Source organism: Gordonia sihwensis NBRC 108236, from assembly GCF_000333035.1.
GTDB lineage: Bacteria > Actinomycetota > Actinomycetes > Mycobacteriales > Mycobacteriaceae > Gordonia > Gordonia sihwensis.
In genome coordinates, this window is sequence record NZ_BANU01000014.1 from 1 (window position 1) to 57,671 (window position 57,671).

The 57,671-nt window shown below is 68.3% G+C and carries 46 protein-coding genes, 1 tRNA gene and 1 pseudogene (1 of these 48 running past the window's edge); 9 read left to right on the top strand and 39 right to left on the bottom strand.

Annotated elements, in window-relative coordinates; all coding sequences use genetic code 11:
* Positions 1-359: 359 nt before the first annotated feature.
* Positions 360-1,202, top strand: a complete 843-nt coding sequence (gene mftM / locus GSI01S_RS09780; protein ID WP_039867425.1) for a mycofactocin oligosaccharide methyltransferase MftM — start codon at positions 360-362, stop codon at positions 1,200-1,202.
* A gap of 36 nt (positions 1,203-1,238) precedes the next feature.
* Here the strand turns inward: mftM and GSI01S_RS09785 are convergent, their stop codons facing one another.
* The 7 genes from GSI01S_RS09785 to murA form a co-directional block, all read right to left on the bottom strand.
* The gene (locus GSI01S_RS09785; protein ID WP_006896388.1) at positions 1,239-1,880 is read right to left on the bottom strand and encodes a MadR family response regulator transcription factor; all 642 of its coding nucleotides are present in this window, start codon (positions 1,878-1,880) and stop codon (positions 1,239-1,241) included.
* Positions 1,880-3,214 (bottom strand): MadS family sensor histidine kinase, encoded by a 1,335-nt coding sequence (locus GSI01S_RS09790; RefSeq protein WP_006896389.1) that lies wholly within the window; start codon positions 3,212-3,214, stop codon positions 1,880-1,882. The genes GSI01S_RS09785 and GSI01S_RS09790 overlap by 1 nt, the downstream gene beginning before the upstream one ends.
* Before the next feature lie 2 nt (positions 3,215-3,216).
* Positions 3,217-4,395, bottom strand: coding sequence for an iron-containing alcohol dehydrogenase (locus GSI01S_RS09795; RefSeq protein WP_006896390.1), 1,179 nt, complete (start codon positions 4,393-4,395; stop codon positions 3,217-3,219).
* A 35-nt stretch (positions 4,396-4,430) separates the two neighbouring features.
* A complete protein-coding gene (madC, locus tag GSI01S_RS09800) occupies positions 4,431-5,933 on the bottom strand; it encodes a MadC family VWA domain-containing protein (RefSeq protein ID WP_006896391.1) in 1,503 nt (500 codons plus the stop codon).
* Positions 5,930-6,976, bottom strand: coding sequence for a MadB family AAA-type ATPase (locus GSI01S_RS09805; protein ID WP_006896392.1), 1,047 nt, complete (start codon positions 6,974-6,976; stop codon positions 5,930-5,932). The genes madC and GSI01S_RS09805 overlap by 4 nt, the downstream gene beginning before the upstream one ends.
* A gap of 65 nt (positions 6,977-7,041) precedes the next feature.
* Complete coding sequence (gene mdo, locus GSI01S_RS09810) at positions 7,042-8,313, bottom strand: NDMA-dependent methanol dehydrogenase (RefSeq protein ID WP_006896393.1); 1,272 nt, start codon at positions 8,311-8,313, stop codon at positions 7,042-7,044.
* A 195-nt stretch (positions 8,314-8,508) separates the two neighbouring features.
* On the bottom strand, positions 8,509-9,765 hold the full coding sequence (gene murA, locus GSI01S_RS09815) for a UDP-N-acetylglucosamine 1-carboxyvinyltransferase (RefSeq protein ID WP_006896394.1): 1,257 nt from the start codon (positions 9,763-9,765) through the stop codon (positions 8,509-8,511).
* Positions 9,766-9,802: 37 nt separating this feature from the next.
* Here murA and GSI01S_RS09820 point away from each other — a divergent pair, with 37 nt between their 5' ends.
* On the top strand, positions 9,803-10,393 hold the full coding sequence (locus tag GSI01S_RS09820; protein WP_006896395.1) for a cob(I)yrinic acid a,c-diamide adenosyltransferase: 591 nt from the start codon (positions 9,803-9,805) through the stop codon (positions 10,391-10,393).
* 20 nt (positions 10,394-10,413) lie between these two features.
* On the opposite strand, the gene GSI01S_RS09825 is transcribed toward GSI01S_RS09820, so the two are convergent.
* From GSI01S_RS09825 to rpmE, 16 genes are all read right to left on the bottom strand, one after another.
* A complete protein-coding gene (locus tag GSI01S_RS09825; protein WP_006896396.1) occupies positions 10,414-10,863 on the bottom strand; it encodes a DUF2550 domain-containing protein in 450 nt (149 codons plus the stop codon).
* 136 nt (positions 10,864-10,999) lie between these two features.
* Entirely contained in the window at positions 11,000-11,377 is a 378-nt protein-coding gene (locus GSI01S_RS09830) for a F0F1 ATP synthase subunit epsilon (RefSeq protein ID WP_006896397.1), read from the bottom strand.
* 9 nt (positions 11,378-11,386) lie between these two features.
* Positions 11,387-12,832, bottom strand: coding sequence for a F0F1 ATP synthase subunit beta (gene atpD / locus GSI01S_RS09835; protein ID WP_006896398.1), 1,446 nt, complete (start codon positions 12,830-12,832; stop codon positions 11,387-11,389).
* Between the two features lie 38 nt (positions 12,833-12,870).
* Positions 12,871-13,824, bottom strand: coding sequence for a F0F1 ATP synthase subunit gamma (locus GSI01S_RS09840; RefSeq protein ID WP_006896399.1), 954 nt, complete (start codon positions 13,822-13,824; stop codon positions 12,871-12,873).
* A 1-nt stretch (position 13,825) separates the two neighbouring features.
* Positions 13,826-15,460, bottom strand: coding sequence for a F0F1 ATP synthase subunit alpha (gene atpA / locus GSI01S_RS09845; protein WP_006896400.1), 1,635 nt, complete (start codon positions 15,458-15,460; stop codon positions 13,826-13,828).
* A gap of 66 nt (positions 15,461-15,526) precedes the next feature.
* Positions 15,527-16,351, bottom strand: coding sequence for a F0F1 ATP synthase subunit delta (locus GSI01S_RS09850; protein WP_006896401.1), 825 nt, complete (start codon positions 16,349-16,351; stop codon positions 15,527-15,529).
* 124 nt (positions 16,352-16,475) lie between these two features.
* Entirely contained in the window at positions 16,476-17,030 is a 555-nt protein-coding gene (locus GSI01S_RS09855; RefSeq protein WP_006896402.1) for a F0F1 ATP synthase subunit B, read from the bottom strand.
* 14 nt (positions 17,031-17,044) lie between these two features.
* Complete coding sequence (locus GSI01S_RS09860) at positions 17,045-17,287, bottom strand: ATP synthase F0 subunit C (protein ID WP_006896403.1); 243 nt, start codon at positions 17,285-17,287, stop codon at positions 17,045-17,047.
* A gap of 113 nt (positions 17,288-17,400) precedes the next feature.
* Positions 17,401-18,129 carry a F0F1 ATP synthase subunit A gene (gene atpB, locus GSI01S_RS09865; RefSeq protein ID WP_231875735.1) on the bottom strand — a complete coding sequence of 243 codons (729 nt, stop codon included), beginning with the start codon at positions 18,127-18,129 and terminating at the stop codon, positions 17,401-17,403.
* A 301-nt stretch (positions 18,130-18,430) separates the two neighbouring features.
* Complete coding sequence (locus tag GSI01S_RS09870) at positions 18,431-18,922, bottom strand: Cg1360 family ATP-synthase-associated protein (protein ID WP_006896405.1); 492 nt, start codon at positions 18,920-18,922, stop codon at positions 18,431-18,433.
* 27 nt (positions 18,923-18,949) lie between these two features.
* A complete protein-coding gene (locus tag GSI01S_RS09875; RefSeq protein WP_006896406.1) occupies positions 18,950-20,107 on the bottom strand; it encodes a glycosyltransferase family 4 protein in 1,158 nt (385 codons plus the stop codon).
* A 2-nt stretch (positions 20,108-20,109) separates the two neighbouring features.
* Positions 20,110-21,333: a serine hydroxymethyltransferase gene (gene glyA / locus GSI01S_RS09880; RefSeq protein ID WP_006896407.1), complete on the bottom strand. Its 1,224-nt coding sequence runs from the start codon at positions 21,331-21,333 to the stop codon at positions 20,110-20,112.
* Positions 21,330-21,989: an L-threonylcarbamoyladenylate synthase gene (locus tag GSI01S_RS09885; RefSeq protein ID WP_039867458.1), complete on the bottom strand. Its 660-nt coding sequence runs from the start codon at positions 21,987-21,989 to the stop codon at positions 21,330-21,332. The genes glyA and GSI01S_RS09885 overlap by 4 nt, the downstream gene beginning before the upstream one ends.
* Positions 21,986-22,918: a peptide chain release factor N(5)-glutamine methyltransferase gene (gene prmC, locus GSI01S_RS09890; RefSeq protein ID WP_006896409.1), complete on the bottom strand. Its 933-nt coding sequence runs from the start codon at positions 22,916-22,918 to the stop codon at positions 21,986-21,988. The genes GSI01S_RS09885 and prmC overlap by 4 nt, the downstream gene beginning before the upstream one ends.
* A complete protein-coding gene (gene prfA / locus GSI01S_RS09895) occupies positions 22,915-23,988 on the bottom strand; it encodes a peptide chain release factor 1 (protein WP_006896410.1) in 1,074 nt (357 codons plus the stop codon). Before prfA ends, prmC begins: the two co-directional genes overlap by 4 nt.
* 184 nt (positions 23,989-24,172) lie before the next feature.
* Complete coding sequence (gene rpmE, locus GSI01S_RS09900) at positions 24,173-24,385, bottom strand: 50S ribosomal protein L31 (RefSeq protein ID WP_006896411.1); 213 nt, start codon at positions 24,383-24,385, stop codon at positions 24,173-24,175.
* 300 nt (positions 24,386-24,685) lie between these two features.
* Between rpmE and GSI01S_RS09905 the strand changes: the two genes are divergently transcribed.
* Positions 24,686-25,870: a diflavin oxidoreductase gene (locus GSI01S_RS09905; RefSeq protein WP_006896412.1), complete on the top strand. Its 1,185-nt coding sequence runs from the start codon at positions 24,686-24,688 to the stop codon at positions 25,868-25,870.
* 93 nt (positions 25,871-25,963) lie between these two features.
* Here GSI01S_RS09905 and rho read toward each other — a convergent pair whose 3' ends face one another.
* The 9 genes from rho to GSI01S_RS09950 form a co-directional block, all read right to left on the bottom strand.
* Positions 25,964-27,892, bottom strand: a complete 1,929-nt coding sequence (rho, locus tag GSI01S_RS09910) for a transcription termination factor Rho (protein ID WP_217997340.1) — start codon at positions 27,890-27,892, stop codon at positions 25,964-25,966.
* A gap of 212 nt (positions 27,893-28,104) precedes the next feature.
* Positions 28,105-29,055, bottom strand: a complete 951-nt coding sequence (thrB, locus tag GSI01S_RS09915) for a homoserine kinase (RefSeq protein WP_039867429.1) — start codon at positions 29,053-29,055, stop codon at positions 28,105-28,107.
* A gap of 16 nt (positions 29,056-29,071) precedes the next feature.
* The gene (gene thrC / locus GSI01S_RS09920; protein WP_006896415.1) at positions 29,072-30,157 is read right to left on the bottom strand and encodes a threonine synthase; all 1,086 of its coding nucleotides are present in this window, start codon (positions 30,155-30,157) and stop codon (positions 29,072-29,074) included.
* Positions 30,150-31,457: a homoserine dehydrogenase gene (locus GSI01S_RS09925; RefSeq protein ID WP_006896416.1), complete on the bottom strand. Its 1,308-nt coding sequence runs from the start codon at positions 31,455-31,457 to the stop codon at positions 30,150-30,152. The genes thrC and GSI01S_RS09925 overlap by 8 nt, the downstream gene beginning before the upstream one ends.
* Positions 31,454-32,878 carry a diaminopimelate decarboxylase gene (gene lysA / locus GSI01S_RS09930; RefSeq protein ID WP_174302286.1) on the bottom strand — a complete coding sequence of 475 codons (1,425 nt, stop codon included), beginning with the start codon at positions 32,876-32,878 and terminating at the stop codon, positions 31,454-31,456. Before lysA ends, GSI01S_RS09925 begins: the two co-directional genes overlap by 4 nt.
* Complete coding sequence (gene argS / locus GSI01S_RS09935) at positions 32,875-34,527, bottom strand: arginine--tRNA ligase (protein WP_006896418.1); 1,653 nt, start codon at positions 34,525-34,527, stop codon at positions 32,875-32,877. Before argS ends, lysA begins: the two co-directional genes overlap by 4 nt.
* A gap of 97 nt (positions 34,528-34,624) precedes the next feature.
* Complete coding sequence (locus GSI01S_RS09940; protein WP_006896419.1) at positions 34,625-35,008, bottom strand: VOC family protein; 384 nt, start codon at positions 35,006-35,008, stop codon at positions 34,625-34,627.
* 28 nt (positions 35,009-35,036) lie between these two features.
* On the bottom strand, positions 35,037-35,747 hold the full coding sequence (locus GSI01S_RS09945; protein WP_233500088.1) for a haloacid dehalogenase type II: 711 nt from the start codon (positions 35,745-35,747) through the stop codon (positions 35,037-35,039).
* On the bottom strand, positions 35,744-36,595 hold the full coding sequence (locus GSI01S_RS09950; RefSeq protein ID WP_006896421.1) for a shikimate 5-dehydrogenase: 852 nt from the start codon (positions 36,593-36,595) through the stop codon (positions 35,744-35,746). Before GSI01S_RS09950 ends, GSI01S_RS09945 begins: the two co-directional genes overlap by 4 nt.
* A 251-nt stretch (positions 36,596-36,846) precedes the next feature.
* Here GSI01S_RS09950 and GSI01S_RS09955 point away from each other — a divergent pair.
* Positions 36,847-38,222 (top strand): annotated as a pseudogene (locus GSI01S_RS09955) (trimethylamine monooxygenase).
* A 78-nt stretch (positions 38,223-38,300) separates the two neighbouring features.
* Complete coding sequence (locus GSI01S_RS09960; protein WP_006896425.1) at positions 38,301-39,602, top strand: replication-associated recombination protein A; 1,302 nt, start codon at positions 38,301-38,303, stop codon at positions 39,600-39,602.
* A 7-nt stretch (positions 39,603-39,609) separates the two neighbouring features.
* On the opposite strand, the gene acmB is transcribed toward GSI01S_RS09960, so the two are convergent.
* The 6 genes from acmB to GSI01S_RS09990 form a co-directional block, all read right to left on the bottom strand.
* Complete coding sequence (gene acmB, locus GSI01S_RS09965; protein WP_006896426.1) at positions 39,610-40,788, bottom strand: methyl acetate hydrolase AcmB; 1,179 nt, start codon at positions 40,786-40,788, stop codon at positions 39,610-39,612.
* A 136-nt stretch (positions 40,789-40,924) separates the two neighbouring features.
* Positions 40,925-41,914 carry an AraC family transcriptional regulator gene (locus GSI01S_RS09970; protein ID WP_006896427.1) on the bottom strand — a complete coding sequence of 330 codons (990 nt, stop codon included), beginning with the start codon at positions 41,912-41,914 and terminating at the stop codon, positions 40,925-40,927.
* 98 nt (positions 41,915-42,012) lie between these two features.
* Positions 42,013-42,088 (bottom strand) — tRNA-Arg (locus tag GSI01S_RS09975).
* Between the two features lie 67 nt (positions 42,089-42,155).
* Positions 42,156-44,780 carry an AAA family ATPase gene (locus GSI01S_RS09980; RefSeq protein ID WP_039867433.1) on the bottom strand — a complete coding sequence of 875 codons (2,625 nt, stop codon included), beginning with the start codon at positions 44,778-44,780 and terminating at the stop codon, positions 42,156-42,158.
* Entirely contained in the window at positions 44,777-46,066 is a 1,290-nt protein-coding gene (locus GSI01S_RS09985) for a metallophosphoesterase family protein (RefSeq protein ID WP_006896429.1), read from the bottom strand. Before GSI01S_RS09985 ends, GSI01S_RS09980 begins: the two co-directional genes overlap by 4 nt.
* 116 nt (positions 46,067-46,182) lie before the next feature.
* Positions 46,183-47,568 carry a DHA2 family efflux MFS transporter permease subunit gene (locus GSI01S_RS09990; RefSeq protein ID WP_051999642.1) on the bottom strand — a complete coding sequence of 462 codons (1,386 nt, stop codon included), beginning with the start codon at positions 47,566-47,568 and terminating at the stop codon, positions 46,183-46,185.
* A 314-nt stretch (positions 47,569-47,882) separates the two neighbouring features.
* Here GSI01S_RS09990 and GSI01S_RS09995 point away from each other — a divergent pair, with 314 nt between their 5' ends.
* The 3 genes from GSI01S_RS09995 (at position 47,883) to GSI01S_RS10005 (ending at position 56,423) form a co-directional block, all read left to right on the top strand.
* Positions 47,883-48,680, top strand: coding sequence for a hypothetical protein (locus tag GSI01S_RS09995; protein WP_006896431.1), 798 nt, complete (start codon positions 47,883-47,885; stop codon positions 48,678-48,680).
* Entirely contained in the window at positions 48,677-52,495 is a 3,819-nt protein-coding gene (locus GSI01S_RS10000) for an ABC transporter ATP-binding protein (protein ID WP_006896432.1), read from the top strand. Before GSI01S_RS09995 ends, GSI01S_RS10000 begins: the two co-directional genes overlap by 4 nt.
* A gap of 229 nt (positions 52,496-52,724) precedes the next feature.
* The gene (locus tag GSI01S_RS10005) at positions 52,725-56,423 is read left to right on the top strand and encodes a multifunctional oxoglutarate decarboxylase/oxoglutarate dehydrogenase thiamine pyrophosphate-binding subunit/dihydrolipoyllysine-residue succinyltransferase subunit (protein WP_006896433.1); all 3,699 of its coding nucleotides are present in this window, start codon (positions 52,725-52,727) and stop codon (positions 56,421-56,423) included.
* A gap of 96 nt (positions 56,424-56,519) precedes the next feature.
* Here GSI01S_RS10005 and GSI01S_RS10010 read toward each other — a convergent pair whose 3' ends face one another.
* The gene (locus GSI01S_RS10010; RefSeq protein WP_006896434.1) at positions 56,520-57,122 is read right to left on the bottom strand and encodes a TetR/AcrR family transcriptional regulator; all 603 of its coding nucleotides are present in this window, start codon (positions 57,120-57,122) and stop codon (positions 56,520-56,522) included.
* Positions 57,123-57,200: 78 nt separating this feature from the next.
* On the opposite strand from GSI01S_RS10010, the gene GSI01S_RS10015 reads away from it, so the two are divergent.
* Positions 57,201-57,671, top strand: the start of a protein-coding gene (locus GSI01S_RS10015; RefSeq protein WP_006896435.1) for a flavin-containing monooxygenase. It continues 1,083 nt past the right edge of the window; the window shows 471 of its 1,554 coding nt (coding positions 1-471); its start codon is at positions 57,201-57,203; the stop codon falls past the right edge of the window.

The following is a 57,671-nucleotide window of genomic DNA, read 5'->3' on the forward strand; positions in this document are numbered from 1 at the left end:
TCCGCCACCCCGTCTCCGAGGCGACCTTTCCAGCCTACCAGACTGGAATCTTCCCTGCAACCGCGACATTCTCGAACTCCGAAGAAGAACGGGAAGTCCGCCAGACGCAGGACCGCTACTCTACCCCCACCACCCCGGCAAGATCAACTCACCGACCGGAAGGACATTTCGCTCGCCAGCACCGACGCGCTGACCTGCAATAAGTTACGCAGCGCGGCCCGGAAGGTCAAATCGCCAGGTCGCGAGAGTGAACATTCGGCGGTTTCCGCAGGTCGACGGTCGCAGACCTGTACTTTCGGTCAGCTCCCACGACCGTTGGGTCAGTTACCCCGAGGGCGCCACCGTCTTAGCGTCGGAGAATGAGCACCGCCACCGCACTCCCAGCCGCTCTATCTGCGCCGACACGTGGCTTGGTCGTCGAGACCGTGTCCGGCCGCTCGGCACTCGCCGGTTTCCGAGGATCCGGTCGGCTGAGGTGGCGACGATCCGGCGATCTGCTCGAGCTGGCGCACCCCTACGGTCCACGCGACATCAGCGATTCGGTGGTTGTCGGCGAACTCACTGCGCTGGTGTCGGCCGGCGCGATCGCCGGCCAGGAGGAGTTCGAGGCCGCGGCGGTCGAACTCATCACCGGGTGCGCGGCCGATTCGGACGAGGCCTGGGTCGCCTTCTATCGCAACTCAGTCCGGGAACTCCGTGATGGCTCAGTGCCGTTCAGTCCGATCCATCGCCGCGCGCGCGGCCTTCTCGTCGGCGAATCCGTCCTCGAGGTGGGCTCGTGCTTCGGCTTCTTCGCCCTGCAGTGCGCCGGCGACGGATTCGCGGTGACGGCCACCGACATCTGCCAGGGCGCCCTGGACCTCCTCGGGAGCGCCTCGTCGAGCCTGAATCTCCCGGTGACGACCGTCCCGGGCGATGTTCGCCGCCTGCCTTTCACTGATGACAGTTTCGACACAGTGACGATACTGCATCTTCTGGAGCACCTCCCCGCAGACGATGTCTGCACCGCGATCGCCGAATGTTGCCGGGTCGCGCGGAGTCGCGTGGTGGTCGCGGTGCCGTACGAGGATGAAGTGTGTCCCCACTTCGGCCACCTCGAACTGCTCCGCGAGGCCGACCTCCGGCAGTGGGCGCAGGCGGTCGGTGAGCACCGCACGACGATCTTCGCCGACCACGGTGGCTGGCTCGTCATCGACCTGTAGACGAAGACCGCCGTCACTCACCGCCCGGGTCGGCGATCAGATCAGTCCGCGCTTGCTCGCGACGTACACCGCGTCCGTGCGCTTCGAGACCCCGAGCTTCCGGATCACATTGCGGATGTGGAACTTCACCGTCGATTCCGAGATGAACAGCGTTCTGCCGATGTCGGCGTTCGACTTTCCGTCCGCCAGCAGCTTGAGCACCTCGCGTTCGCGGTCGGTGAGATCCGCCGGCGCCTCGTGCTCGCCGGACACGGTGCGGAGCACGATCGCGGCACTGCGCGGGTCGAAGGCGCTTCCGCCCGTCGAGACGGTGCGGATGGCGCGGATCAGTTCGGTGGTGTCGACGTCCTTGACCACGTACCCCTTGGCGCCGGCGCGGACGGCCCGCACCACCAGATCGTCGTCGAGGAACGTGGTGAGCACCAGAGTCGCGACCCCGGGATTCCGCTTGGCTATCTCCCGGATCAGGCGCAGACCCTCGTATTCGGTACCCGCCGTGAGCTTGAGGTCCACCACGACCACATCGGGCGCACAGTGCGCGATCTCGGCCAGCGCGGCGTCGAAGGTTCCGGCTTCGCCGACCACCACCACGTCGTCGTCCCGCTCCAGCAACGACCGCAGGCCTTCGCGCAGCAACGCGTGATCATCGATCAGGACCGTCCGTATCGGTGCGCCCATCAGATCTCCTCCTCCGCCGAGTCGCCGTAACCCGGCGGAACGAGCGGCAACACGGCGGCGATCCGCACGCCACCGAGCCGCGACCTGCGGATACGCAGAGTCCCGCCGAGTTCTTCGGCCCGAGACGCCATGTTCGCCAATCCCCGATGACGGCCGGCCGCCCGGTCTCCGGCCAGTGCTGCCCGCAGAACCGAACGCAGGTCGTCGGGATCTCCGACCCCGTCGTCGTCCACCCACAGCGTCACCCGCTCATCGGTGTAGCCGAAGGTGACGTTCACCCGTTCGGCCTCGGAGTGCACGGCGGCATTGAACAAGGACTCCCCCGCGATCCGCAGCACGGCGTGCTGGAGGTTGCCGGAGAGCTCGCGCGGCCGCCCACGGACGGTCACTGACGTCTGTGTGTCGGCAGGCATGTGCAGGGCGCACAGTTCATCGAGGGTCTCGGCGATGCTGGGCGCCGGTGTCCGCGCATCGGCGAGCGTGTAGATCGCGTTCCGCAACTGCTCCATCGCGTCGCGAGTGAGCCGGACCGCCTTGTCGACGTGGTCGGCGGCCGGACCCGACACCGACGGGCGGCACAGTTCCATCTGCAGCCCGGCCGAGAGAACCGACTGACCGACCGAGTCGTGCAGCTCCCGCGCGATGCGCGCCCGCTCGCCGCCCAAGAGCGCTGTGCGCTGGGCCGCGGACAGCTCGCGCTGGGTCCGGAGCAGTTCCGAGTTCCGCTCCGCGAGTTCCTCAGCCCGACGGTCGGTCTCCGCGAACAGCGCGGCATTGACCATCGCCACGGTTGCCTGACCGGCGAGGATGCGTAGAACCATGAGATCGGCCGGGTCGACGTCGCGGTCGGAGGGCGTCCACGCCGACAGTCCGCCCACCACTCGCCCGTCCAATTCGACCGGCACATGGATGTGGTGCTCGGAGACGATCGGGCCGTGAAGGACATCGCGTTCGCCGCGCAGGACGTCGTTGAGCCGGTTGAGCACCTGATCGGGCAGATCCGTCGGCTCGGTCGCGATCCGGACGCCCTCGAAGGCCATGATCCGCCCGTCCCCCGACGCGATCAGGTGCCGCGGGGTGGTCTTGCCCAACTGACCGTCGGCCAGCGCGAACAGCACCCAGTCGGCGCCGAGATGGTCTCGTACCGTCTCCACCACCGCGACCACCAGTGCCTCGGGCCCCTCGGCGGTCTGCACCAGCGCCTTCGAGATCCCCTCCAACGCGGTCATCACCCGGCTCAGGCGCGCCGCCGTGCCCCGGAACTGCGCGTAGTGCCCGGCTTTGACGGTGCGCAGGCCGACGAGGCTGGCGAGATCCGGTTCCTTCTCGGGCACGGTCACATCGCCTGCCGGTACAGGTCGAGGATCGCGGCCTCCTCCGGCCGCCGCGGGTTGGTGATCATGCACGAATCCGCCAGAGCGTGTGAGGTGAGCAGATCCAGGTCACCGGACCGCACACCGAGGGGCGACAGCGTGTCGGGCATGCCGACCCGCGCCGCGAGCCGTGCGACGGCGTCGGCCAGCCGGTCGGCCACGGCCCGCGGGTCTCCCGACGTCGCCAGCCCGACGGCGTCGGCGAGTTGCACGAAGTCGTCCGCGCACACCACGGCGTTGTAGCGGATGACGTGCGGCAGCAGGACGGAATTGATGGTGCCGTGCGGGGCGTCGCAGTATCCGCCGACCGGGTGGCTCATGGCGTGGGCGGCGCCGAGGATCGCGTTGGTGAACGCCATACCGGCCCGCAGCGACGCCAGCGCCATCTCCTCGCCGGCTCCGGCGTCGCGCGGGTCGTCGACCAGCCGTTCCAGGTTATTCCACACTCCGCTGAGCGACTCGAGCGCGAGCGAGTCCGTGAGCCTGCCGTGAGCCAGGGACACGTACGCCTCGACGCAATGGGTGAGCGTGTCCATCCCCGCCTGCGCGGTCACTTCCGGCGGTGCCGTGGTGAGCAGCGTCGGATCGATCACCGTCACATTCGGCACCAACGTGCGCCCGATGATGGTGACCTTGGTCCGCCGCTCGGGATCGTTGATGATGCAGAACTGAGAGACGTCGGCCCCGCTGCCGGCCGTGGTCGGTACCGCGACCAGCGGCGGCAGCGGCCGCACCGCACGGTCGATGCCCTCGTACTCGAGGATCACCCCGCCGTTGGACGCGAGCACGGCGACGCCCTTGGCCGTGTCGATCACCGATCCCCCTCCGAGGGCGATGAGGCCGTCGGCACCGTGTGTGCGATACGCGGCGAAGCCGTCGGCCACCTCGCCCGCCCGAGGGTTCGGCGTCACGTCCAGATACGACGCCGGACTCAGACCCTGGGCGCGGAGGTCGTCGAGCAGTGCGCCGTACCAGGGCGCGGCCTCAAGGCGGCGGTCGGAGACCACCAGCGGCCGGCGGACCCCGAGCCCGGCGACGGCCACGGCGGCCTCCGGGAACGATCCGGGGCCGAGCACGATCTCCGGCGTGTGAAACTTCGCGACGCTGGTGGTGGCGCGCCGCGGCGTCCGGTCACCGGTCACCGATCACCTCCTGTTCGCCGGTGACGCTACCCCGCTCAGCGCAGCGCCGCGCCGAGTTCATCGCACCGGGTGAGGATCTCTTCACCGTCGCGCGCGCTCACGACACCGGCACAGTGTTCGGCGTAATCGCCTAGCGCACAACCGGTTTGGTTCCAGTATCGGGAGGGTTCCGGCGTCAGCCAGGCCACTCGGTAAGCGCGGCGCGCGATCTCGGCGAAGAGGTCCACCCGGGGATCGAAGGCGTTGCTCCGTCCGTCCCCGACCACCAGCACGCTGGTCCGCCGGGAGAGCAGGTCGCCGAAGCGGTCGAGCACGGCGGCCCAGGTGCGTCCGTAGTCGCTCGTCGCGGCGAGGTCGAGACCGTCGGCGGCCAGGACTGCCGCCAGAGCGTCGTCGGTGTCGGCGGCCCGCAGAGCCGGCGTCACGAGCACCGGATCGTCGACGAAGGCCATCACCTCGCATCGATCGCCGAAGCGGTGCAGGGTCTGAGCGAGCCGCAGGATGAAGCCGGCGACCGGGCGCACCGATAGGGAGACGTCCACGATCACCAACAGTCGCACCGGCCCGGGCACGGTCCGGCGTCGCCACAGGTCGACGGGAATCCCGTCGGTCGCGATCGCCGCGCGCATGGTGGCCCGCATGTCCAGACGGCCGGTGTCGGCGAGTCGGGGAACCCGTCTCGGAGCTCCTCGCATCCGCTGGACCAGCCGATGACAGGCCCGATCGAGATCGGCCTGGTCGCGGTGTTCGACGGCAGTCCCGGCCGGATCGGCCGCCACCGTCTCGATCCGCTCCGACAGTGCGTCGACGAACCGCGCGAGGGCTTCCTCCAGCGCCTCGCGCCGTTCGGCGCCGAGCCCGGCGACCTGGTCGCACGGGCCGTCCTGCTCGTACGCCGTCCGGCCGTCACCCGCGCCGAGGGCGCGCAGCAGACTGGCCGCGTCGGCCAGCGACAGCGCTCCGCCCTGGACGCGCGCGGTGCTCGCGACCAGTTCTCCGACGTCCGCGGCAGCGGCGTGGTCCACGTCTATCGTGTACGTGGCGCCGCTGCTCACGTTGTCCGATTCGGTTGCGACCTGGAGTTCCTCGGTGCCGGACGAGACCGAGAAATCGTCGTCCTCGCGGTGTGAGCTCTCGCCCGTCCGTTCGGCGGCATCGGGATCGTCGATCATCAGATCGCCGATCTCCTCGGTGTGCTCGTCGGCACCGATCATCCGTCCGGCGCCGGTGAAGTCCTCGTCCCAGGCGACGTCGTCGGGCAGATCGTTGACGACGGTCCGCACCTTCGGCCGATCGGCGGCCGTCTCCTCGGGCCGGCCGAGACCGAAGTAGGTCGCGAACGCACGCTCGAACATCGGCTGCTCGTGCGAGTACTTCACGCTGGCGCACCGGAGCCCCGTCCGGAGGCGATCGAGGTCGGCCGCTCCGACGATGTCCATCACACGCCGGATCTCGATCACCTCCGCGGGCGACGCCGGGAGGCCGTGGGCTCGCAGCGTGTGGCCGAAGGCCACGGCGAGACCGTCGAGCACGGTCATCGCCGCGCTCCGGCACCGGACCGGGCCCGGCCGGCACCGAAGGCGGTGGCGGTCCCCGAACCTGTCACGCCCGAACCCGCCGTCCCCGATCCGGCCTTCGCACCCGATCCGAGATCGGACGCGAGGAGCCGTCGCACCTGGTCGAGGTCGGTGCCGAACTTCACCAGCAACGACATCAACGCCGGGTCGCCGTCACCGGCTCGCCGATCACCCAGGAGTGCCGCGGCCCGCGCCGCGTCGATCACCTCGGCGATCGACGGGCTCTTGCGGAGCGGGAGTTCGCGGAGCCGGCGCGCCAGATCGACGACGTCGGCGACCACCGCCTCGGGCACCCCGGGCGCCCGCACCGCCACGATGCGCTGCTCCCGCTCGGCCGTCGGGTACGACACCTGGAAGTGCAGACACCGCCGCTTGAGCGCGGGCGAGAGCTCCCGGGTGTCGTTGGAGGTGAGGATCACCCACGGCGCCGACCGCGCGACGAAGGTGCCGAGTTCGGGAACGGTCACCTGGCGTTCGGCGAGCACCTCCAGCATCACCGCCTCCATCGCCTCGTCCGTGCGGTCGATCTCGTCGACCAAGAGCACCGTCGGCGCCGTGGACATGATGGCCGCGAGGAGGGGACGCGGCACCAGGAAGTCCTCGGTGTACACGCCGACGTCGGTTCGCGCGAGCGCCGACGACGCGGCCGAGAGCGTCTCGTGGGCCGCCAGTTCGTCGCTGATGCGGTCACGGAGCATCTGGACGTGCAGCAGCTGGCGTGCGTAGTCCCACTCGTACAGCGCCCGCGCGTCGTCGAGGCCCTCGTAGCACTGGAGCCTGATGAGTTCCCGGCCCGACGCCGCGGCGAGGGCCTTCGCCAGCTCCGTCTTCCCGACGCCGGCCGGGCCCTCCAGCAGCAACGGACGGTCGAGCAGGGTCGCGAGGTGCAGCACCACCGCGAGGTCCGGCTCGATCAGATAACCCTGCGCCTCCAGCGACGCGGTCAGGTCGTCGACCGTCTCGAACTGCGCGATCGGTTCGCCGTCCCGCGGTTCGGCAGGCACAGGCTTCCTCGTCTTCGTCGTCTCCATCACGGCACGTATCTCCTCGTCCTGCTCGACCGTCGCGATCAGTAGCTTCCGGTCATCGCGTGGCGGATCATCGGAATCTGCGACTCGACCGTGCATTCGCGCGGATTGGCCGGCGTGCACCAGTCCTCCATCATGTGCTCGGAGATGGTGCGGATCATCTCGTCGGAGGTGTCGATCGACGAGCCGCGGCCTTCGTACTTGCCCGTGTTCATCCGGTTCTTCTGGTAGGTGTCGGGGTGCACCGAGCCGAAGTTGTCGGGAATGCCGAGGTCCTTCGACAGCCGGATCGCGGCCTCGACCGCGGCGTCGGCCGCCTGCACCGTCGTCATGTTGCGGGTGTCGACGCCCATCAGCGGAGCGATCTCGGCGAATCGCTCGTACCGCGCCGGCAGGTTGTACTCCCACACGCGCGGCAACGCGATCGCGTTGTTCAGTCCGTGATGCAGGTCGAAGTACGCGCTAACCGCATGCGACATCGAGTGGATCTGGCCGAGACCGCCCGAGTTGAACGCCTGGGCCGCGATGTACTGGGCGTGCATCATGCCGGTCCGTGCCTCCAGGTTGTGGGGGTCGTAGACGGCGGTGGGCAGGTGTTTCGCGATCAGCTCGATCGAGTACTTGGCGTTCCCCAGCGAGGGCGCGAAGTCCAGTCGCGAGACGTACGGCTCACTGGCGTGTGCGAGGACGTCGAAACCGCAGTACGCGGTGAACTCCTGCGGGCACGAGTAGTAGAGCAACGGATCGTCCATCGCCAGATCCACCAGGCAGGTGTCGTCGAAGGCCACCCACTTGTGCGGCTTGTCCATGTCGGAGGTGTCGGTGATGACGTACGCCCACGACGTCTCCGAACCCGTGCCCGCGGTGGTCGAGACCGCGATGTGCTTCGGGTTCTCCTTATTGGTGGCCTTGGAGAAGCCTTCGAACTCGTTGATGTTGCGGCCGTCGTGCGCGATCACCATTCGCGCGCCCTTCGCCGCATCGTGGCTCGAGCCGCCGCCGACCGAGATGATCCCGTCGCACTTCTCCGACTGGTAGCGAGCCGCGGCGTCCATCGCGTTGGTGTCCTTCGGGTTCGACTGCACCTCGTCGAACAGGACCACGTCGACGCCCTGGTACTCGATCTTCCCGGTCAGCTCCTCGATGATCCCGGAACCGCGCAGGCCGGTCGTCATCAACAGCACGCGGGTCATGCCGAGTTCCTTGGCTTCGACACCGAGCATGTCGTGCGCGCCGACGCCGAGCTTCGCCTTCGGGAACGGGTGGAACTCCTTGATCGGGAAGTCCCAGATCTGATTCAGCTCGATTGCCATGGGCTGGTCAACTCCTTCTGTCGGGGATGCGGTGCACCCCGTTGCCGAAACGGTCCCCACCAGCGTGTTCCCCGTCACATCATGGCGACAAGGGGCCCTGACCCGGCGCCGAGAGGATCAGCCCGAGCGGATGGGAGACGCACCTGGCCGTTCGGACAGGTTCTGCGTTGAAGGAGGGCGAACGACGAAGGGCGTTCAGCCGGAGACGCGCTCGATCTTGCCGCCGAGCGCGCTCAGCTGCTCTTCGAAGTTCGGGTACCCGCGGTCGATGTGCTCCACGTCGTGCACCTCGGTGACGCCGTCGGCGACCAGACCCGCCAGCACCAGACCGACGCCGGCACGGATGTCGGACGACCACACCGGCGCGCTCGAAAGCGTCTCGACACCGCGGATCACCGCGTGGTGCCCGTCGGTGCGGGCGTCGGCGCCGAGCCGCACCATCTCCTCGACGAACCGGAAGCGCGCCTCGAAGACGTTCTCGGTGATCATCGACATGCCCTCGGAGACGGCCGCCAGCCCGATCGCCATCGGCTGCATGTCGGTCGGGTAGCCCGGATACGGCAGCGTCGCGGTGTTCACCGCCACCGGCCGGCCTGCCTGCACCACGCGGAAACCGTCGTCGAACCGCTCCACCGTGGACCCCGCGTCTTCGAGCTTCTTCAACACGAGTCGGAGATGATCAGGGTCCACGCCGCGCACCCGGATGTCGCCGCGGGTCATCGCCGCAGCCACTCCCCAGGTTCCGGCGACGATCCGGTCGCCGACCACGTGGTGGCGGGTCGGGCTCAGCGACCGCACGCCGGTGACAGTGAGCGTGGGCGAGCCGACGCCGTCGATTCGGGCGCCCATCTGGATCAACATCTCACAGAGGTCGACGATCTCCGGTTCGCGAGCGGCGTTGTCGATGGTCGTGACGCCCTCGGCGAGCACGGCCGCCATCAGGATGTTCTCGGTGGCTCCCACCGAGGGGAACTCCAGCGCGACCGCCGCACCGGTGAGTTCCTCGGCCTCGGCGACCACGCAGCCGTGCTCGATCGCACTCTGTGCCCCCAGCGCGCGCAGTCCGGCCTGGTGCATGTCGAGCGGCCGGGAACCGATGGCGTCACCGCCCGGCAGGGCCACCACCGCCCGGCGTCGCCGGGCCATCAGCGGGCCCAGCACACAGACCGAGGCGCGGAACTGCTTCACCGCGTCGAAGTCCGCGTGGTACTCGGGCTCGGCGGGCACGTCGATCACCACCACGTCGCCGTCGATCATCACCTCGGCGCCGAGTCCGCGCAGCACGTCCGCCATCAGCGGGACGTCGGCGATCTCGGGCGCATTGGTCAGAACTGTGCGGCCCTCCGCGAGCAGTGCCGCCGCCATGAGCTTCAGAACGCTGTTCTTGGCTCCCCCAACCGTCACCTCTCCCGCCAGCCGTGCCCCACCAGTAACCAAGTAGCGATCACTCACGCACACAGCTTATCGCCGGACGCGTAGGTTGACAGACATGGCAGTCCATCTCACGCGCATCTACACCCGCACCGGCGACGACGGGACCACCGGTCTCTCCGACTTCTCACGAGTCCCGAAGACCGACTCCCGAGTGGTCGCGTACGCCGACTGCGATGAGGCCAACGCGGCCATCGGAGCCGCTCTCACGCTCGCCGCGGACGTCCCGCCCGATATCGCGGAGGTCCTGACCACGGTCCAGAACGACCTCTTCGACGCCGGGGCCGATCTCTCCACCCCGGTCGTCGACGATCCGAAGTATCCGCCGCTGCGGATCGAACCGGAGTACATCGACGCGCTCGAAGCCTGGTGCGACTCCTTCGGCGCCGAGCTCGCTCCCCTGGACTCGTTCATCCTCCCCGGCGGTACCGGGCTGTCGGCGCTTCTGCACCAGGCGCGGGTGGTGACCAGGCGAGCCGAGCGCTCCGCCTGGGCGGCGATCGCCGAACATCCCGACGATTCGTCCGTGCTTCCGGCCAAGTACCTCAACCGGCTCTCCGACCTGCTCTTCATCCTGGCACGGGTCAGCAACGTGCGCGCCGGGGTCGGCGACGTCAAGTGGGTTCCGGGAGGCGACCGGAAGCGGTGAGGAGCGGGGCGCGCCCGGTATCAGGCGGCCGGACGACGCCGCTTGGACCGCTTCGGGGCACGCGCCTCGATCCACGACTGGAAGGCCGTGGAGACCGCCGGGCTCATGCCGATTTCGTAGCGGCCACCGGCACCGGAGCGCCCTATCGACAGCTCGACGATGGCGAAGTCGGCGTCCATGATCTCCAGTTCGGTGCCGACCGGGGCTCGGCGTCCCACGATCTCGATCCGGCGGCGCGAGAGGCTGACGGTGGGGCCCGGACGCAGGGAACTGAGGCGGTAGTACGCGAGGGCGTCGTCGCCGTACTGCACCGACCCGTGCCGCCAGCCCTGATCGGCGTCGGCGGGCAGCGACCGCAGCAGCACCGGAGTCCCGGCGCGCCGGACCTCGATCAGCCGGTAGACGACGCCTGCGGCCACGAACAGGCCGGCCACGACGACGCCGACGATCACCCATACCCACATCGGCACCGCATCAACCTCCTCACATGCAGGTATACACGACCGCGGATGAGCCCTTCCTGAGACGACGACAGCCGCCCTGCAGAGCAGGACGGCTGTCGTCGTCTAAATCACATCTGCTGCGCGCAATGTCGCAGTCTCCCGGTCAGCCCACGGCTTCCGCGGCGCGGACCCGGGACTTGGCCCGGAGGAACTCCGCGCTGCCCTCGTCGGCCGACTCCAGCACCGAGCGCTCGGCGGCGACATCGATGTCGGAGGCGAACTGCGCGTGCTCGGCGAGCACGGTGACCGACTCGCCGGTCACCGACAGGAATCCGCCCTGCACCGCGAACGCGGTCCGGTTTCCACCGGACTCGGTCACGACGACGCAGCCGCCGGGAGCGAGCTCAGCCAGCATCGGAGCGTGGCTCGCGAGAATGCCGAGTTCGCCGACGGTGGTCTGAGCCACGAGGAACGTCGCGTCGCCGGAGTACAGTTCCGAGTCCGGCGAGACGACCTCGAGTCGGAAAGTCTTGTCAGCCATGAGCAGCGACTACTTTCCGGCGATCTTCTTGGCTGCAGCCTCGACGTCGTCGAGCCCGCCGCAGCTGTTGAAGGCCTGCTCGGGCAGGTGATCGAACTCGCCCTTGCACACGCGGTCGAAGGCCTCGATGGTGTCCGACAGCGGGACGACCGAACCCTTCTGGCCGGTGAACTTCTCGGCGACCAGGAAGTTCTGGCCGAGGAACTTCTGCAGGCGACGGGCGCGCGCGACCGTGACCTTGTCCTCTTCCGAGAGCTCGTCCATACCGAGGATCGCGATGATGTCCTGCAGCTCCTTGTACTTCTGCAGGATGCGCTTGACCTCGTTGGCGACGCGGAAGTGCTCGTCGCCCACGATCGAGGCCTCGAGGATTCGCGAGGTCGAGGTCAGCGGATCCACGGCCGGGTAGATACCCAGCTGCGAGATCGGGCGCGAGAGCTCGGTGGTGGCGTCGAGGTGCGCGAACGTGGTCGCCGGCGCGGGGTCGGTGTAGTCGTCCGCGGGGACGTAGATCGCCTGCAGCGAGGTGATCGAACGGCCCTTGGTCGAGGTGATGCGCTCCTGCAGCTCGCCCATCTCGTCGGCCAGCGTGGGCTGGTAACCCACAGCCGAAGGCATACGGCCGAGCAGGGTCGAGACCTCGGAACCGGCCTGGGTGAAACGGAAGATGTTGTCGATGAACAGCAGCACGTCCTGGTGCTGCACGTCGCGGAAGTACTCGGCCATGGTCAGGGCCGAGAGAGCGACGCGCATACGCGTGCCCGGCGGCTCGTCCATCTGGCCGAACACCAGCGCGGTGTCCTGAAGAACGCCCATCTCCTCCATCTCGAGGTGGAGGTCGGTGCCCTCACGCGTACGCTCGCCGACGCCCGCGAACACCGAGGTGCCCGAGAACTCGCGAGCGATACGGGTGATCATCTCCTGGATCAGAACGGTCTTGCCGACACCGGCGCCACCGAACAGACCGATCTTGCCGCCCTTGACGTACGGGGTCAGCAGGTCGATGACCTTGATGCCGGTCTCGAGGATCTCGGTCTTGCCCTCGAGCTGATCGAAGGCCGGCGGCTTGCGGTGGATACCCCACTGCTCGCCGTCGCGACCGGTGCCCGGCGCATCCAGGCAGTCGCCCAGCGCGTTGAAGACGTGGCCCTTGACGACGTCACCGACGGGAACCGAGATCGGCTTGCCGGTGTCGACGACGGCCGCACCGCGGACGAGGCCGTCGGTGGGCTGCATCGAGACGGTGCGGACGACGTTGTCGCCGAGGTGCTGAGCGACCTCGAGCGTCAGGGTCTTCGCGACCGCCGGAAGGGTGACCTCCGCGTGCAGGGCGTTGAACAGGGCGGGAATGGCGCCGCGCGGGAACTCGACATCGACGACGGGGCCGATCACCCGGGCGACACGACCGGCTGTCGCGGACGCGGCCCCCGGCGTATCAGTGACTGCTGCAGTCATTGTTCTTCACTTTCCTTCAGGTGTGTCTTGTGTCGCGATCAGTTCGCCAGCGCTTCGACGCCGCCGACGATCTCGCTGATTTCCTGGGTGATCTGCGCCTGACGGGCCGCGTTGGCCTGACGGGACAGGTTCCTCTCGAGCTCGGTCGCGTTGTCGGTCGCCGCCTTCATGGCGGTGCGACGTGCCGCATTCTCCGATGCCGCCGACTCGAGCAGCGCAGCGAAGATCCGCGATGCCACGTACTTCGGCAACAGCGCGTCGAGCAGTTCCTTGGCCTCGGGCTCGAACTCCACCTCGGCGCTCACCTCGGCGTTGGCGGAGTCCTCGAGGATGTCCTCCCCCATGTTCAACTGCTCGATCTCGAACTCGACGTCGATCGGCGCCATCCGGCGCACCACCGGCTTCTGCGTCAGCATCGACACGAAACGCGTGTAGACGATGTGCAGTTCGTCGACGCCCTCGATCTCGCCGCCCTCGGGCAGCGCCACCGACTCACCGGATCCGGCCAGGAAGGAGTCCACGAGATGGTGAACCGCGTCGGCGCTGTCGGAGAACTTCGGCTGCTGGGAGAACCCGGACCAGCCGGCGGCCACCGGACGGTCACGGAAGGTGTAGTACCCGATGCCCTTGCGGCCCATCACGTACACGACCGGTTCCTTGCCCTCGCTGCGGAGCAACGAGAGGAGTTCCTCGGTCTCCTTCAGCACGTTCGAGTTGTACCCGCCGCACTGACCGCTGTCGCTGGTGACGACCAGGACCGCGGCGCGGCGCGGGTTCTCCCGATCGACCAGCAGCGGGCTGTCGAGGGACGTGGAGGCGTTCGCCAGCGTCGTGACGACCCGGGTGATCTCCTGGGCGTAGGGACGGGCGGCAGCCACCCGTGCCTGAGCCTTGGTGATCCGTGAGGTCGCGATCAGCTCCTGCGCCTTCGTGATCTTCTTCGTCGATTGAATCGACTTGATCCGTGAGCGCAGCTCCCGAATGGTTGCCATGTTACTTCAGCTTCTTCGTCACTCGGATCGTCTCGGACTCGACGTCCTCGGGCGCCAGCGGGTCGGCCTCGACCTCGACGACACGGCTGCCGTCAGAGGCGATGAAGCCGGCCTTGAAGTTGTTCGTGGCGGTCGCGAGTGCGGCCTTGTCCTCGTCGGTGAGCTTCTTGCCGCCGGCGATGTTGCTGTACACACCGGAAGCGGTGTGCCGCAGATCGCCGAGGAGCTCGGCCTCGAAGCGGCGGATGTCGGCCACCGGCACCGAGTCCATGAAGCCCTCGCCGCAGAGGTACAGCGAGACGATCTGGTCCTCGACGGCGACCGGGCTGTACTGATCCTGCTTGAGCAGTTCCACCCAGCGGGCACCGCGCTCGAGCTGTGCCTTCGACGCGGCGTCCAGGTCCGAGGCGAAGGCCGAGAAGGCCTCCAGCTCACGGAACTGCGCGAGTTCCAGACGCAGCGACCCGGAGACGTCCTTGAGGCCCTTGGTCTGTGCGGCGCCACCGACACGGGAGACCGAGATACCGACGTTGATCGCCGGGCGGACGCCCTTGTTGAACAGGTCCGACTCGAGGAAGACCTGACCGTCGGTGATCGAGATGACGTTGGTCGGAATGAACGCCGAGACGTCGTTGGCCTTGGTCTCGATGATCGGCAGGCCGGTCATCGATCCGCCGCCGAGCTCGTCGGACAGCTTGGCGCAGCGCTCCAGCAGGCGGGAGTGCAGGTAGAACACGTCACCGGGGTACGCCTCGCGGCCCGGCGGGCGGCGCAGCAGCAGCGAGATCGCACGGTAGGCCTCAGCCTGCTTCGACAGGTCGTCGAACACGATCAGGACGTGCTTGCCCTGGTACATCCAGTGCTGGCCGAGGGCCGAGCCGGTGTACGGTGCGAGCCACTTGAAGCCGGCCGAGTCGGACGCCGGAGCGGCGACGATGGTGGTGTACTCCATCGCGCCCGCCTCTTCGAGGGCGGTCTTGACGCCCGCGATGGTCGAGCCCTTCTGACCGATGGCTACGTAGATGCAGCGGACCTGCTTCTCCGGATCACCGGTGGCCCAGTTGGCCTTCTGGTTCAGGATGGCGTCGATGCAGAGCGCGGTCTTGCCGGTCTTGCGGTCGCCGATGACCAGCTGACGCTGGCCGCGGCCGATCGCGGTCATCGCGTCGACGGCCTTGATACCGGTGGCGAGGGACTCCTCGACCGGCTGACGCTCGAGGACGGTGGCTGCCTGCAGTTCGAGGACGCGGTCGCCCTCGGACTCGATGGCGCCAAGTCCGTCGATCGGCGAGCCCAGCGGGTCGATGACTCGGCCGAGGAACTTGTCGCCGACCGGGACCGACAGGACGTTGCCGGTGCGCTTGACTTCCTGGCCCTCTTCGATGTTCTCCGAGTCGCCGAGGATGACGGCGCCGACCTCGTCCAGGTCGAGGTTCAGTGCGACGCCGCGGATGCCGCCGGGAAACTCCAGCAGCTCGTTGGCCATGGCACCCGGAAGGCCGCTGACGTGAGCGATGCCGTCGCCGGTGTCGGTGACGGTGCCGATCTCTTCTCGCGAGGCCTGGTTGCCCACGTCTTCGGTGTAACTTGCGATCGCGCTCCGAATTTCATCGGAGGAGATGGTCAACTCCGCCATGTTCCTGCTCTTCCTGGCTTTCTGGTTCTTGGTCTTGGGAATCGATTGTGGTGACGTGCGATGGTGTTACCGCAGGCCGCGACGCAGCGTCGCGATCTTGCCCGAGATGCTGCCGTCGATGCGTTCGTCACCGACACGCACCACGACGCCGCCGAGAAGCTCGGGATCGATGTCGACGTGCAGGGTGACGGGTGCCGAGTAGATCTCGGTGAGCTTGGCCGCGAGCGCGTTGCGCTGATCGCTCGACAGCTCGCCCGCGCTGGTGACGTAGGCGACCTTGCGGCCGTTGCTCGCCGCGGCGAGCTGCGACAGTTCGTCGACCGCGTCGCCGGGGAGCTCCTCGGTGGTCGCGACCGCGTTCACCGCCAGCCGCTCGGTGATGGTGTCCACCTTGCCGTCGATCAGCTTGCGCAGCAACGCGGTGCGATCGGCGGTGCTGCGTGCACGATCGGACAGTGCCTGCTCCAGAGCCGTGTCGCCCTTGATCACGCGTGCGAGGCGGAACAGCTCGTCTTCGACGGCATCGGACTTGCCCGCGTCCTTGGCAGCCAGCAGCAGAGCCTCTCGGCCCAGCCGGCGGAGGCCTTCGACGAGGTCGGCATCGCTTGACCACGCCCGCGCCGCCGTCGAGGAGACGATGGAACGGGTGGCGTCAGAGACCTTGCCGGTCAGGACCTTGTCGGCCACTGCCGCCCGGGTGTCGGGCGCAGTGCTCGAGTCGGCCAGCGCGATGCGCAGCGAGCGGTCACCACTGACGGCGTCGGACACCGACAGCAGTTCCTCGCCGACAGTCACCGCATCGGTGTCGGACGATGCGGAGGTTCCACGAAGGACGGTTTCCAGCTCAACGCGGGCCCCTTCGAGGGCTTCGCGGCTTGACGCTGCGTACATCTAGCTACATTCCTTGTCTAGGCGGACCCCGCCTGGGTGTCGGCTTGCCTCGGATGCGGCGGAGCGAGGGACGGAGATCTCTCCGACCCCCTCGCCGACCCGCACCATCGGTGTATCCATCGGATTACTTGGCGGTCTCGTTCGACACGCCGTCCAGCTCGGCGAGGAACCGGTCGACGGTTCCGGCCTGCTTGACGTCGTCCGACAGGGACGCACCGACCAGCTTCTCGGCCAGATCGACCGACAGCTTGCCGAGGTCACCGCGCAGTTCGGAGACGACCTGCTGACGCTGGGCGTCGAGCTGAGCCGCGCCGTTGGCGATGATCCGCTCGCTCTCGGTGGTTGCCTGAGCCTTCATGTCCGAGACGATCTGCGCACCCTGGGTGCGTGCCTCGTCGCGGATCGCCGCAGCCTCTTCACGAGCGCCTGCGAGCTGCTCGCGGTAGGCCGCCAGCTGCTGAGCCGCTTCGGCCTGAGCCGCCTCGGCGCGGGCGATACCGCCCTCGATCGTGTCGTGACGCTCGTCGAGCACCTTGCGGTACCGCGGGATGACGAACTTCCAGAAGACGAAGAGGACGACGGCGAAGGCGACCAGCGACCAGGTGATGTCGTACCACTCGGGAAGGAGCGGGTTATGGCTCTCGCTCTCTTCGGCGAGAATCAGACTGGTGTTGATCATGTCGTGGTCTCGTATCAGAAGATGAAGCCGGCGACGATACCGATCAGCGCCAGAGCCTCAGAGAGTGCGATACCGAGGAACATGGTGGTGCGGATCTGACCGGCCAGCTCGGGCTGACGGGCGATACCCTCGATGGCCTTGCCGGCCACGATGCCGACGCCGATACCGGGGCCGATGGCAGCGAGGCCGTAGCCGATCGCGCCGAAGCCCTTACCCGTGATGGTTTCGTCGGCCAGAGTCTGGGCGATGTAGCTCATCTTTGCGATTCCCTTTCTTGGTGGCTCCCCACCCGGTCGGGCGAGCGAGTCAGTCTGTTTCGGTCCGGCGCTCGTGCCGGCCCGAAGTATTCAGTTGGTCAGGACGAGTCGTGTCAGTGCGCGTCTGCGTGGATCGACTGGTCGATGTAGACCGCGGTCAGCAGAGCGAAGATGTACGCCTGCAGCGCGATGACCAGAAGTTCGAAGAAGGTGAAGCCGACGGCGGCGACGAGCGAGCCCAGTCCGGCGACGCTCCAGATGCCGCTCTTGTCGATGATGAAGAACTGCGTCGCGGCGAAGAACAGCGCGAGCATGATGTGGCCGGACAGCATGTTGGCCATGAGTCGGACGGTCAGCGTGAACGGCCGCAGAATGAAGGTCGAGACGAACTCGATCGGAACCAGCAGGAAGTGGATCGGCAGCGGCACACCGGGGAGCACGATCGAGGATCGGATGAAGCCGAAGAAGCCGAACTTGGCGATGCCCACCCAGCAGTAGGTGATGTAGGCGACCGCCGCCATCACCAGCGGCATGCCGATGCGTGCGTTGGTGGAGATGTTCAGGAACGGGATGATCGAGGTCAAGTTCAGGAAGATCGTCGCGAAGAAGATCGAGGCGATGATCGGCAGGAACTTGCGGCCGTTCTGCTTGCCGAGGATCTCCTCGGCGATGTTGATGCGCACCCAGTCGATGAAGCTCTCACCGACGTTCTGAAGACCACTCGGGACGATCTTGGGGCTGCGCAGAGCGAGCGCGAAAAACGCCGCGACGAGCACCGCCACGACGACTCGGATCAGCATGAGCCGGTCCATTCCCCACCAGGTGTCTTCTCCGAACAGCATCGGGGGGTAGAAGTCATCCAGGGACGGTGCGTGGAACTCGGCTGCGAGGGTGGCGCTCAGCGTTCTCTCCCGTTCTCGGGCCCGCACAACTTCTCAGCCGGCGGGTTCCATCGTTCAGTGTGCGAGGTGCCGCAGTGCATTGAACTGCACATTGCCGCATCGACCCGCGGTGAGCAGACTAGCAAGTCAGGATGGTCAGCGACCAATCCGGGGCGACAATATCTGCATATCGTCCCGATGCAATCGTTCTACTATCAGCCGTAGTAGCTGGTCAGGCGACCCTTCGTGATACTCGTCACATTCAGACCTCCGAGTCGGCGTCCGGACCCACATAGGTCTGCCGGGTGGTCAACACTCCCCACAGTTCGCTGCCCAGAACCAGAACGATCGCGCCGATCAGCATGCTGACCAGCGCGCCTTTGCTGTAGAAGGTCATATCCTTCAGAAGCGCGGTCACAGCGATCACGATCACCACCTTGACGAGGTATCCACCCATGAGGGCCCCCATCACCACGCTCGGTGACGCCTTCGCGGTGAGCAGGATGGTCAACACCGTGATGAGGATGAAGCCGCCGCCGATCGCTGCGCCCACCAGTACGCCCCACAACCCCGGAGTGCCCTTCCAGGGCCACCAGATCAGCAGGCCCGCGACGAGCAGCGCCCCGAGTCCGTAGAGGCCGTACTTGAGGCCGGCCCGCAGCGGCGCGGTGGGATCGGTGGCCTCGTCCAGCGCCCCCGAGTCGATGCCGCTCGCGGCCGGTTCGGGTGATTCGTTCTCGTCATTGGTCGACACGAGAGACCAGGTTAGCCAGCCGCCCCGCTATCGGGCGAACCGGCGGCTCAACCGCGGAGCGAAGGTCGCCGCCAGCGCGATGACCAGACCACCGAAGAACAGCGGCATCACCACCTCGAGAGGCAGCAGGCTGCCCGCCGCCACGGAGAAGGCCAGCACGCCGACCCACAGGTAGATCAGCAGCGCCACGCGTCGCTGCGAATGTCCGAGTTCGAGCAACCGGTGGTGAAGGTGCATCTTGTCCGGCGTGTAGAAGCCCACTCCGGCGCGCGTCCGCCGGATCACCGCCATGATCATGTCGAGCATCGGAATGAACATCACCGCCGCCACCAGGATCAGCGGCGAGAGCAGGGTGAACATATCCGCGGGGCCGTATGCGCTGCGGGCGACGCGGCCCGAGGCGCTCGTCGACGCGGCGGCGAGCATGAGTCCGATCAGCATGGCGCCCGAGTCGCCCATGAAGATCCGCGCCGGCGAGAAGTTGTGCGGCAGAAAGCCCAGGCACGCGCCGGCGAGAGCCACGGTGATCAGGGCCGGCGGGTAGTAACTCACGTCGCCGCCCTGGTCGTGGAGGAGTCCGAGGGAGAACAGGCAGATCGCACTGGCGGCGATGAGCCCGAGTCCGGCCGCGAGGCCGTCGAGTCCGTCGACGAAATTGATCGCGTTGATCGTGGTGACCGTGATGGCGACGGTGAGCAGGCCGGCCTGGAGCGGATCGAGGACCACCGTGCCGATGTCGGCGAACGGCACGTAGAGCAGGTACCAGCTGACGCCCATGATGACCAGGACGCCGGCGGCGGTGAGCTGTCCGACGAATTTGGTCAGCGCATCCAGGCCCCAGCGGTCGTCGATCACGCCGACGAGCACGATCACCAGTCCCGCGGTGATGACGGCCAGCATGTCGTGGGTGTACGAGAATCCGCGGTTCAAAGCGGGCAACTGTGCGGCCAGGCCGATCGCGCAGACGATGCCGATGTACATTCCGACACCGCCGAGCCGCGGCGTCGGGATCACATGGACGTCACGCTGCCGGGGAACGGCGACGGCGCCGAAGCGGACCGCACAGACCCGCACCAGCGAGGTCAGGAAGTACGTGATCCCCGCGGCGGTGAGGCCGACGAGCGCGAGTTCGCGCAAGGGCACGCCAGCACCGCCGCCGGACGACTCCAGCGCGTATTCGAGCACCGTCACCCCTCCCCCACGGCCGCCACGGCGGCGGTGATCGCCGCGCGGCGGGCCTCGTCGGACGGATCGGTCCGCATGGCGTCGAGCATGAGGTCGGCGATCTGCGGCATGTCCGCGGGCCGCAGTCCGTCGGCGGCGAGTACGGCCGTGCCGAAGCGGATGGCCGAGCCCTCGGAGACCGGCGCCTCGTCGAACGGGGTGACCGCCTTGTCGACGATGATCCGGCAGGCCGCCAGCCGCTTGGCCGCTTCCCGTCCGGTGATGCCGAGCGACGAGACCTCGATCACCGCCAGATGCGTGTCGGTGCCGCCCGAGACGGTGCGCAGCCCGCGGGCGCCCAGTTCGGTGGCCAGGGTGGCGGCGTCGTCTGCCACGTCGCGGGCATAGGCCGCGTACTCCGGGCGCAGGCACTCGCCGAACGCCACCGCCTTGGCCGCGATCGAGTGCATCGCCGGAGCACCCTGCATGAACGGGTACACCGCCCGCGAGAGCGAGTCCTCGTGTTCGGACCTGGCGAGCAGCAGTCCGCCGCGCGGTCCGCGCATCACCTTGTTGGTGGCGACCGTCACCACGTCGGCGTACGGCACGGGCGAGTCGAGCACCCCGCCGACGGCGAGACCGGCCAGATGCGCCGCGTCGACCCAGAGGATGCAGTCGGCCTCGTCGGCGATGGTGCGCATCGCCGCGAAGTCCCACGACCGGGAGTAGGACGTACCGCCCGCGACGAGAATCCGCGGCCGGTGGATCAGGGCCAGATCCCGGATCTGGTCGTAGTCGATCCGCTCGGTGTCGCGGCGGACCTCGTAGTTCAGGACACTGAACCAGCGTCCCGACAGGTTCGCGCGCGAGCCGTGTGACTGGTGGCCGCCGTGCTTGAGGTTCAGGGAGAGCACCTGATCGCCCGGCTGCGAGAACGCGGCGTACACCGCGAAGTTCGCGAGCGCCCACGACAGCGGCTGGACGTTGACGTAATCGGCGCCGAACAGCGTGTGCGCGCGGCTGATCGCGAGCTGCTCGACCTCGTCGACCACCTCCGCTCCGCCGTGGTACCGGTGGCCGGGATAGCCCTCGGCGTACTTGTCCGCCAGAATCGATCCGACCGCGGCCCGCACCGCGGGGGTGGCCGTCGACTCCGCGGCCACCATCTGCAGGCTGCCGCGCCGGCGCGTCTCCTCGCGCCGAAGCAGTTCGGCGATCTCCGGATCACTCGCCAGCGGATCGGTCACGGCCGTCCCCGGAGCTCATCCGCGTCCACGTCGAGCACTTCGGCGATGTCCTCGGCGGTGATCGCGCCCTCACGCAGAATGCGAGGGTCCGGGCCGGTGAGGTCGACGATCGTCGAGGCGACGGCATGGTCGGCCGGACCGCCGTCGAGATAGACCGACACCTTCTCCTGCAGCTGCTCGCGGGCCTGGTGCACCTGCACCGCCGGCGGATGGCCGGAGATATTGGCGCTGGAGACGGCCATCGGCCCGATCTCCCGCAGCAGCTCGATCGCGACCGGATGCAGTGGCATGCGGATCATCACGCTGCCCGAGGTGTCGCCGAGATCCCAGGCGAGAGACGGGGCCTGCTCCACCACCAGGCTCAAACCGCCCGGCCAGAAGGCCTGCACCAGCTCTCGGGCCTGCGGCGACACCGACCTGACGAGACCGTCCACGGTGTGCCACGAGCCCACCAGGACCGGTACCGGCATGTCCCGCCCGCGGCCCTTCGCCGCCAGCAGCGACGCGACCGCTTCGCTGTCGAATGCGTCGCACCCGAGTCCGTAGACCGTGTCGGTCGGCATCACGATGAGCCGCCCGGCGCGCACGGCTCCCACCGCCGCCCGGATTCCGGCTTCCCGCTCGTCTGGATCACTGCAATCGAACACCGCGCTCACGTATTCCATCCTTCCACGCCGTCGGCCCCCGATCGCGCAGGGTCACCGACGGCTGCTCGTACAGCGGTCACGAACCGGGGTCGCCCGGCGAGGTCGTCATGGGTGCGGACGGCGGCGAATCCGCCGGTCGCCGTCAGCGCGTCGCGCACCAGATCGGCGGTCGTGTCGTCGTGCTCGACGGCCACAAACGCGCCCACTCGCAGAGCCGAGGCGAGGATCGGCGCCAGTTGATCGATCAGGTCCATTCCGCAGTCGCCGGAGAAGACCGCCTCGGGCGGATCGTGCGCCACCTCCGGTGAGACCTCGGCGCCGGACGGAACGTACGGCGGGTTGCTCACGACGACGTGCGCCGAAGCCAGCAGGGGCGCGACCGCCGCGACATCGGTGACGTCGGCCCGCACCACGGCGACCCGTTCCGTGAGTCCGGTCGCCTCGAGGTTGCGTCGCAGATACGACAGCGCCCGCTCCGAGCGCTCGACGGCCGTCACCGTCGCGTCGGGTGCGCCGGCGGAGATCGCCAGGGCCAGCGCGCCGCTCCCGGAGCACAGGTCGACCACGCGGATCGGGTCGCCCGCACTCTCGCGGAGTTCGGCGATGCGGGCCAGTGCGCACTCCGCTAGCAACTCGGTCTCCGGCCGCGGAATGAAGACTCCCGGTCCCACCGTCAACTCCAGGCCCGCGAAGAATGCGCGAGAAGTGATGTGCTGCAAAGGAACCCGCGAGCAGCGTTGCTCCACGGCGGCAACGACGCGACTGCGCATCTCGGCAGGCACCTCATCGACGAGAAGCAGCCGTCCGGGATCCACCCCGAGCATCTGCGCCACCAGTTCGGCGGCCTCGGCACCGGCCGAGTCGATCCCGGCCTCGGCCAGCCGCACCGCCGCCCACCGGCGCAGAGCGTCGGCCGAACCGCCTTCGGGTGCCGTCACTGCTGCAGGCGTGCCTGCTTGTCGGCGTCGACGAGCGCGTCGAGCAGCGCGTCCATCTCACCGTCGAGCACCGAGTCGAGGTTGTTGGCCTTGTAGCCGATCCGGTGGTCGGTGATGCGGTTCTCCGGGAAGTTGTATGTGCGGATCCGCTCCGAACGGTCCACGGTCCGGATCTGCGCCTGCCGGCCGGCGGCGGCCTCGGCCTCGGCCTCCTCCTCCGCCAGGGCCTTGAGCCGCGCCGCGAGCACCTGCATGGCACGGGCCTTGTTCTGCAACTGCGAGCGCTCGTTCTGACAGGTCACGACGATGTTCGTCGGCAGGTGCGTGATGCGGACCGCCGAGTCGGTGGTGTTGACGCCCTGACCGCCCTTCCCGGAACTGCGGTAGACGTCGATCCGGAGGTCGGACTCGTCGATGTGGATCTCCTCCACCTCGTCGGGCTCCGGGTAGATCAGCACCCCGGCGGCCGATGTGTGGATCCGGCCTTGGGACTCGGTGACCGGAACCCGCTGAACCCGGTGGACACCGCCCTCGAACTTCAGCCGCGACCACACACCGTCGCGGAGCGTCTCCCGCGCCTTGATCGACACGGTGGCCTCCTTGTAGCCGCCGAGATCGGACTCGGTGACGCCCAGGACCGTCGCCTTCCAGCCGCGCTTCTCGCAGTACTTCAGGTACATGCGGACGAGGTCGGAGGCGAACAGCGCCGACTCCTCGCCACCCGCTCCCGACTTGACCTCGAGCACGACGTCGTCGGAATCGTGTGGATCGCGGGGCGCCAGCAGGTCGGTCAGCGCGGCGTCCAACTCGGCGACGGTCGACTCGAGCGCCGGGATCTCCTCGGCGAATCCCGGATCTGCCTCGGCGAGTTCCCTGGCCGCCTCGAGGTCGTCGCGCGCGGCCGTGAGCTTGGTGTAGGTGGTCATCACGGGTGCGAGTTCGGCGAACCGTTTGCCCACGCGGCGCGCGTTGGCCGGGTCGTCGTGCAACGACGGGTCGGACAACTGAGTCTGGAGTCCGGCGTGCTCGGCGAGGATGTCGTCGATCGCGGACGGTTCCTGCGTACTCACCTGATGATTCTCTTTCGTCCTAGGAGGCTCCACCCAGACACTCCGGCGTGCCGCGCCGCGCCAGACGGCGGCGTCGAACGACAGCGGGCGTTAACCGACGGTGGCGTTAAACGACGGTGGGCGTTAAACGACAGACGCCCGACTCGAGATCCGCTGGGATCTCTCGCCGGGCGCCGGATGCAAGCTACTTGACGCGCTTGCCGTAACGCTTCTCGAAGCGAGCCACACGACCGCCGGTATCGAGGATCTTCTGCTTGCCGGTGTAGAACGGGTGGCAGTTGGAGCAGACTTCCACGGTGATGTGGCCGCCCTTGGCGGTGCTGCGCGTGGTGAACTCATTGCCGCAACCGCAGTTGACGGTGGTCACCTCGTAGTCGGGATGGATTCCCTGCTTCATTGATGTCCCTTCATCATGGTCGCCGGGTCACCTCTGATTTTTCAGTGGTGTGAACCGGAACCGGACTGACCGAAGAATTATTCCACAACCCCGGTCACCCCGGCCAATCGCGCAGGTGCGAGGCCTGGCGGTCCTCCAGCGCGACAGCAGTCAGATCGCAGTGAGACCGGTCTCTCTTCCTGTCGGGCCCAACCGGAGCCGACCGCCGGACGGTCTACCCTCGTACTCGGACCGGCCCGGTCGAGGACGCCGTCCACCCCGCACCACGTCCCTGCGAGCCTCCGGGAGCACCGAGTACACATGACGACCGCGAATCCGACGAGTGATGCCGCAACCGCCCGCGCCTCGAAACGGCCTCGCTGGTCCCGCCGGAATCCGTACCCTGCGACCGTGGTGCGCAACAGCCTCCTGACGGCACCCGACAGCGACAGGGAGGTGCGCCACCTCGTACTCGACATCTCCGGCTCCGGGCTGGAGTACCTGCCAGGCGATGCCGTCAACGTCACCCCCGCCAACGAGCCGGCGCTGGTCGCCGCGATCGTCGACCGGCTCGGCGTTCCGGGCGACACGGTGATCACCGACCGCAAGGGTGAGCGGACGCTCACCAATGCACTCACACACGGTTTCGAGATCACCTCGGTCTCGCCGTACCTGCTCGATCACCTCGCGAACGCCCGCGGCGTCGGAGAGGTGGCCGACCTGCTGGCCGGCGACCGTGCCGCACTCGAAGAATGGTCGCGCGGCAGGGACGTCCTGGACCTGCTCAACCTGGACCCCACCTGGTTTCCGACGCCCGAGGCCTTCCTCGGCGAACTGCGCCCCCTCGCCGCCCGCACGTACTCGATCTCGTCGTCGCCTGCCGTCCACGAGGGAACCCTGCACCTGACGCCCGCCACCGTGCGACATTTCGCGACCGAGTTCTGGGGCGATGGCCGCGACCGCGGCGGCGCCGCGTCCACCTATCTCGCCGACCGCGTGGAACCCGGCGACACCGTGGGGATCTACGTGACGGCCAACAAGTCGTTCCGGCTGCCCGAGCCGGACACCGACATCATCATGGTGGGCCCGGGCACGGGCATCGCCCCGTTCCGTGCCTTTCTGCACGAGCGCCGCCAGGACAACGGCCGAGGACGCAACTGGCTGTTCCACGGTGCTCGACATCGCGACCAGGACTTCCTGTACCGCGACGAGATGTGGGCGATGGAAGCCGACGGGACCCTCCGGCTCGACGTCGCCTTCTCCCGCGAGCAGGACGAGAAGGTCTACGTCTCGCACCTCATGGGAGGACGGGGCGAAGAACTGTACAGCTGGATCCGCGACGGCGCGGTCCTCTACGTCTGCGGCGACGCCACCAAGATGGCACGCGACGTGGAGGAGACCCTGGTGGCGATCATTCGCGAGTACGGCGGCTTCGACGATGAGGGAGCACGCGCCGAACTCCAGCGGCTGCGCGAGTCGGGTCAGTACCGCCGCGACGTCTACTGACGCCGCACTCTCCCGAAACGCCCCTGTGCCGTACCCCGTGACCCGATTCGGGTCACGGAATACGGCACAGTGCACCACTCCGCGGTGGAGGCCTCAGTCGTTGTCGACGACGCTGGGCGCGTTCTTGCTCACCTGCATCAGGAACTCGACATTGCTCCGCGTCTTCTTGAGCTGCGCGACGAGCAGGTCGATCGCGGCCTGCGAGTCCAGTCCGGAGAGCAGACGGCGCAGTTTGTGGACGATGGCGAACTCATCCGGCGACAGCAGGAGCTCGTCCTTGCGCGTGCTCGACAGGTTGACGTCGACCGCGGGGAAGACGCGCCGCTCGGCGATCTTACGGTCGAGCTTCAGTTCGGCGTTGCCCGTGCCCTTGAACTCCTCGAAGATCACCGTGTCGCCCGTCGACCCGGTCTCGACCAGCGCCGAAGCGATGATCGTCAGCGATCCGCCGTTCTCGATGTTGCGCGCGGCACCGAGGAATCGCTTCGGCGGATACAGCGCCTGGGAGTCGACACCACCGGAGAGGATGCGGCCCGAGGCGGGCGATGCGTTGTTGTACGCGCGGCCGAGACGGGTGATCGAGTCGAGCAGCACGACGACGTCCATACCGTTCTCCACCAGCCGCTTGGCACGCTCGATCGCGAGCTCCGCGACGCTGGTGTGATCCGACGGCGGGCGGTCGAAGGTCGACGCGATGACCTCGCCCTTCACACTCCGCTGCATATCGGTGACTTCTTCGGGACGCTCGTCCACCAGCACCACCATCAGGTGGCATTCCGGATTGTTGGTGGTGATCGCGTTCGCGATGTCCTGCAGGATCGTCGTCTTACCGGCCTTCGGCGGGGAGACGATCAGCGCACGCTGCCCCTTGCCGATCGGCATGATCAGGTCGATGACGCGGGTGGAGATCCGTTCGGGCGTGGTCTCGAGCCGCAGTCGCTGATTCGGGTAGAGCGGAGTCAGCTTGGTGAAGTCGGGACGCTTGCGCGCCGAGTCGACGTCGGTGCCGTTGACGGTGTCCAGCCGCACCAGCGGATTGAACTTCTGCCGCTGGTTGTTGGGGTTCTCGCCCTCGCGCGGCACCTTCACGGCACCGGTGATCGCGTCACCGCGGCGCAGTCCGTTGCGGCGGACCATGTTCATCGATACGTAGACGTCGTTGGGTCCGGCCAGGTAGCCGGACGTCCGCACGAACGCGTAGTTGTCGAGCACGTCGAGGATGCCCGCCACCGGCGCGAGGACGTCGCCCTCGTTGACCTGGGGCTCCCCCGCGTTGCCGCCGTCGCGGTCGCGTCCGCGACGACGCTCGCGGAACCGGCGTCCGCGGCGACGACCACCGCCCTCGCCGTCGTCGTCATCGTTGTTGTTGCGGTTCTGGTTCTGACCGCCGCCCTGGTTGCCGCCCTGGCCCTGGTTGCCGCCCTGGTTCTTCTGACCCTGGTTCTGGTTCCCGCCCTGGTTCTGATTGCCCTGACCCGACTTATCGCCGCCGTCCTGGCTCTTGTCGCCCTGGTTCCGCTCTCCCCCGCGGTTCCGGTTGCGGTTGCGCCGGTTGCCGTCGCCGTCCTGCTCGCCGCGCTGCTGGGCGGGCTTCTCGTCGCGGCCCTGCTCGGTGTTGCGCTGGTCGGAGCCCTTCTGGTCGGAGCTCTTCTGGTCAGCGCTCTTCTGGTCAGCGCTGTCGGTCTGCGGAGCCTTCGCGGTCTGCGACGATCCACCGTCGCCCGCAGCATCGGCGCCGCGCCGGGCGTTGCGCCGTCCACCGGGCTGCTGATCGTTCGCGGCACGCTCGCCGGCCTGCGGCTTCTCCGGCGCAGACTTCGCTGCGTCAGACTTCGCTGCGTCGGACTTCTCTGCGGACTTCTCTGCACGCTTGTCCGCTGCGGCCTTCTCTGCGCCCTTGGCGGAGCCTGCTCCGCCGTGCTGATGAGCCCTGATCACGTCGATCAGATCGCCCTTGCGCATTCCCGACGTGCCCTTGATGCCCAGCTCAGCAGCCAGACTGCGGAGTTCGGGCAGCAGCATGGCGGAAAGTCCGGTACGGGCCCGCTTGGGTGCCTGCACATCCGTTTCGGTCACGGAATTCCTTTCGTTCCCCGGCTTCAGATGCCGGGGGCCCCACCCAGAACACGGGTGGAGGAGCAAAAATTGTTGGTTCGCCGGACAATCGGGTGGAGATCAGACACGCCCTGGGTCCCGGTGAAGCACTCTCAGCGTACCACCGGGTAGCCGCTGCGTCAGGAGACCACCTCGACGCCGTCCGCCACCGCGACGGGGATCATCGCGAAACCCAGATCGGCGGCGAGGTCTGCCTCGTGCGTTCCGAGGGGACTCGTTCCCAGCACCAGAACCGAAGGCCCAGCACCCGATACGGTAGCGGCGTGTCCGCGTTCGCGCAATGAATGCACCAGGCGAGTCGTCTCTGGAAGCGCCTGTTCGCGATAGCCCTGGTGCAGACGGTCCTCGGTGGCGTCGATCAGCCAGGCGGGATCGGTGGTCAGTGCCACGACTCCCAGTGCCGCGCGGCTGACGTTGAAGACCGCGTCCGCTCGCGGCACCGCGTCGGGAAGCAGGCCGCGCGTGGTCTCGGTGGACGACTCGGTCTGCGGCACGAATACCGTGGCCACCACCGCCGGATGCAACTCCAACCGGCGGGCGTAGAACGACTCCTGACCGTGCGACCACGTCACCACCGCCGAGCCCAGCACGGACGCCGCCGCATTGTCGGGATGGCCTTCGAACTCACTGGAGAGCTGCACCAGCGCAGCGTCGTCGAGGGCCGGGCGCCGACCGTCGAGGGCCACCAGCGCCGACGCCGCCGCGAGTCCGCCCACCGCTGCCGCGGCCGACGACCCCAGCCCGCGCGAGTGCGGGATCGCGTTGCGGCATTCGAGGTGGAAACCGCCGACTGCGACGCCGGCGCTCTCGAACCCCCGGACCACCGCGCGCGCCACCAAGTGGCGCTCGTCGAGCGGAACCTGGTCGGCGGCTTCGCCGGTCACCGCGACGGTGATGCCGGTTCCGGTGACGGTGACCGCGACCTCGTCGTAGATCGCGAGGGCCATGCCGAGGCAATCGAACCCCGGACCCAGATTCGCACTCGACGCCGGGACCTTCACTCGGACCGAAAGCCCCTCGGGCAGAATGCATTCCGCGTCGGGATGCCCGATCAGCGCGTCGTTGGTCATCGCCGTTTCCACGTCGTCAGTTCACACCCAGCGCAGTCGCCACGGCGACGGGATCGACCTGGATCGCATCCACCTTCGGCATGCCGAGCAGCGCCGTGTCCGGGTCCTTCAAACCGTTGCCGGTCACGGTGCACACCACGGTCTCCCCCGGCTTCACCCAGCCCTCCTCGCGGCTCGCGAGCAGGCCGGCGACGCTGGCGGCCGAGGCCGGCTCCACGAAGACGCCTTCGCGTCCGGCGACCAGCTTGTACGCCTCGAGGATCTTCTCGTCGGTGGCCGCCCGGAACATGCCGCCCGACTCGTCCTTGGCGGCGACGGCCTGGTTCCAGCTGGCCGGCGAGCCGATGCGGATCGCGGTCGCGATGGTCTCCGGGTCGCTCACCGGGGCTCCGTTGACCAGCGGCGCGGCACCGGCGGCCTGGACGCCGAGCATGCGCGGCAGGGAGTCGATGATCCCGTCGGAGTGGTACTCGCGGTAACCCTTCCAGTACGCGGTGATGTTTCCCGCGTTACCGACCGGGAGTGCGTGCACGTCGGGGGCCTTGCCGAGGACGTCGACGATCTCGAACGACGCCGTCTTCTGGCCCTCGATGCGGGCCGGGTTCACCGAGTTGACCAGCTCGATCTCCGGGTAGTCGGCGGTCACCTTGCGCGCGAGCTCCAGACAGTCGTCGAAGTTGCCCTGCACCTGGATCACCTTCGCGCCGTGCATGACGGCCTGAGCGAGCTTGCCCATCGCGATCTTGCCCTCGGGGATCAGCACCGCACAGGTGATTCCCGCGCGCGTCGCATACGCCGCAGCCGACGCCGACGTGTTGCCGGTCGAGGCGCAGAGGACCGCCTTCTTGCCGTTGTTGACGGCATTGGTGACGGCCATCGTCATACCGCGGTCCTTGAACGACCCGGTGGGGTTGAGCCCCTCCACCTTGAGGTAGACCTCGCAGCCGGTGATCTCCGAGAGCACCGGAGCCGCCACCAACGGCGTCGCGCCCTCCAGGAGGGTGACGATCTTCCAGTCGTCGCGCACCGGCATGCGGTCGCGGTAGGCCTCGATCAGGCCCGGCCATCCGCGGTGGACGGGCTGGTACTCGGCGTTAGTCATTGGTTCCCTCCAGACGGAGCACGCTGGACACCTTGATTACGGAGTCCATCTGTTCAAGTGCGGCAACGGTTTCCGACTGTGCGCGGTCGGAGGCGCGATGTGTGACGACGATCAGCCGGGCGTCGGTGCCCGCGCCCTCCTGGCGTACCGCGGCAATGCTGACGTCGCGCGCCGCGAACTCGCCCGCCACCTGCTGAAGGACTCCGGGCTTGTCGGCGACCTTCATCGAGACGTAGTAGCGCGTCGGGACCTCGTCGATCGACGCGATCGGCAGCGAGGCATACGTGGATTCCAGCGGACCGCGCCCGTGGTACACCCGGTTCCGGGCGGCCATCACCAGATCACCGAGCACCGCCGATGCGGTGGGTGCGCCGCCGGCGCCCTGACCGTAGAACATCAGGCGGCCGGCATTCTCCGCCTCCACGGCGACGGCGTTGAACGCGCCGTTGACGGTGGCGAGCGGGTGCTCCAACGGAACCAGCGCCGGGTAGACGCGGGCGGAGATCTTCTCCCCGTCGGCGGTCTGGATGCGCTCGCAGATGGCCAGGAGCTTCACCGTGCAGTCGAACTTCTTCGCCGCCTCGAGATCCTTCGAGGTGATCTTGGTGATCCCCTCGCGGTAGACGTCCGACGCGGTGACCCGGGAATGGAAGGCGATCGAGGCGAGAATCGCGGCCTTCGAAGCCGCGTCGTATCCTTCGACGTCCGCGGTGGGATCGGCCTCGGCGTAGCCCAGCCGGCCGGCCTCGGCGAGTACCTTGCCGTAGCCCGCGCCGGTCTCGTCCATCTCCGAGAGGATGTAGTTGGTGGTGCCGTTGACGATTCCGGCCACCCGATTCACCGAGTCGCCCGCGAGCGACTGGGTCAGCGGGCGGATCACCGGGATCGCGCCCGCGACCGCCGCTTCGAAGTACAGGTCGACCCGGTTGTCCTCGGCCGCCTTGGCCAGTTCGCCCGAGTGCGCGGCGATCAGCGCCTTGTTGGCGGTGACGACGGACTTGCCCGACTCCAGGGCGGTCTTGATGAGCGCGCGGGCCGGCTCGATGCCGCCGATCAGCTCGACCACCATGTCGACGTCGTCGCGGGCGACGAGGCTGTGCGGATCGTCGGTCAGCAACGCCGGATCGACGCCCTCGCGCGCTCGGGAGGCATCGCGCACCGCGACGCCCCGGAGCACGAGCGGCGCGCCGATCCGAGCCCGCAGGTCGGCGGCGTTCTGGGTCAGAATCCGAACGACCTCGGTGCCGACATTGCCCATGCCCAACACGGCCACGCCGATCGGACGGGATGATTCGCTCATTCCGGGTCCACCTCCAGGCTCAAGAAGTCCTCCACCGTCTCCCGCCTCAGCATGAGCCGGGACCGGCCGTCATTGACTGTCGCGACCGCCGCACGCGGCACCATGTTGTAGCGGCTCGACATGGAATAGCAGTAGGCGCCGGTGGCGCCCACCACGAGCAGATCGCCCGGGACCAGGTCGTCCGGCAGCCAGCAGTCGCGGATAACGATATCGCCGCTCTCACAGTGCTTGCCCACCACCCGGCAGACGACGGCCTTCGCGTCCGAGACCCGCGAGGCGAGCCGGACGTCGTACTCGGCGTCGTAGAGCACCGTGCGGATGTTGTCGCTCATGCCGCCGTCGACCGAGACGTACCGGCGCACGGTGTTCCCGTCGAGTGCGACGTCCTTGACGGTTCCCACCCGGTACAGCGTCACGCCCGCCGGCCCCGCGATCCCGCGACCGGGTTCGACCGCGATGGTCGGCATCGGCAGGTTCAGCGCGGCCGACTCGCGGCGGACGATCTCCGCCAGGGCCTCGGCCAGCACACTGACCGGCGGCGGGTCGTCGCTCTCCAGGTATGAGATGCCGAGACCGCCGCCGAGGTCGAGCACCTTGAGCTGCGAGGTCTTCTCGACCCCGAACTCGGCGACGATGTCGGCGAGCAGGCCGATCACCCGGCGTGCGGCGAGCTCGAATCCGTCGATCTCGAAGATCTGCGAGCCGATGTGGCTGTGCAGCCCCACCAGACGCAGGTTGTCGGCGGCGAAGACCGCGCGAACCGCGTCGAGCGCCACACCGCCGGCGAGTGCGAAACCGAACTTCTGGTCCTCGTGCGCCGTCGAGATGAACTCGTGAGTGTGCGCCTCGACGCCCGGAGTCACCCGGACCAGCACGTCGGCGACCACTCCCCGTTCACCGGCGAGACGGTCCAGACGCTCGATCTCGATCATCGAGTCCAGGACGATGTCCCCGACACCCGCGTCGAGTGCCGCCGCCAGTTCGTCCTCGGCCTTGTTGTTGCCGTGCAGTGCGATGCGCTCGGCGGGGAATCCCGCGTGCAGCGCCACCGCCAGTTCGCCTCCGGAGCAGACGTCGAGCGAGAGGCCCTCGGACTCGATCCACTTCGCGACCTGCGAGGAGAGAAAGGCCTTCGACGCGTAGTGCACGCGGCCGTACGGCCCGAACGCCCGCTGCATGTCGGCGCAGCGCGACCGGAAGTCCGCTTCGTCGTACACGAACAGCGGGGTGCCGTACTGCTCGGCGAGCCGGTCGACCCGGACTCCGCCGATCGTCACGACGCCGTCCTCGTCGCGGACGGTCCCACGCGGGTAGACGTTCTCCGGGATACGGGAGAGCTCTTCGGGGCGGTTGGGGCGCTCCGCGAGATGCGGAGCGGCGAGGATCTCGGCGTGGCGGGGGCCGGCGGGGTGTGCCATCACATTCTCTCCGGAGCGCTGACGCCGACCAGCTCGAGGCCGTTGGCGAGGACTTGGCGGGTGGCTTCGCAAAGCGCGAGCCGGGCGGCGTGCACATCGCCCGCCTCCTCGTCGCCCTGCGGGAGGACGCGGCAGCGCGCGTAGAACCGGTGATAGGCACCGGCCAGCGACTCCAGGTAGCGGGAGACCCGATGCGGTTCGCGCAGTGCGGCGGCGGTGGCGACCACCTCGGAGAAGTCGCCGATGGTGCGGATCAGATCGCCCTCGGACTCGTCGTCGAGAAGCTCCAGACGCGCGGTGCTCGCCGACAACCCGAGCTCGGCCGCGTGACGGGCCAGCGCCGACAGCCGGGCATGCGCGTACTGCACGTAGTAGACCGGGTTGTCGGAGGACTGCTTGCGCAGCAGATCGAGGTCGATGTCGATGTTGACGTCGATCGACGAGCGGATGAGCGCGTAGCGGGCGGCGTCGACTCCGACCGCCTCGACGAGGTCGTCGAGCGTGATGACGGTTCCCGCGCGCTTGGACATCCGGACCGGCTGTCCGTCCCTCACCAGATTCACCATCTGCCCGATGAGGACCTCGACGGCTTCGGGGTCGTATCCCAGCGCGGCGGCTGCGGCCTTCAGCCGAACCACGTAGCCGTGGTGATCGGCGCCGAGCATGTAGATGAGGTGATTGGCGCCGCGGTCGTGCTTGTCCTTGAGGTAGGCGATGTCGCCGGCGATGTAGGCGGCGTTCCCGTCGCTCTTGATGACGACGCGGTCCTTGTCGTCGCCGTAATTCGTCGACCGCAGCCACCAGGCGCCTTCGGCCTCGTACAGGTTCCCGTTGGCCTTGAGCTCGTCGATCGCCTGCTCGACGAGGCCTCGATCGAACATCGAGTTCTCGTGCGTGTAGACGTCGAAATCGGTGCCGAACTCGTGCAGCGTCCGCTTGATGTGCGCGAACATGAGCTCCACGCCCTCGGCACGGAAGACCTCCCGCGCCTCCGCGACCGGCAGCTCGAGGACTCCGGGCGACTTCTCGACGACGGTCGCGGCGATCTCGTCGATGTACTCGCCGGCGTACCCGTCGTCGGGGGTCGGCTCGCCCTTGGCCGCGGCCAGCAGCGAGTTCGCGAACCGGTTGATCTGCTCGCCGTGGTCGTTGAAGTAGTACTCGCGCGTCACCTTCGCGCCGCGTGCGGTGAGCACGCGCCCTAGTGCGTCGCCCACCGCGGCCCAGCGTGTGCCGCCGAGGTGGATGGGGCCGGTGGGATTGGCGGACACGAACTCCAGGTTCACGTTCAGCGCCGAGAGCTCATCACCGCGGCCGTACGCATCCCGCTGTGCGAGGACGGCGGCGACCGTCTGATTCTGTGCGGCCGCAGCCAAGCGCAGATTGACGAATCCGGGTCCGGCGACCTCCGCGGAGTCGATGCCGGGGTCGGTCGCGAACTCGTCGGCCAGCCACGTCGCCAGTTCGCGCGGATTGGCTCCCGCGCGCTTGCCCAGTTGCAGGGCGATGTTGGTGGCGTAATCGCCGTGCTCCGGGCTGCGCGGACGCTCCACGACCACGGTCTCCGGAATCAACGACGTATCGAGGTCATGAGCGTGGAAGACCTTCTGCGTCGCAGCGCGAAGCAGAGCAGCGAGTTCGGTGGGAGTCACGGGAACCTATCTTATTGTCCCAGGTGCGGTTCACGACAATCGGACCTCGGTGCCGGGAATCGGCGCTGTCCGAGGCCCCACCCGCCGGGCGAAGTGCTCAGGGCAGGTTCAGCTGCCAGGACACTCCGAATCGGTCGTTGACCCAGGCGAAGGCCTGCGAGAAGCCGTAGTCGCCGATCGGCATCAAGACCCCGCCGCCTTCGCCGAGAAGTGCGGCGAGACGCTCGAGCTCGGCGCGATCGTCGACGTCGACGAACAGCGAACTCGACGGGGTGAAATCGAAGGCGTGGCCGACGGCGCTGTCGCTGACCAGCACCCGCAGACCGGCGAGATCGAGTTCGGCGAGCATGATGCCCTGGGCCGGGTCGGCGTGCGGCGTGGACGTGACCACGCGTCCGCCGGGGAATGCGGAGAGGTACAGGTCGATCGCGTCGGCGGCGACGGCCCCCTGGAACATGAGGAACGGACGGATCTGCGTCATGACGCGAGCGTAGTGGCGGTAGCGCGGTTCAGCAGCCGAGCAGGGTCGCGAGTTCGTCGATGCCGCGAACGTGGAAGCGATCGTCGGGGCAGTGCGCCTCCGGCTTGGGCTCCGGACCCCATTCCGCGGGCCGCTCCACATACGCCGTCTGCAGGCCGAATCCACGCGCCGCGGCGAGATCGGTCACGTGCGTCGCGACCATCAGGACCTCACCGGGATCCACCCGCATCAGCCGCGCGAGCCCGAGGTACACCTCACCGGACGGTTTGTAGTGGCGCCAGAGGTCCGAGCCGCCGATGAAGTCCCAGGGCAGACCCGCGGACTTGGCCATCTCGGTCAGGAGTGCCACGTTGCCGTTGCTCAGGGCGCAAATCGTGTACCTCTCCTTGAGGCGACGGAGTCCCTCGGGCGAATCCGGCCACGCCGGGAGGACGTGCCACGCGTGCACCGCGGCGTCCAGCTGATCGGCACCGGCCCGGATTCCGTGCTCTTCGCGCAGCAGCCGGTCGAGTGATTCGCGATGCAGATCGTCGAGCAGCGTCCAGTCCCGGCTCCCCTGTTCCACCTCGGCCAGTGCCGGCGCGTAGGTTCGTCGCCAGGAACGCGCCAGCGCCGAGGCGTCGATCTCCGGAAAGATCTGAGCCAGAACACGACTGACCCCGGTATGCCAGTCGGCCACCGTCCCGAAGGTGTCGAAGGCGATCACTTTCACCGAGGGCGCGCCGGTAGTCGAAGTCACCCGGTCAGTGTCGCATCGCCGGCACGTGAGTACTCGGACGCCTCCCGGATCTGTTCCGGCGTCGGCGTCACTCCGGTGTAGAGCGCGAACTGCGCCGCGGCCTGGCCGGCGATCACCGCGTCTCCGCTGATCGTCTCGAGTCCGCGTGCCCGCATCGCCCGCACCATCGGCGTGTCGGGCGGCATCGCCACCACGTCGAGACAACCGGTCGCCGCGTCGACGAGAGCCTCGTCGAACGGCAGCGCGTCGGCGTCCGGTCCCCCGGCCATGCCGATCGGCGTCGCGTTGACGAGAGTTGCGGGGGCGAGTCCCGCTGCGTTGACCGCATGCCGGTAGCCGTATCGCGCGGCGAGCACGGCACCGGCGGCCCGGTTGCGCGCGACCACGGTCACATCGGTGAAGCCGGTCGCACGCAGCGCCGCGACCACCGCCTTCGCCATTCCGCCGCTTCCGGCGACGGCCACCGGCGCGGTGCGATCGAAGCGCGAGGCGGCCAGCAGGTCGGCGACCGCCTGATAGTCGGTGTTGTACGCGTGGAGCACGCCGTCGTCGTTGACGATCGTGTTCACCGAGTCGATGGCCGCGGCCGACTCCTCCATCACGTCGATCAGGTCGATCACCGCCTCCTTGTACGGCATCGACACCCCGGCACCGCGGATCGGGAGGCCACGGATCCCGGCCACCGCCGAGGCGATGTCGGTCGGCGCGAAGGCCTTGTAGACGAAGTTCAGGCCCAACCGGTTGTAGAGATAGTTGTGGAAGCGGGTCCCGATGTCGGACGGCCGCGCCGCCAGCGAGACGCACAGCACGGTGTTTCGGTTGAGAGCGCGGGAATGCGGGGCGGTCATGGACCGACCGTAGCGGGCAGCCGGTGCCACGAGCCACCGAGCCGGCGACCGATTCGCTCTGAAGAATGCGAAACGCGCAATTCTATCACGCCGCTGAAATCACTCCCGACGAGTTTGACATCGGTCGGACAATTCACCATCGTGACCCTTGGGACGACCATCGATCGTTTGACCACAGATGGGTCGGTACACGGCCCGGGACCAGCGGATTCCAACGACATCCCTCAGTCCAGTCTGGCGTGAAAGGTAAAATGTTGAATAGTGTGAAAAGAGTTGCGATCATCGGCGCGGGGCCCAGTGGAATGGCAGCCCTGCGCGCTTTCAAATCGGCGGAGAAGTCCGGCTCCGAGATCCCCGAAGTGGTCTGCTACGAGAAGCAGGACGACTGGGGTTGACAGTGGAACTTCACCTGGCGCACTGGAACCGACGGGTACGGCGAACCCGTGCATTCGAGCATGTACCGGAATCTGTGGTCCAACGGCCCCAAAGAGGCGCTCGAGTTCGCCGAGTACACATTCGACGAGCATTTCAACCGTCCGATCTCCTCTTATCCTCCTCGCGAAGTCCTCTGGGATTACATCAACGGCCGTGCCGTCCAGTCGGGTGTGAAAGAACTCGTCCGATTCGCTCACGTGGTGCGTCGGGTGGAATTCGACGATGAGACCGAACAGTTCACCGTCACCGTCGACGATCTGCGCGAGCATGTGACCTCCACCGAGGTCTTCGACGAAGTCATCGTCTCGACGGGTCATTTCTCATTTCCCAATGTCCCCGACATCGCGGGAATCGAAACCTTTCCCGGCGAGGTGATCCACGCGCACGAGTTCCGCGGCGCCGAGCGATTCGCCGGTCAGCGCCTGCTGCTCGTCGGGGGTCGTACTCCGCCGAGGACATCGGCATCCAATCTCACAAGATGGGGGCCCGGCACGTGACGATGAGCTGCCGGTCGCGGCCGCAGGGATTCGCGTGGCCCGACGGTGTCGACGAGAGACCGCAGATCGACCGGATCGACGGCGGTGTCGCCACCTTCATCGACGGCTCATCCGGAGAGTTCGACGCGATCATCCTCTGCACCGGGTACCTGCACCACTACCCGTTCCTCCCGGAGCATCTGCATCTGCGTTCGCCCAACAACCTCTACCCCGGCGGTCTCTACCGGGGCGTGACGTGGCAGGCGAACCCGCACCTGCACTACCTCGGCGCGCAGAATCAGTGGTTCACGTTCAACATGTTCGACGCGCAGGCCTGGTATGTCCGGGACCTCATCCTCGGTCGAGCCCAGCTCCCGTCCGCCGCTGAGCGCGCCGCGCACATGCGTCAGTGGGCCGATCGTTACCGCGGCGTCGAGGACGACGCCGCCGCGGTGCGTTTCCAGGCCGACTACATCCGCGATCTGATCGAGCAGACGGACTACCCGATGTTCGACCTCGACGAGGTGGTGCGGATCTTCCTCGAATGGAAGGCCGACAAGAAGCGGAACATCCTCACCTACCGGGATCAGGTGTACCCGTCGGTGATGACGGGAACGATGGCCGCCGTTCACCACACCCGCTGGATCGACGAGCTCGACGACTCCCGGGAGCGCTACCTCGAATCCCAACCCACGGCCGACCGTGTGACGAGCTGACGGCCACCGGCGCAGACGGCCGGATGTCGGAGGGCGCACCTACAATCGGGGCAGCATCCGCGCGACGAGGAGCACAGCGTGCAACAGCCGTCACTCTTCGAGCCCGACGACACCGGCCGTCCGCTCGCCGACCGAATGCGGCCTCGGTCGATCACGCAGGTGGTCGGGCAGGACCACCTCCTCGGCCCGGACGGAGCGATCGGCCAGATGGTCGCCGAGAAGCGGCTGGCGTCGATGATCCTGTGGGGTCCCCCGGGCTGCGGCAAGACGACGATCGCGCGGCTTCTCGCCGAACAGACCGACCTCGTCTTCGAACCGCTGTCGGCGACATTCGCGGGAGTCGCCGATCTGCGGAAGGTGTTCCGCGCGGCGGAGAAGCGCCGCGAGCTCGGCCGCGGCACCCTGCTGTTCGTCGACGAGGTGCATCGGTTCAACCGCGCGCAGCAGGACTCCTTCCTTCCCTACGTCGAAGACGGCACCGTCGTCCTGGTAGGCGCGACCACCGAGAACCCCAGCTTCGAGCTCAACCCCGCCCTGCTCTCCCGCTGCCGAGTCTTCGTTCTCAAACGACTCGAGGAGGCCGCGCTCGTCGAGTTGGTCGAACGAGCCGAGACTCTGACGGGACGGGAGCTGCCCCTCGACGGCGAGGCCCGGCAGGCGCTGATCGCGATGGCCGACGGCGACGGACGCTATCTGCTCAACCTCGTCGAGCAACTCGGCCACATCAGCACGCCGGTCGGCGTCGACGAGTTGGTCCCGCTGGTGCAGCAGCGGGCTCCCCTGTACGACAAGTCGCAGGAAGGGCACTACAACCTGATCTCGGCCCTGCACAAGTCGATGCGCGGCTCCGACGCCGATGCCGCCCTGTACTGGCTGGCCCGGATGCTCGACGGCGGAGAGGATCCGCTCTACATCGCCCGGCGCATCGTGCGCTTCGCCGCCGAGGACGTGGGCATGGCCGATCCCCGGGCGCTCGCGCAGGCACTGGCCGCGTGGGACACATACGAGCGGCTCGGCTCACCCGAAGGTGAGCTCGCCATCGCACAGGCGGTGGTGTACTTGGCCACCGCGCCGAAGTCGGTCGCCGTCTACCGGGGATTCGGGGCGGCCCGGGCCCTCGCCCGGCGCACCGGATCGCTCATGCCGCCGAAGCACATTCTGAATGCGCCCACCGGATTGATGCGCGAGCTCGGCTACGGTGCCGGCTACCGCTACGACCCGGACACCGAGGACGGATTCTCCGGGGCCGACTACTTCCCCGAAGGCCTGGAGCACGAACCGCTGTACCGGCCGACGGCCAACGGTTTCGAAGCCTCCGTCCGCGAGCGCATCGCCGAATGGGACCGGTTGCGTCTCCGCCGCCGCGGCGAGGGACGGTGATCGCGCCTCAGCGAATCGCGCGGTACACCGCGGTCTCGAAGTCCAGGAAGGCGGCGACCGACGCGGGATCGGCGAACGGCAGCACTTGCGAGCCCCACATCCCGGCGACGTCCGCTTCCCTGTCGATCCAGTAGTAGAGGTTGGCCAGTCCGGCCCACGCGAGCGAGCCCGCCGACCGGCCCGTCGGTGCGGGCTCGTCGTTGACCATGAACGAGTAGGCCCACGACTTGGACTGCCCGGGGAAGAACTCCGCGTCGTGAGTCAGGGCCGGCGCCGACCCGACGAGCTTTCCGATCTTCAGCTCGCCCAGCCCGTTCCGGGATGCCGCCCGCACGGTCTCGGGCGCGAGCACCCGACCGCGCTCGCCCTCGCCGTCCCGCAACCACATCCGCAGGAAGCGGGTGTAGTCCGGGATCGTGGCGTACACCCCCTGTCCGCCCATGTCGACCTCCGGGGCCTGTGGAAGCACCAGGCCGGTGGCGACCAATGACCCGTCGTCGACGCGCTGGTGGACCTCCGCGCGACGATCCGCCATCGACCGGCTCATGACGAAGGCCGAATCGTCCATGCCGAGGGGCTCGAAGATCCGCTCCCGCATCACCTGCGACAGCCGTTGTCCCCGAACGGCTTCCACCACCAGCCCGGCCCAGTCGATGTTGGTTCCGTATCCCCACCGAGTCCCGGGTTCGAAGAGCAGTGGCGAGGTGAGGCATTCGCGGGATGCGGTGAGAATGTCCGGCTGTCCCGTCGACTCGAGCAGGCGGGCGTACTCCGGTGAGAAGAAGGAGTACGACAGGCCCGCCGTGTGGAGCAGCAGCATCCGGGTGGTGATCTGCGTCGACGGTGCCCGCAGTCGCGGTGAGCCGTCCGGGGCGAAGCCCTCGAGCACCTGCAGCCGGCCGATGTCCGGTACATAGTCCGCAGCCGGGGCGTCGAGGTCGACCAGCGCCTCCTCCACGCATTGCAGCACGGCGGTGGAGGTGAGCGCCTTGGTGCACGAGAAGATCGCGAATACCGTGTCGGCGGTCATCGGCCGACCGTCGTCCACGGACCGGACGCCCGCGGTGCCGAGGTAGGCGTCGCCGCCGCTTCGGGTGACGGTCGCGACGACGCCGGGCACGCGCTGGGCGTCGTCGGCGGAGGCGGCTCGGTTCAGAATGTCGTCGAGGCGGGTGAGGTCGGGCATCGGGATCTCCTGTGCAGCAGTTGATGGCACCAGTGATCCTGGCCGGTGTTCACGGCCGGGTACGTCTGCGAACGGCAGGCACCGTCTCCGAGCGGCGAGCTTCTCGTAGCGGAGACTCGTCCCCACCGGCGGCGGGTCACGACCGCGCGCGAGCGAGCGTCTCGGAGGGATTCTCGCCGAACCTGCGTCGATAGGAGGCCGCGAAGACGCCGAGGTTCACATAACCCCAGGCGTGGGCGGTCACCGTCACCGACTCGGCGCCGGAGCGCAGTTCGCGGTAGACGCCTTGGAGTCGCTGCTCGACGAGATAGGAGCGCACCGACGTTCCCAGATAACGAGCGAATCCACCGCTCAGCGACCGCACGCTCACGCCCGCCGCGGCCGCGATCTCGGCCACCGTCGGCAGGTCGCGGGCGTGGGCGTCGATGAAGTGCGCCGCGGTGCGGACATAGCCCGGTGCCGCCACGGCGGGCCGACGTTCGAGGTCGACGGCGGCTCGCAGCGCCCAATCGTGCAGGAGTTGCGCGGCGATGAGCTCCTGCAGATGGAGCCCGATTCTGCCCGAGGCGACTGCCTCGGGCGAGATGGCCGCCGTACTCGTCGCATACCCGAGCAGATTCCACCACGGGCTCCCCGATCCTCCGATCACGGCGCCGCGGGACCACAGGGCGTCGTCGGGGACGTGGCCCCACCACTGCAGCGAGAGATCGGCGAGCAGTCGGTGCGGCACCGTGAGATTGAGCTGCAGATGGTCGTCGTCGGCGGCGAGCCGGAAGTCGGTGCGGCTGCAGTCCGCGACGAACGTCTGCCCGGCCCCGAGTTCGGTCCCCTCGGCGCGCCCCACCCGGTGCCGCGTCCGTCCGCGCAGCGTGGTCAGAACCAGCACGTTGCCCGCTTCGGCGTCGAAGTCCCGCAGTGCCACCTCGGTGCCGTACCGGAAGTGAGTCATGGTGATCTCACCGACGTCGATCGAGAACATCGACGAGCAGGGCGACGTCGAACGGCCAGACGGCCGGACGTCGAACGACATGTACTTGTCGTCGGTCCACGCCGCGATCGCATCCCAGTCGGTCTCCGTCACGGACGAGAGGACACCGTTCGGGCGCGGATCGAGCTGTGTCGGCATGGTCGGTAGGCTACTGACACACTGCGACGTTCGGCAGGGATTCAGCAGGCCGGGCGAGGTCTGGGAAGACCGCTGAAAATGATCAGCGCTGACAGATCTGGTGCCCCCCGTAGGATTCGAACCTACGACCTTCTGCTCCGGAGGCAGACGCTCTATCCCCTGAGCTAGGGGGGCTCATCGGGCGAAAGCAACATTAGCGCACAGGGACCTCACCGCCCAACACCGGGGTCACCGCAGCGCGTCAGACGGCGATCAGCTTGGCGCCGGCCACTTCCCGGTACCGGTCGGGCGTGCAGGTCAGGACGATGATCTGCGCATCGCCACCCGCGGTGCCGAGCACATGGGCCATCGAGGCCAGGCGCGTCGGATCGGTATAGCCGAGCGCATCGTCGAGGATCAACGGCACCCCGTCGGCCCTGTCGACCAGAGTGGCGCAGGCGAGCCGGGCGAGCAGACCGAGCTGCTCCTTGGCACCGCCCGAGAGCGAGTCGACGTCGACCGTGACGCCGTCGAGGGTGCGGGTGGCGATGACGAAGTCGTCGTCGATGTGGAACGACACACCGGAGCCGAAGACCGGGGCCGCCAGCTCCTCCAGACGCTCGGCGAATGGATCCACGTACCGCGCGCGGCTCTCGTTGCGCTTGCGCTGCAGCGTCTCGTGCAGCACACCCGCTCCTGCGGCGCGCTCTCGGACGCGTTGCAGGTGCGCCTGCGCGGCGTCGTTCGCCGCGACCGCCTCCGACAGTTCATCGAGACGTCCGTCGCTTCGGCACACCTCGAGTCTGGTCGACAGCTCGGTCTGGATTCGCTTCTGCTCCGACACCTGCCTGCGCAGCCGGTCCTGCGCGGCCTCGGCCTGCGCGAGCTTCTCGCGCAATCCGTTCAGATCCAGCTGCTCGAGGCGCTGCGTCAGCCGAGCCAGATCCGCCTCCGCGTCGTCGACCTCGGCCGCGTGCTCACAGACCCGCTCCGCGAGCGTCTCGTCGGAGGCCGCCGCGGCGGAGGCGCTGAGCTCGGACTCCAGTGCGGCCGACTCTTCGGCGATGCGGACGCCGGTCTCCTCCAGCGCCGATGCCCGCGACTCGTACTCACGCACCGCTGCCAGCCGCGCCTGCCGTGCTCGGTCGGCTTCCGCGGCGAGATCGGACGCCTCACGTTCGATCCGCCGGAGCTCGGCGAGGTCGGCGTGAGCGCGCTCCCCCTCGTGCCCGTTGCCGGCGTCTGCTCCCGCCTGCTCAGGGAGGCGAGACAGCAGGTCCAGGCGCTGCCGTTCGAGGTCCTCTGCCTCGGCTCCGCCGAGCTCGCGCGCCAGGGCACGCTCGGTGTCCTGAATCCGCCGAAGGATCTCCGCTCGTCGCGCGGCCGCCGATGCGACGAGCGACAGTTCGGCTACTCCGCACCGGCGACGAAGCTCTGCGGCCCGCTCGCGGAGCGTCTCCAGTTCTGCGGCCGGCTCGGCGGAATCGGCGCCCGGCCGGACCTCGACGCGCACCGATCCCGGCACCTCCACGACTGTGGGCCGCGCCGCCGAGACCTGCGCACCGTCCGCCGCCGTCTCACCGTCGAGGAGGACCTCGTCCGCGCCCAGGCGAGTGATCGTGACCGTGGGTGCGGCCGCGTCGAGCCGAGCCGCGGTGGCGGCGAGATCGCGCTCGAGTGCGGCGGCGAGCCGGACGTCGTCCTCGCTCACCGGGACGGCTGCGGCTTCGGCACGCGCCGACGCCAATTCCGATCGCAGCCGCCGGACCTCGTCGAGTGAGTTGTCCAGGCGGGCCAGACGGGCCCGATCCGATGCGACCACCGCCGCCCTCTCGGCCGCCCGGAGTTCCGCGCCGAGGTCGTCTCGCCGCTTCTGCGATTCCGCGAGCGCCGACGCCAGCTCGGCCGCCTCGCCGGCGGCGGACTCGGCCTTCGCGCGCGCCTGACTCACGGCTCGGCGATTCTCCGCGAGGGACTCGCGCAGCGCCGCGGCTCGTTCCCGGTCGCGCCGACGGCTTCGCAGCGCGTCGGCCGCGACCCGGTGCGACAGCTTCCTGCTCTCGACTGTGGCCCGAGCCGCCTTGACCTGCTCGCTCACCGCTTCGGCCTCCGCCAGCGCCGCGGCGGCGGTGGAGACCTCGACGTTGCCCGACTGCTCTTGCGCCACCAACTGCCGGATGGTCTCGGCCACGCGGGGAAGCCGATCAGCGGCGTCCTGAACCCGCGCCAGGATCTCCTCGCGCTCGGCGACCGCGGCGGCTGCCCGATCGGCCGCATCGGCGGCCGCGGCGAGTTCACCGGTCGGCCGTCCTTGGGCGAGGGTGAAGTACTTCTTGTACTCCGCGGCCACCGCCGCGACCAGTTCCTGGGTCTGCGGCGTCTCGCCGCCGTCCGACTCGGACTGTCCCGCCGCACGGTCGAGCGCCTGCGAGAGCGCCGAACTGTTCGCGAGGTCGCCCAACCGCGGGTCGGCCGACTGCAGCAATCGGAGCGCCCCGAACAACGTCTTGTCGAGCGCCTCCGCGAGAATCTGGTCCACACGCTCGTGCGCCTCGCGCCCGGTGAGTTGCTCACGCACCGGCCGCGTGATCGTCAAGGTGGTCTCCGGCTGCCGATTGAAACGTTTGAAGTACTCGAAACGCCAAGAGCCGCAAGAGATATCGGCCCAAACCTCGGTACCGACGTCGCGCCCCGCGGGCTGGACGGCACGGACGTTCCTCGCCTTGCTGCTCGCCTGAGCGGTCAGCAACAAGTCGAAGGCCTCCATCATCGACGACTTGCCCGCCTCGTTGTCGCCCTCGATGACGGTGACGCCCGTGTCGGCGAACTCCACCTCGCGGGCGGCCACTCCGCGAAAGTTCGCCACTCGGAGTCGGTGCAGTCTCATCGGCCCGCCCCCGCCAGCCGGTACAGCAGGGCGAGGGCCGCGCGCGCGTCGGCGGCGTCCGCGGCGTCGGAATCCGACGCCGCCCGCTCGGCCAGCTCGGCCGCGGCGAGCGCCGCATAGCCTTGGAGATCGAGCTGGGCCACATCGGAAGGATCGGACACGACGGTCAAGTCGTGGTGCCGCTCCCAGATCTTCAACGCCGCGAACCGGTCGCCGAACTCGTCGAGCAGGTCGGCCAGTGCGACTTCGTCGGTCACGCTGATGGTCCCGGTCAACGCCAATTGCACCACCGTGCGCGACTTGTCCGGGATCTCGGAGAACAGTCCGCGCAGCCGCGCGATGTCGTCAGCGCCGTTCATGTGCTCGCGGATCGTGCGAAACGACCACTGCCCCACGCGGTGCGGGGTCACCTCGATCGAGGACTCGCCGCCCCGGCTCAGGGTCACCTCCAGAACGTGCCCCGGCGCGGACTCGACATGATCGAATGCGGTCACCTCTGGCGCACCGGAGTACCACACGCGCCCCGAGTCGCCGACCGAAGTGAGCGAATGACGATCCCCCAGGGCGACGTAGTCGACGAGTTCCGCGGCCACCGCGACATCCAGGGCGGCGCTGCCGACGATCGACGGGTCGTCGTTGGGACTGAGCGAATCGACCCCGCCGTGTCCGACCACGATCCGAATGTCGTCGGACTCGGTCAGCTGGGACAGTTGATCGCTCACCAGGTCGGTCAACGGCCGTTTCGTGGTCCATGGGGCCGCCACCAATGCGACACCGTCGCGCACCGCCACCACCCCGGGCTCGTCGAGGACGATGACGTTGTCCGGGCAGGCGGCGACGAACTCGCGCGAGCGGTACACGCTGGTGGCATCGAGCGGATCGTGATTGCCGGGCAGCAGGTACACCGGGACCGGATACTCGCCCAGCGCAGCGAGCGTGCGGCGGATGATCCGGGTCGACACCCGGGGGTCGTCGAAGACATCTCCGCACACCACGACGAACTCCGCTCCGGTGGCGCGTGCGAGATCGCCGATGCGCACCACTGCGTCGTCGCGGGCCGCACTGTACGTCGACTGCGCGTCCCCGGACAGGAAGTGCCGGGTCATGCCGAGTTGCCAGTCGGCCGTGTGCAGGAAGGTGACGCTCCGTGCCGCGGCGGGCTCGGGCGTCGATTCCGCAGCGTCGGCGGGGACGGAGAACAATGCCAGCGGTTCGAGGTCGAACAGCGGTTCCGTCACGCACGACGCGCCGTCGAGCGCCGAATCGTCGTAGGACGGCCGTGACATGCTCCCGCTCCCTCCAGATCGTCTGTCGGACCGGAGTCGGCCCGTCGTGACGATGGTACGAGGCACCTCCGACAATCCGGGTCAGACGCGGCCGCGGCTCAGTCCGCCGAACCGACTCAGGTCCGCACGAGGAAGAGCGTGGCGACGGCACCCACCAGCAGGACGGCGGCGCCGAGATAGATCGACTCGCCCATCGCTCTCGCGAATCCGTCGCGCAAGAACTCCGGCAGCTGATGAACCTCGCCGCTGTGGCCGGCGGTGTCGACTCCCGGCAGGTGCGCCGAGAGCCGTGACATCATCAGCGCACCGATTCCCGCCGAACCGATCACCGAGCCGATGACCCGCGTGGTGTTGTACACGCCGGCGCCCGCCCCCGCCTGATGCCAGGGCAGATTCCGCGTCGCGGTCGCCGCCAGCGGCGCCCAGATCCCGGCGCTCGCCAGACCCATCAGGAGCGTGGGCGCGACCAGGAGCCACACCGGGCTCTCCGGCCGGAACACGGCTCCGGCCCAGAAGGACGCCACCGCATAGACGAACAGTCCGAGCGCGACCACGTTTCGCGGATGGACCCGGTCGAGCACGCGCCCGACGATCGGCGCGAAGATGCCGGTCAGCACGGCCATCGGCACCAGGACGAGCGCCGACCGCAGCGGCGACATCCCGCCGACCAGCTGGAGGAAGAACATGATCGGGATCATCGAACCGGAGACGGCGAATCCCATCGTGGCGATACCCACGTTCGACACACTGAAGTTGCGGTCACGGAACAGCGACAGGGGCACCAGCGGCTCCCCCCGCGTGCGGCTCTCCCAGAAGACGAACACCCCCATCACCGCGACTCCGGCGCCGATGAGCACCCAGATCCATGCCGCCCAGTGGTACGACTCTCCCTCCTGGATGCCGAAGACCAGCGCCGTCAGACCCACCGCGGACAGCGCGACGCCGACCCAGTCGAACTTGTGGTCGTGGGTCTCCACCCTGGGCACCAGCATCTGGGCGAGCACCAGTCCGACCAGCCCGACCGGGAGATTGACGAAGAAGATCCACTCCCACCCCAGCGAGTCGGTGAGGACGCCGCCGAGAAGCGGACCGACCAGTGTGGCGACACCGGCGACCGTGCCCCAGACGCCCATCGCCGCACCGCGCCGCTCGGGCGGGAAGATGCGGGTGATGAGCGCCATGGTCTGCGGTGTGATCAGCGCCGCGCCGAGTCCCTGCACGCTGCGGGCCGCGATGAGTTCGCCGATGCTTCCCGACAGTCCGCACCACACGCTCGCAGCGGTGAACAGGAACAGGCCGGCCTGGTACACCCGCTTCGGCCCGATCTTGTCGCCGAGACGGCCGGCGACCAACAGCGGCACCGCGTAGGTGAGCAGATAGGCGCTGGTCACCCAGACGATCCCGTTCACATCGGCGTCGAGCGCCTCCATGATCTGCGGCTGGGCGACCGCGACGATCGTCATGTCGACGAGGATCATGAAGAAGCCGACGCACAGCGCCATCAACGCCGCCCACGGCCGATCGGTGACCGATTTGAACACCGGAGTCTGCAGGGTTGTGGTCACGTGCGCGTCCTTTCGGATCCGGACATCGGCGCGAGGCCGAGCGAGGGCATCAGGTTAACACCGCTCACCGACCTGTTCCGGACGCCGCCGGGCGCTCTGGCGGACGCTCGGCGCACCACCGATGTCAGTGGTCGCGCATATTGTGGAGTCGTCGCCCGGCCATCGCGTCGCGCACCGGTCGCGCGGAATCCTCGCGCGGAATCGGAGTACACGTCCGCGCCGACAGCCCGGCCGACAGGGAGGATCGACACATGCGCAAGTCGAAATCCGTCGCGCACAGCGACGACAACCGCCGCAGTGGCGCGCCCGCTCCGGTGACGTACGTCGACGGCCGGGCCGCCCAGAACGCGGGTAAGTCGTCGCTGGCGATCTTGACCGTGCTCGTCGACAAGGCCCAGCGACTTCAACAACCGGCGGTGGCGAAGTACGTGCGCCGCGTGCGCCGCAAGCATCCCGACGAGGGTCCCGAGCAGGTGATCCGACGGCTGGAGAAGCACTACCTGCGCTCGGTCACCGCATCGGGAGGCGCGGTCGGCGCGGCCGCGGCGATTCCCGGCGTGGGCACCCTGACCGCCCTCGGCGCGATCACCGCGGAGAGCGCCGTGTTCATCGAGGCGTCCGCCCTGCTGGCCCTGGCGGTCGCCGAAGTCCACGGCATCTCGCCTGCGGACACCGAACGCCGCAAGACGCTGGTGCTCGCCGTCGCGCTCGGCGAAGAGGGCACGTCTGTCGTCGGGAAAGCGCTCGGAGCGCGAGGCGGTGACGCGATCGCCAAGCTCGGCGTGCCCGGGATGCCCGGGGTCAACCTCTCGACGCTCAATAAGACGCTCGGCAACCGGTTCATCAAGAAGTTCACGATCGGCAAGGCACCCGTCGTGATGGGCAAGCTCATTCCGGGCGGCATCGGCGCGGTGGTCGGCGGCGTCGGCAACCGGGCGCTGGGGTCGCTCGTGGTCCGCAATGCGCGCGAAGCCTTCGGTCCCCCGCCCCGCTTCTGGGACGTCGACGGGGAGGTTCTCGCGCACCAGCGCACGATCGAGGCCGGTTGACCGGCCGCGCGGCGCCGGCCGCGCAGGGCTGGATTCGCCGCCTGGTCGGCGAGTGCGGACGACACCGTCGCCTCGCCGTGGTGCTGGTCACCGTCACCCTCGGCGCCGTTGCCGTCGATCTGGTCACTCCACTCATCACCAAGGCCGCCATCGATTCGGCCACCGGTCAGCAGGCGGCCCGTGTGGGACTTCCCGTCCTCATCGGTGCCCTGCTGGTGGCCGCGGCACTGCGCTACGCGTGTCAGTTCGGCCGACGGATGACCGCCGGTCGCATGTCGGTCACGGTCCAAGACGGTCTGCGCCGCCGGCTGCTCGACACCCTCCATCACGTCGACGGACCGGCGCGCGACACGATTCGCACCGGCCAAGTGGTGTCCCGCTCCATCTCCGACCTCCAGGTGGTCCAGTCACTGCTGGCCATGGCACCGCTCTCGCTCGGCGGCGCGGTCCAGGTGGTGCTGTCGCTGGGTGTGATGGCCTGGCTGTCGCCGCTGCTGACGCTGGTCGCGATCGCCATCGTCCCGCTCATCGCGGTGATCGTGTACCGCAGCCGCAAACGGCTGTTCGCCGCCACCTGGGCGGCGCAGCAGGCCTCAGCCGAGGTGGCCGGCCACGTCGAGGAGACGGTGACCGGCGTGCGTGTGGTGAAGGGTTTCGGCCAGGAACGCAGGGCCACCGACGAACTCGCCGCCCTGGGCGAGCGGCTGTACCGCTTCAAACTGCGCGCCGCAAACCTGAGCGCGCGCTTCACGCCGACCATGGCATCGATTCCGCAACTCGGGATGGTCGCCGTCATCGGTCTCGGCGGATACCTCGTTTATGCCGGCGACATCACCGCGGGCACGTTCCTCGCCTTCTCCACCTATCTCGCCACCATGACCGGCCTCGCGCGCATCCTCACCAACCTGGTCGTGAACGCGCAGCTCGCCGCATCGGCGGTGACTCGCGTGTACGAGGTGGCCGACCACCCGCGCGATCGCGCCTTCGAGAACACGACGACCGTTCCCGACGGCCCGCTCGGCCTGAGCTTCGACGGCGTCGGACTCACGCTCGGCGGACGCCGGGTTCTCCGCGGCGTCGACCTGCGCGTGGCGCCGGGGGAATGCGTCGCCGTGGTCGGCGCGCCCGGATCCGGCAAGTCGACCCTCGCCGAACTCGTGACCGGCGCCTATCGGGCCGAGTCGGGGACGGTCGCGCTCATCGGCGCCGAGGGAAGCGGTCTGGACGTCACAGAGCTGGCGCCGGACGAACTGTACCGAGCAGTGGCGTTCGCCTTCGACGACCCGTTCCTGTATTCGACGACGATCGCCGCGAACATCGGCCTCGGCCCGCAACCGGTGCCGCCGGACGGGGTCGACGATTCCATCCGGGCCGCCGCACGCGCGGCGGCCGCCGACTTCGCCGCGGAACTGCCGGACGGATACGCCACCGAGGTGGGCGAGCGAGGCCTCACTCTGTCCGGAGGACAGAGACAGCGAGTCGCCCTCGCCCGAGCCCTGTATCAGGGCAGCCGGGTACTGGTCCTCGACGACGCGACGTCGGCGGTCGATGCCGCGACCGAGGCGCGGATCTTCGCTCATTTCCGCGCTCTCGGGACCACGATGCTGGTGTTGGCGCACCGCGATTCCACGCTGGCGATCGCCGATCGGGTCGCGGTCCTCGACGACGGCGTGGTCAGCGACGTCGGAACGGTCGCCGAACTCACCGAACGCAGTGCGCGTTTCCGCGCGCTGATGTCGCCGACCGACACCGCGGAACAGCGGGCGGCGGCCTCCGCGAGCGTGCGCGCGCAGAACGACATCGGCATCGAGGAGCTGTGGCCCGGCGGCGTCGACGCGCCGGCTCCGAAAGCCCGCCGTGAGGCCGCGCCCCCGATGCGCATCGGTCCCGGCGGCGGCGGTCGGGCCGGAGTGCTCGGCGCCATGCCCGCCACCGACGAGATCCGTGCCGCGGTGGCCGCACTGCCGCCCGCCGACGACGATCCGAAGGTGGACGTCGAGGCCGCCCGCGCCGAACGCACCGACTTCAGTCTCAAACAGATTCTGCGTCCGGTGGCCGGTCTGCTCGCCGTGGTGCTGGCGACGATCGCTGCGGACACGCTGATCGGACTGGCCTTCCCGTCGCTGGCGCGCACAGTTCTGGACGCCGCCTCGCGTTCGGATGCCGACGTGATCGGGGTCGCCGCGCTCACCGGCTTCGCGCTCGTCGCCGCCGCCTGGATCGCGGGGGCGGTGAACGTGGTGGCGGCGGCCCGCGCGGGAGAACGCGTCCTGTACGGCCTCCGCATCCGCAGCTACGCCCACCTGCAACGACTCGGCCTCGACTACTACGAGCGCGAACTCTCGGGCCGCATCATGACGCGGATGACCACGGACGTCGATGCCCTCTCCGGATTCGTCCAGAACGGGCTGTCGTCGGCCGTGGTCGCGGTGCTGACCCTGGTCGGTGTCTTCGGTGCCCTGATCGCGACCGACTGGGAGCTCGGTCTGGTGATCGCTCCGGTGTTCCCAGTCCTGCTGATCGCGACCGTCGTGTTCCGCCGGATCAGCTCGCGCGCCTACACCCGCACCCGCGAACTGGTGTCTGCGGTGAACGCGGACTTCCAGGAGAACATCGCGGGTCTGGCGACCACACGCGTGTACCGGCACATCCCGGTGGCACGGGCCGAGTTCGGCCGGCGCAGCGACGAGTGGGTCGACGCGCGGATGGACTCCCAGCGCGCCATCTCGGTGTACTTCCCCTTCATCACGTTCTGCTCCGACGCGGCCACCGCCGTCGTCCTCGGGTTCGGCGCCCATCAGGTGGCCTCCGGCGCGATGTCCTCGGGCACCCTGATCGCGTTCGTGCTCTACCTCGCGATGTTGTTCGGGCCCGTGCAGCAGCTCACGACGGTCTTCGATTCGTATCAGCAGGCGGCGGTCGGTCTGCGTCGCATCCGCGATCTGCTGCTGACCCCGAGTTCCCTGGTGGACGCACCGCAGGCCGATTCGGAGGCCTCGCCCGCCGAACTGGCGGCTCCCGCGTTCGACGGCGACGTTCGGCTCGACCGCGTGGACTTCCGTTACGCCGGGGCCGACCGCGACGCGTTGAGCGGGATCGAGATGCACATCCCGGCGGGCACCTCGCTGGCGCTGGTCGGCACCACGGGCGCGGGCAAGTCGACCATCGTCAAACTGCTTGCGCGCTTCTACGACCCGACGGCCGGCAGCGTGCGGATGGACGGTATCGATCTGCGGACCATCGATCTGCACCGCTATCGCAGCCGCCTGGGCGTGGTCCCACAGGAACCCCACCTGTTCGCGGGGACCGTTGCCGACAACATCGCCTACGGCAGGCCCGGTGCCTCGCGCGAAAGGATCGCCGAAGCCGCGCGACGAGTGGGCGCGGCGCAGATGATCGCCGGTCTCCCCGGAGGCATGGAGTTCGGCGTGTCCGAACGCGGGCGGGGACTCTCGTCCGGGCAACGCCAGTTGATCGCGCTGGCCCGCGCCGAACTGGTGGAGCCGGATCTGATCCTGCTCGACGAGGCCACAGCGACTCTCGATCAGGCCACCGAGGCGCAGGTGCTCGCGGCCGGCGAGGCACTCTCCCGGCGCCGCACGAGCGTGATCGTCGCGCACCGCCTCGCCACCGCCGCACGAGCGGATGTGATCGCGGTGGTCGAGGGCGGCCGGATCGTGGAGAGGGGCACGCACCACCGACTGCTGGCGGCACACGGCGAGTACCGGCGTCTGTGGGACGCCGGCGTCTCCCCCGACGACTGCGAGGCGCCGGCTGCCGGGCCGCGCCCGGCCGACCGCTCCAGCGTCGGCTGAGCCGCTCGGCGTTCCGCTGACCGAGACGATCCCCGCTGTCACACGGTGGTCAGCACGTGAGATTGACCACTTACCGCGGCGTGTCACCGTCTGTGCGGCACACAGCGCCCGAGCCGCGAGCGGTCCGCGTACCATCGATTGATGGCAGGTCGGCCGCGGTTCACGAGACCAGCGGTTCACCCGCCACGCGATCGAAGAACACCTGGGTGAATTGAGGCGAGACAGCGCTGTGAGCAGTTCGATTTCCGAATCCGACTTCGGACAAAACGAATGGCTGGTCGAGGAGATGTACCAGCGATTCCAGACCAACCCCGAATCAGTCGATCCGAGCTGGCACGAGCTTCTCAAGAACTATCGCCCGGGTTCGACGGCGACCGCCCCGTCCTCGAACGGTGCGGCCCAGGCGACCCGGGTGGCTCCGAAGCAGGCGGTCACGCTCGACACCGAACCGACCAAGGCCGCACCGGCGCCCACCCGCGCCCCCGCACCGGCACGTGAGTCGGCCGCGACCAAGGCCGCATCCGGCACCAGCCTGGCGGCGTCCGCCGCCAAGCCTGCCGCCGATGCCGGGACAGACACGAATAAGGTGCTCCGCGGCCCCGCCGCGACCATCGTGCGCAACATGTCGGCCTCGCTCGAGGTCCCGACCGCGACCAGCGTCCGCGCGGTTCCCGCGAAGCTGATGATCGACAACCGCGTCGTGATCAACAACCACCTCGCCCGCACCCGCGGCGGCAAGGTGAGCTTCACGCACATCCTCGGCTATGCGATCGTCCAGGCGATCAAGGCGTTCCCGAACATGAACCGCCACTTCGCCGTCGTGGACGGTAAGCCGAACGTCGTCACGCCCGCCCATACCAATCTCGGCCTCGCGATCGACCTGCCGGGAAAGAACGGGAACCGCACGCTGGTCGTCGCCGCGATCAAGGGCTGCGAGACCAAGAACTTCTCCGAGTTCGTCGCGGCGTACGAGGACATCGTCCGCCGGGCCCGCGACGGCAAGCTCGGCGCCGAGGACTTCGCCGGCGTCACAATCTCGCTGACCAACCCCGGCACCATCGGCACCGTCCACTCGGTGCCGCGGCTGATGCAGGGCCAGGGCGCCATCATCGGCGCCGGAGCCATGGAGTACCCGGCCGAGTTCCAGGGCGCGAGCGATGAGCAGATCGCCGAGATGGGTGTCGGCAAGCTGATGACGCTGACGTCCACCTACGACCACCGGATCATTCAGGGCGCCGAATCGGGCGACTTCCTCCGCAAGGTCCACACGCTGCTGCTCGACGACTCCTTCTGGGACGAGCTGTTCACCTCGCTGCAGATCCCGTACGAGCCCGTCCGCTGGCGTCGCGACGTCCCCGCCGGACTCGTCGACAAGAACACGCGCGTCCTCGAGCTCATCGCCGCGTACCGCAGCCGCGGTCATCTGATGGCCGACACCGACCCGCTGATGATGAACGCGGCCGCCAAGGCCTCGCATCCGGACCTCGATGTACTGACCTACGGCCTGACTCTCTGGGATCTGGACCGCACCTTCAACGTCGGCGGCTTCCACGGACAGCGGAACATGAAGCTGCGCGACGTGCTGTCGATCCTGCGCGACGCCTACTGCCGCCACGTCGGCGTCGAGTACACGCACATCCTCGACCCGGAGCAGCAGCGCTGGCTCCAGGAGCGGGTGGAGATCAAGCACGCCAAGCCGTCGGTCGCCGAGCAGAAGTACATCCTGAGCAAGCTGAACGCCGCCGAGGCGTTCGAGACCTTCCTCGCGACCAAGTACGTCGGCCAGAAGCGCTTCTCGCTCGAGGGCGCCGAAGCCGTCATCCCGATGATGGACGCGGTTCTCGATCAGAGCGCCGAACACCAGCTCGAAGAGGTCGTCATCGGCATGCCGCACCGCGGCCGGCTGAACGTCCTGGCCAACATCGTCGGCAAGCCGTACTCGAAGATCTTCACCGAGTTCGAGGGCAATCTCGGCCCCGCTGACGCGCACGGCTCCGGCGACGTGAAGTACCACCTCGGCGCCGAGGGCAAGTACTACCAGATGTTCGGCGACAACGAGATCACCGTCTCGCTCACCGCCAACCCCAGCCATCTGGAGGCCGTCGACCCGGTCCTCGAGGGCATCGTCCGCGCCAAGCAGGACGGCATGTCGGAGGACCGCGAGTTCGACGTGCTGCCGCTGATGCTGCACGGTGACGCCGCCTTCGCCGGTCAGGGCATCGTCGCCGAGGTGCTGAACATGTCGATGCTGAACGGCTACCGCACCGGCGGCACCGTCCACATCGTGGTGAACAACCAGGTCGGTTTCACCACCGCACCCGAGCACTCGCGCTCCACGCAGTACTGCACCGACATCGCGAAGATGATCGGCGCACCGGTCTTCCACGTGAACGGCGACGATCCGGAGGCCTGCGTCTGGGCCGCCAAGCTCGCCGTCGACTACCGCGAGGCGTTCCACCGCGACGTCGTGATCGACCTCGTCTGCTACCGCCGCCTGGGCCACAACGAGGGCGACGATCCGTCGATGACCCAGCCGGCGATGTACGACGTCATCAACAACATCCGCAGCGTCCGCAAGAGCTACACCGAAGCGCTGATCGGCCGTGGTGACATCTCCACCAAGGAGGCCGAGGACGCACTGCGCGATTACCAGGGACAACTCGAGCGCGTCTTCGTCGAAGTCAAGGAACTCGAACGGTTCACACCCGAGGCGTCGCCGTCGGTGGAGGGCGAGCAGACGCTGCTCACCAAGCTGGTGACCGCGGTGCCGCAGGAGAAGCTCGCGGAGATCGGCGACGCCTTCGGCAATCTGCCCGAGGGATTCAACGCCCATCCGCGCGTCAAGCCGGTCATCAAGCGGCGCCACGAGATGCCGGTCAAGGGCGACATCGACTGGTCGTTCGCCGAGATCCTCGCCTTCGGCACCCTGGTTCAGGAAGGCCGCACGGTGCGGCTGTCCGGTCAGGACTCCCGCCGCGGAACGTTCACTCAGCGCCACTCGGTGCTGATCGACCGCGAGAACGGCTCGGAGTACACACCGCTGAACCACCTGCCCGACGCGACCGGCCGCTTCCTGGTGTACGACTCGCCGCTGAGCGAGTACGGCGTGCTCGGCTTCGAGTACGGCTACGCCCTCGCCGACCCCGACGCACTCGTCCTGTGGGAGGCGCAGTTCGGCGACTTCGTCAACGGTGCGCAGTCGATCATCGACGAGTTCATCAGCTCCGGCGAGGCCAAGTGGGGTCAGCGCAGCGACGTCGTGCTGCTGCTGCCGCACGGCCACGAGGGCCAGGGTCCCGACCACACCTCGGGCCGCATCGAGCGCTTCCTGCAGTTGTGCGCCGAGGGTTCGATGACCGTCGCGCTGCCCTCGACTCCGGCGAGTTACTTCCACCTGCTGCGGCGCCACGTGCACGATGGCATCAGCCGGCCGCTGGTGGTCTTCACCCCGAAGTCGATGCTGCGCAACAAGGCGGCCGTCTCGCCGGTGGAGGATTTCACCGAGGGCAAGTTCCTCTCCGTGATCGACGATCCGCGTTTCGCCAAGCAGGGCGGCGACCGCGACAAGGTGCAGCGTGTGCAGCTGGTCAGCGGCAAGCTCTACTACGAGCTGGCCGCACGGCAGGCGAAGGACGGTCGCGACGACGTCGCGATCATCCGCGTCGAGCAGCTGTACCCGGTGCCCTACCGCAGGCTCGCGCGCACGCTGGAGCAGTACCCGAACGCGAAGGACTTCGTCTGGGTTCAGGAGGAGCCGGCGAACCAGGGTCCGTGGCCGTTCCTCGGTCTCTGGCTGCCGGAGATGCTCCCCGAGTTGCTCGGCGGCCTCCGCCGGATCTCGCGCCGGCCGATGTCCGCGCCGTCGTCGGGCTCCAGCAAGGTCCACGCGGTGGAGCAGCAGGAGATCATCGATCAGGCCTTCCGCTGATCTGATGCGACTCTGACACGACACACGAGAGGGGCCGCCCCGCTTCGGCGAGGCGGCCCCTCTCGTGTGTCCGCGGCCGGCGTCGCCGGCGCCGGCTCATGTCTGAGTCACGTTCCCGACCAGCCCGGCGAGGGTGGGCAGAGCGGCGACGAAGATCTGCACGAGCTGTTCCCGGGTGATCACCGGGTCGTCGAGCCAGCGGACGAGCGTCTCCTCCACGAAGGCGATCCAGCCCGCCACCGACAGTTCGATCGCCGGGCTCCGTTCGATCCCGATGGCGGGCGCGTGCGTCAGAATCCGCTCGGTCATCGCCGCGCGCGTCCGGTCGGCGACCGCTCTGATCGCGTCGTCCGCACTCGCCGCGCCGCGGATGACGCCCACGAACCCGCGCCCGTTGTCGGCGACGTAGTCGACGTAGGCGGTCATCGAGGCCTGGAGCATCGCGATCGGATCGCCGAGCTCGGCCTGCGGCTCCGTGCGGGCGAGCATCTCCTCCGCCTGCTCGGTGATGACGCTCAGATGGAAATCGGCCTTGGACTCGAAGTAGTGGAAGATCAGTGCCTTCGACACTCCCGCCGCTTCGGCGACCGCTTCCATCGTGACCGACTCCAGGGGACGGTCGCGTGCCATCTGCACGCCCAGATCGATGAGCTGACGACGGCGTGCAGCAGGGCTCAAACGGGTTCTGGCGGTGGTCATGCACCAACCGTAAGCGCTTATTGACCTGAATTCAATTGCCTATTGACTCGCGGTCAACACGCGCTTATCGTAGGCACCATGACAACGCATGATGTAGAGATCGCGATCATCGGAGCCGGGTTCTCCGGACTCGGTGCAGCCATCAAGCTCAGCCAGGAGGGTGTGGACGATTACGTCCTGCTCGACCGCGGCCAGGACTTCGGCGGCACCTGGCGCGACAACGTGTACCCGGGTGCCGCGTGCGACGTCCCGTCGCACCTGTACTCCTACTCGTTCGCGCTCAACCCGGAATGGTCCCGGTCGTACTCTCATCAGCCCGAGATCCACCGCTACATCAACGCCGTCGCCGACGAGCACCGCATCGGCGAGCACGCTCTGTTCGGCTCCGATGTGCGCCGTGCGGAGTGGGACGAGACCGCCGGACGCTGGAAGCTGGACTACGAGCGGGACGGCGAGAGCCACACCCTCACCGCGCGCACCCTCATCGGCGGCGTCGGACCGCTGTGCGAGCCGAACCTCCCCGATATCGAGGGCTTCGGCGACTACCGG

Bases quoted from the DNA above. Each gene is read 5' to 3' on its own strand.
- mftM (WP_039867425.1), top strand. From the start codon at position 360: ATGAGCACCGCCACCGCACTCCCAGCCGCTCTATCTGCGCCGACACGT.
- GSI01S_RS09785 (WP_006896388.1), bottom strand. From the start codon at position 1,880: ATGGGCGCACCGATACGGACGGTCCTGATCGATGATCACGCGTTGCTG.
- madC (WP_006896391.1), bottom strand. From the start codon at position 5,933: ATGACCGTGCTCGACGGTCTCGCCGTGGCCTTCGGCCACACGCTGCGA.
- mdo (WP_006896393.1), bottom strand. From the start codon at position 8,313: ATGGCAATCGAGCTGAATCAGATCTGGGACTTCCCGATCAAGGAGTTC.
- GSI01S_RS09820 (WP_006896395.1), top strand. From the start codon at position 9,803: ATGGCAGTCCATCTCACGCGCATCTACACCCGCACCGGCGACGACGGG.
- GSI01S_RS09830 (WP_006896397.1), bottom strand. From the start codon at position 11,377: ATGGCTGACAAGACTTTCCGACTCGAGGTCGTCTCGCCGGACTCGGAA.
- atpD (WP_006896398.1), bottom strand. From the start codon at position 12,832: ATGACTGCAGCAGTCACTGATACGCCGGGGGCCGCGTCCGCGACAGCC.
- GSI01S_RS09840 (WP_006896399.1), bottom strand. From the start codon at position 13,824: ATGGCAACCATTCGGGAGCTGCGCTCACGGATCAAGTCGATTCAATCG.
- atpA (WP_006896400.1), bottom strand. From the start codon at position 15,460: ATGGCGGAGTTGACCATCTCCTCCGATGAAATTCGGAGCGCGATCGCA.
- GSI01S_RS09850 (WP_006896401.1), bottom strand. From the start codon at position 16,351: ATGTACGCAGCGTCAAGCCGCGAAGCCCTCGAAGGGGCCCGCGTTGAG.
- GSI01S_RS09855 (WP_006896402.1), bottom strand. From the start codon at position 17,030: ATGATCAACACCAGTCTGATTCTCGCCGAAGAGAGCGAGAGCCATAAC.
- GSI01S_RS09860 (WP_006896403.1), bottom strand. From the start codon at position 17,287: ATGAGCTACATCGCCCAGACTCTGGCCGACGAAACCATCACGGGTAAG.
- atpB (WP_231875735.1), bottom strand. From the start codon at position 18,129: ATGCTGTTCGGAGAAGACACCTGGTGGGGAATGGACCGGCTCATGCTG.
- rpmE (WP_006896411.1), bottom strand. From the start codon at position 24,385: ATGAAGCAGGGAATCCATCCCGACTACGAGGTGACCACCGTCAACTGC.
- GSI01S_RS09905 (WP_006896412.1), top strand. From the start codon at position 24,686: ATGACGACCGCGAATCCGACGAGTGATGCCGCAACCGCCCGCGCCTCG.
- rho (WP_217997340.1), bottom strand. From the start codon at position 27,892: ATGCTGCTGCCCGAACTCCGCAGTCTGGCTGCTGAGCTGGGCATCAAG.
- thrB (WP_039867429.1), bottom strand. From the start codon at position 29,055: ATGACCAACGACGCGCTGATCGGGCATCCCGACGCGGAATGCATTCTG.
- thrC (WP_006896415.1), bottom strand. From the start codon at position 30,157: ATGACTAACGCCGAGTACCAGCCCGTCCACCGCGGATGGCCGGGCCTG.
- GSI01S_RS09925 (WP_006896416.1), bottom strand. From the start codon at position 31,457: ATGAGCGAATCATCCCGTCCGATCGGCGTGGCCGTGTTGGGCATGGGC.
- GSI01S_RS09940 (WP_006896419.1), bottom strand. From the start codon at position 35,008: ATGACGCAGATCCGTCCGTTCCTCATGTTCCAGGGGGCCGTCGCCGCC.
- GSI01S_RS09950 (WP_006896421.1), bottom strand. From the start codon at position 36,595: ATGACCGCCCCGCATTCCCGCGCTCTCAACCGAAACACCGTGCTGTGC.
- acmB (WP_006896426.1), bottom strand. From the start codon at position 40,788: ATGCCCGACCTCACCCGCCTCGACGACATTCTGAACCGAGCCGCCTCC.
- GSI01S_RS09970 (WP_006896427.1), bottom strand. From the start codon at position 41,914: ATGCCGACACAGCTCGATCCGCGCCCGAACGGTGTCCTCTCGTCCGTG.
- GSI01S_RS09980 (WP_039867433.1), bottom strand. From the start codon at position 44,780: ATGAGACTGCACCGACTCCGAGTGGCGAACTTTCGCGGAGTGGCCGCC.
- GSI01S_RS09985 (WP_006896429.1), bottom strand. From the start codon at position 46,066: ATGTCACGGCCGTCCTACGACGATTCGGCGCTCGACGGCGCGTCGTGC.
- GSI01S_RS09990 (WP_051999642.1), bottom strand. From the start codon at position 47,568: ATGGCGCTGTGCGTCGGCTTCTTCATGATCCTCGTCGACATGACGATC.
- GSI01S_RS09995 (WP_006896431.1), top strand. From the start codon at position 47,883: ATGCGCAAGTCGAAATCCGTCGCGCACAGCGACGACAACCGCCGCAGT.
- GSI01S_RS10010 (WP_006896434.1), bottom strand. From the start codon at position 57,122: ATGACCACCGCCAGAACCCGTTTGAGCCCTGCTGCACGCCGTCGTCAG.